This window comes from Bradyrhizobium sp. NAS80.1, from assembly GCF_001908205.1.
Taxonomy (GTDB): domain Bacteria; phylum Pseudomonadota; class Alphaproteobacteria; order Rhizobiales; family Xanthobacteraceae; genus Bradyrhizobium.
Map to the genome: position 1 here is coordinate 1 of NZ_LGHL01000014.1, position 56,299 is coordinate 56,299.

The window sequence follows — 56,299 nt, forward strand, 5'->3', positions numbered from 1 at the left end:
CCCAGCTCGGGCGGCCACCCGGGCTGGGCCATTCCTCACGGAACGGCTCAATATAAGCGGTCGGGCTAATACAAGGGTGGGCAAGCGAAGCGTGCCCACCGCTTCCTTAAGCGAAGAAGAGAAGGTGGGCACGGCGCTTAGCGCCTTTGCCCACCCTACAGCAGCGTCAACTTACTTCTTCACCAGTGGGCAATCGCTATCCTTGAGCGGTTTGGCCGCATCTTCCGCAGAGATGGTTGCGACCAGCTTGTAATAGTCCCACGGTCCCTTCGACTCTTCCGGCTTCTTCACCTCGAACAGATAGGCGGGGATGAGGCGGCGGCCATCGGCGCGGAGGGGGCCCTTGCCGAACAGCGGATCGTCGGTCGGTAGCTCCTTCATCTTGGCGACGACCTTGGCGCCGTCATGCGGATTGCCGCCGAGCGCTTCCATCGCCTTGAGATAGTGCAGGACCATCGCGTAGTTGCCGGCCTGAGTCATCGACGGCATCGCGTTCTTGCTGGCGAGCGCGGCGAAGCGCTTCGACCAGGCGCGGGTCTGGTCGTTCATGTCCCAGTAGAAGGACTCGGTGAAAGTCAGGCCCTGGGCCGTCTTGAGCCCCAGCGAATGTACGTCGTTGATGAACAGCAGCAGCGCCGCCAGCTTCTGGCCGCCCGAAACAATGCCAAATTCGGCCGCCTGCTTGATCGAGTTCGTGGTGTCGCCGCCGGCATTGGCGAGGCCAACCACCTTGGCTTTGGACGATTGCGCCTGCAGCAGGAACGACGAGAAGTCCGCGGTGTTGATCGGATGCTTCACGCTGCCGAGCACCTTGCCGCCATTCGCGGTCACGACCGCGGTGGTGTCGCGCTCCAGCGCGTGACCGAACGCATAGTCGGCGGTGAGGAAGAACCAGGTGTCGCCGCCGGCCTTGGTCAGCGCCTTGCCGGTGCCGTTCGCAAGCATATAGGTGTCGTAGGTGAAGGAGATCGTGTTCGGCGTGCAGGCCTTGCCGGTCAGGTCGGCGGTCGCGGCGCCCGAGTTCAGCAGAGCGATGTTCTTCTCCTTGACGAGGTTGTTGACCGCGAGCGCCACACCGGAGTTCGGCGTATCGGCGATCGCATCGACCTTCTCGGTGTCGATCCACTGCCGGGCGATATTGACGCCGACGTCGGGCTTGTTCTGGTGATCGCCGCTCAGCACGTCGATCTTCCAGCCCTTCTTCAGCAGGCCGGAATCCTCGACCGCCATCTTGATCGCGACCACAGAGTTCGGGCCGCCGATGTCGGCATAGAGGCTCGACATGTCGTTCAGGACGCCGATCCTTACAGTTTTGTCTTGGGCGTAGGCAGATGTGGCAAAACCGAAAGCGGCGCAGGCCAGAAGGGCCGCCGAGCGGCGCGCGAACGTCGTCGTCATAATAGGTCTCCTCCATTGTCAAATATGCGGCCGGCTCTCTTGCGGAGCCTTGTTCCGGCTGATGGCTCTACCGTGTCCCGCGGTTTGCGGCAATGCGTCTAAAGCCGGATGACGCTGCGTCGTAGCGTCATACGTCGGTTAACTTTTGCGCAGAGGCGCTGCGGCCCTATTTCAGTGCGTCCGACGTCAGCTTGAATTTCTGGATGCGCTTTCCGGTATCGACCTCGGCGGTATAGACGTTACCATTGGCGTCGATCGCCATGGCATGGACCCAGTGGAATTGCCCGGCATTGCGGCCGTTGTGCCCGAAGCTGCCGACCACGCTACCATCGTCGCGCTTGACGACCCTGATCTCGTTGTTCTCGCCGTCGGCGCTGAGCAGCCAGGTCTGCTTCGGATCGGGCCAGATCGCGATGTCCCACACCGCGCCGTTGCCGAGCGTGTTCTTCTCGAAGAAGAACTCCTTCACGAAGGTGCCGTCCTTCCGAAACACCTGGATACGGTTGTTGATGCGGTCGCAGACGTAGACCAGTCCGTCGTTTGCGAGCTTCACGCAGTGGACGGGATTGCCGAATTGCTGGGAGACCGGAGCCTTGGGATCATAGGCCGCCTGCTTGTCATCGTTCGGCTTGTTGCCGTAGGCACCCCAGTGCCGCTTGTAGGCGAGCGTGCTTGCATCGAAAACGATGACGCGGCGATTGCCATAGCCGTCGGCGACGTAGATTTCGTTCGCTTCCTTGTCGATCGCAGTCTCGGCCGGCTTGCCCAGCTGCGTTGTGTCGTTACTGCCGAGGCTCGGCGCTATTTTTCCGATCTGGGGCGACGAACTTGCCGTCGAGCGTGAACTTCAGGATCGCGTTGTCATTATCGGCATTGCCACCGACCCAGACAAAGCCGCGCTCGTCGACCTCGATGCCATGCTCGCGGCCGACCCATTCATATCCCTGGCCCGGGCCGCCCCAGGACCGCAGCAAATTGCCCTCAGCGTCGAATTCGAGGACAGGCGGCGCCGACGCGCAGCATTTCGAGCGCGGCGGGTTGAGGCTTGCGCCTTTCTCGTCATCGGTCAGGGAGCGCGGGCGATGGATCACCCAGATGTGGCCCTGCCAGTCGACGGTGATGCCGCCGACCTGGCCGAGGATCCAGTTGTTCGGCAGCTGTTTGGGCCAGGAGGGATCGACCGCGAAAGTCGGAACGTCGCCGGCGGTCGCTGCATGCGGAAGCGTGAGCGCGATGGCTGCGATCAGGATAGAGAGGGCGTGAAAGACACGTGCAAGCGCACGGCCGAGGCGTGCACGATCAAGGCCTGCGCGATCATGCCATGGCGCCATGGCAACCTCCCTTTTTTTGGCTTGCGGCTTGCTGCCGCTTGAGCGGCGGCAGTCAATCGCGGGGAGGCACTCGAGTCAATCAGGCTGGCGAGCGGAAGCTCATCAGGCTGCGGGTCTTGTAGTCGTAGAACTTGCCGGTCTCGGTCCAGTCGGGCGCGCACATCGGCACGATGAATTCGGCGACCTGCTCGGGTACATCGAGTGTCGCCGGGTCTTCGCCCGGCATCAGCGTGGCGCGCATGCGGGTGCGGACCGGACCCGGGTTGAACAGGTTCACGCGGAGCTTCGTATTCGCCGTTTCCTGCGCCCAGGCGCGGGCCAGCGTTTCCAGTGCGGCCTTGGAGGCGGCGTAGGGGCTGACATAGGCGGTGGCCTTGTTGGCAGCGCCCGAGGTGATGAACACGGCGCGGCCCGCATCGGACTGCTTGAGCAGCGGCTCCATGCAACGGATCAGCTGGAAGTTCGCGGAGACGTTGACCGCCATGACGTCGTTGAAGGTCTTCAGCTCGATATGGCCGACCGGCGAAGAGGGGCCGAGCACGCCGGCATTGCCGACGAGGATGTCGAGCTTGCCGTAGCGCTCGTGCAGGCCCGCGCCAAGCCGCGCTATGCCGTCGGAATCGGTGAGATTGAGCGGCACCAGCGTGGCGCTGCCGCCCTCTTTCCGGATCTCGTCGTCGAGTTCCTCAAGCCCGCCCTGCGTGCGTGCGGTCGCAACGATATGCGCGCCGGCCTTCGCCAGCGCGAGTGCCGTGGCGAAGCCGATGCCGCGCGAGGCGCCGGTGACGAGAGCAATGCGGTTAGCGAGGAGCTTTGCCATGGCGGGGGTTTTACAGGCGTGGATGGCCGGGACAAGCCCGGCCATGACGGAATTTGGGCCCTTCAGCCTAGTTGCCGCCTGACTGCATGTTGTCGCTGTTGGTTCCGTTTCCCGAGCTATCGGGTGTTACCTTCATACCCTGCCTGAAGGCGAAGATGATGAAGCCGACCAAACACGTTCCACAGAGAACGGCGATGGCCAGCTGCACCGTCGCAGCCTCGCGTCAGCTCGCTTCCGCCAGCAGCGACAATTGCCTCGGCTGCTGCTCGGTCTGGGTCTGGTCGGTGAGGTGGGTCGGATAGGCGCCGGTAAAGCAGTGATCCGAGAATTTCGGATTGGCGGGGTCGCGGCCGGGCTCGCCCATGGCGCGGTACATGCCGTCGATCGACAGAAAGGCGAGCGAGTCAGCGCCGATGATCTCGCGCATCTCCTCCAGCGAATGCGTCGCGGCCAGGAGGCCACCGCGGTCGGGCAGGTCGATGCCGTAATAGTCGGGGTAGAGGATCGGAGGCGAGGCGAGCCGGAAGTGCACTTCCTTCGCGCCGGCATCGCGCATCATGCGCACGATCTTCCTCGAAGTGGTGCCGCGCACCAGTGAGTCGTCGATCAGAATGATGCGCTTGCCTTCGATCGCGGCGCGGTTCGCCGAATGCTTCATGCGCACGCCGGATTCGCGGATCGCCTGCGTGGGCTGGATGAAGGTGCGGCCAACATAATGGTTACGGATGATGCCGAGCTCGAACGGAACGCCAGAGTGCTGGCTGTAGCCGACCGCGGCGGGCACGCCGGAATCCGGCACCGGCACGACGACGTCGATCGGCACATGGCTTTCGCGCGCGAGCTGCGCACCAAACGCCTTGCGCACCTCGTAGACCGAGCGGCCGTGGACGATGGAGTCCGGACGGGCGAAGTAGATGTATTCGAAGATGCAGGGGCGGGGCGCCATCGGCGGGAACGGCTTGTGGATGTCCTGGCCGTTCTCGTCGAACACGATGACTTCACCCGGTTCGATATCGCGGATGAAGCGTGCGCCGATGATGTCGAGCGCGCAGGTCTCGGACGTCAGGATCGGGCAGCCATCGAGCTCGCCGAGCACCAGCGGGCGGATGCCGCGCGGATCGCGCGCGCCGACCAGCTTCTTGTTGGTCAGCGAGACCAGCGCATAGGCGCCTTCGATCTCGCGCAGCGCGTCGATATAGCGCTCGATGAAGCGGCTGCGCCTGGAGCGCGCGACCAGGTGCAGGATCACCTCGGTGTCGGTGGTCGACTGCATCATCGCGCCGTACTTCACGAGCTCGCGGCGCAGCGTCAGGCCATTGGTGAGGTTGCCGTTGTGGGCGACCGCAAGGCCGCCGGCATTGAGCTCGGCGAACAGCGGCTGCACGTTGCGCAGGATGGTGGCGCCGGTCGTGGAATAGCGGACATGGCCGACGGCCATATTGCCGGGCAGGCGGTCGATCACCTCGCGGCGGGAGAAGGTGTCACCGACAAGGCCAAGGCGGCGTTCGGAATGAAATCGGCTGCCGTCGTAGGAGACGATGCCGGCGGCCTCCTGGCCGCGGTGCTGGAGGGCGTGGAGCCCGAGGGCGGTGATCGCTGCGGCGTCTGGGTGTCCGTAGATGCCGAATACGCCGCATTCCTCTCGCAGCGTATCTCCCTCCAGGTCGTCCTGAAGCTCTAGCGCGGCTGGGCCCAATCCAGCCTTTGCGTCGAGATCAAGTTGGGCGTCCTGGTCAGGGTTTCGCATCTCGTCCGCGCCTCTCTTTAGGGCCAATCAACGCGCCGCAGGTTTCTCGATCAGCTTTTTCAAGCTGTCACGAGCAGGTTTACTGTATCCGTCGCCATTGCCCGAAGGCTGCTGCTCGGAATCAGCTTGATCATCATCTGGTTTGTTTTTCTTGAATCTCTTCAAGATGGTGTTCTCGGGGTCATCCGGCAAGAGGGACATCAGCCAATCCCCGGTTCCCTGGAGAACGACGCGGGATTTGGCCCCAGTGACCCAGTCCGGGCGCTGCTTGTCCGGAACCAGCCAGGTGAAGAACAGGAAGGCGACCACGACGATCAAAAGCCCGCGAGCAAGGCCGAACAGGAAGCCGAGGGTGCGATCCAGCGCGCCGATCCGCGAGTCGAGGATCATGTCGGAGATCCGGACCGTGATCACGGAAACCACGACCAGGGTACCGACGAATACGCCGGCGACCACAACCACGCTCGCGACGGTGTCGTTGTTGAAATAGGTCTTTGCGGTCGGCAGCAGCTTCGAGAACGAGTACAGCGTCACGATCGCCGCAGCGCCCCAGGCCGCGATCGACAGGATTTCGCGCATGAAACCGCGGACCATGGCGAGCAGGCCGGAGATCAGCATCACACCGAGCAGGATCAGGTCGAGGAGTGTTACTGGCATCGGCTGGTCTGGTCCGCTCGTACTCTCAGAGGTTCAGCGAATCGGTGTTTGGCCGCCGCCCTAACTGAGGGGCAGACAGCGTTCCCGGCAAGGCCGCAACCACGCAATCCCATGCTGCTTTTGTGACGGCTGTATAGCGGTAGGGCCCGGGGACGTCACCTCCAGCTAACCCTCTCCGCGGCGGAATCTTGCCGGTGTGGCATTTTTCTCCGCGGGTGCGTTCTGCTCGCCGCGGCGGGAGCCTCGGGCGGCGATCTCGGCGACCAGCGTCGTCAGGCTGCCGACCGCGTTGAGCGTGAGCCCGGCGTCGCCGCTGGCTTCGCCGCGCGCCGATTCGGGCAGCACGGCCCGTTTGAAGCCCAGTTTCACGGCTTCCTTGAGCCGGGCCGGCGTCTGCGCCACCGGCCGGATGACGCCAGAGAGCGAAATCTCGCCGAAATACACCGCATCGGTGGGTAACTGCGCGTTAACCAGGGACGACACCAGCGCGGCCGCTGCGGCCATGTCGGCCGCAGGCTCGTTGATACGCAGGCCGCCCGCGACGTTCAGATAGACGTCGTGGCCCGACAACTTGACCCCACAATGGGCCTCCAGCACCGCCAGCACCATTGAGAGCCTGCTCTGATCCCAGCCGACCACGGCCCTGCGCGGGGTGCCGAGCGAGGTCGGCGCGACCAGCGCCTGCAATTCGACCAGGACCGGCCGGGTGCCTTCGATACCAGCAAACACCGCAGTTCCGGGCGTACCGAGATCGCGCTCCGACAGGAACAGCTCCGAGGGGTTGGTGACCTCGCGCAGGCCAAGGCCCGTCATCTCGAACACGCCGATCTCGTCGGTCGGGCCGAAGCGGTTCTTCACGGCGCGCAGGATACGGAATTGCTGCGAGCCTTCGCCCTCGAAGGACAGCACGGCATCGACCATGTGCTCGACCACGCGGGGGCCGGCGATCTGGCCGTCTTTGGTGACGTGGCCGACCAGGATGATGGCCGCGCCGGTCTTCTTGGCGAAGCGGATCAGGGCCTGTGCCGAGGCGCGTACCTGGGTCACCGTGCCGGGCGCGGATTCCACCGTGTCGGTCCACATGGTCTGGATCGAGTCGATCACGATCAGCCGCGGGACCGCGCCCTCCGACAGCGTCGAGACGATGTCCTCAACCGAGGTCTCGGCGGCAAGCTGTACCGGCGCATCCGATAGCCCGAGCCGCTCGGCGCGCAGCCGCACCTGCGCGACCGCCTCTTCGCCGGAGATGTAGACGATGCGGTGCCCGGCGCGTGCCATCATGCTGGTTGCCTGCGTCAGCAGCGTCGACTTGCCGATGCCGGGATCGCCGCCGACCAGCAGCACCGAACCGCGAACGAAGCCGCCGCCGGTGACACGGTCGAGCTCGGTCATGCCTGACGACAGGCGCGGCGCATCGGGGCTCTTTCCAGCAAGGCTCTCCAGCGCGAACGTCCGGCCCTTACGCTTGGAGCGGATCGACACCGGCACGCTACCGGCCGTGTCCTCCTCCGCGAGCGTATTCCACTCGCCGCAGGACTCGCACTTGCCCTGCCAGCGGTTATAGGCCGCGCCGCAGTTCTGGCAGACAAAGGAAAGCGTGTTCTTGGCCATGAGGATCGCGAGTCGGAGTTCTCAGGTTTGCTGATAGCACGGAATGGCGGGCTGCGAGGGCGACCGCCAGCGCCTCAATTAGCGCAATTCACCGTAGCCGATACACCCTTTGTTAGCGCTAAGCCGCAGCGTCGCGCCAGACTTTGCCAAATGTTAGCGGACGCAGGTCCAATTTCGGAGCCAATACGGGGTGGCGAAACAAATGACGGGACTTTTGCGCGTATTGCTCGTTGTGGGCATGGCCTGCGGTGTTCTCTTGCCGTGTGGCGGCGCTGTTGCGGCCGACGCGAAGCGTCTCAACATCGTTTTCGTCAGCCCCGGCAAGAGCGGCGAGGTTTATTGGGACATGGTCGCGCAGGCCATGCAGGCAGCCGGCCGCAAGCTCGACGCACATGTCGAGGTGCTGACCAGCGAACGCAATTACCGCACCATGCAGGAGCTCGGGCTCGGCGTGCTGGCCCGTGTCGACAAGCCCGACTTCCTCATTCTCTCGAACGAGGAATCCGCGGCCGTGACGGTGCTGGAAGCGGCCGAGGCGGCCGGGGTCAAGACGCTGCTGTTGTCGAACACGCTGATCGGCGACGATGCTGCGCGTCTCGGACCGCCGCGTCGGACGCTCAAGACATGGCTCGGCGATATCACGACTGATCTTCAGACGGCGGGCGCGCGGATGGCCAATGCCCTGATCGACGCCGCGCGTGCCGGGAAGTGGCAGAGCCCGGACGGCAAGATCCACATTCTCGGCATCGGCGGCGACGAGATCACGCCGGCCTCGATCGCCCGCAACGCGGGTCTCAAGCTTGCGGTGCAGGCCGCGCCCGATGTCGTGGTAGACCGGATGCTGTTCGCCAATTGGACGCAGTCGGAGGCGGAGCAGCTCACGGCGAATTATCTGAGCTGGGCCTCGCGCAAGGGGATTCGGCCCGCCGGCATCTGGGCTGGAAACGATCCGATGGCGCTGGGCGCTATCAACGCCGCCGCGACGGCAGGCCTCGCGCCAGGCCAGGACATCCAGGTGGTCGGCCTCAACTGGTCGGAGGACGCACTGCGCGCGATCGGGGCGAATCGTCTGCTTTTGACTGACGGCGGGCATTTCCTGCTCGGCGGCTGGTCGATCGTGCTGCTCCGCGACTATGCCGATGGTTGCGATTTCGCAGCCGCTTCGCCCCACGTCGAGGTCAAGACGTCTGAGATCACTCGCACAAACCTTGCCTCGGTCGGCGACCTCATCAGGACCCGTGCCTTCGACCGGATCGATTTCGCGGGGTTCAGGGCCAAAGCAGGACGCTGCGGCCATTACGACTTCTCCATCGATGCGCTCATCTCGTCACTGGCGCCTCTGGAAGGTGCTGCTGACTGATGCGAAGCGATAACGACATGACCGACCCGGTCTGCAACGCGCAGGCGGCGCCCCCACGCTCGCGCTCGGTGGTCCGCGCGATGATCTGGGCCACGGTGCCGGTGTTGCTGGTAGTGCAGCTGCTCGCCTCCGCCGGCGTCGAGGTCTCGAGCTTCTGGTCGCAGATCCGGCAACTCGATGAGCGCACCGCCCGTACGGCCGAGAGCCGCGCCGAGCTGATCGCCGAGCCGCTCTGGAAGATGCGTTACGACCAGGTCACGAGCGTGCTCAACGAGATCCTGCACGACGAGACAATCGCTGCGGTGGCGGTCTATGACGATACGGGCGTTGCCATCGCCCGAGTGGTGGCACGTCCCTCGGATCAGGCGGTCTCGGAGGTTTCTCGTCCGATCGAGTACCGCAACGGCAACATCGCCGTTGAGGCCGGCCGCATCGTGATCGCCTATTCCTACGCGACGATCTACGCCCACACCGGCAGCCGGCTGTTGCTGCTTCTCGTTGTCGGCCTGCTCGCAACGCTCGCGACAGTGGTCGCGATGCGGATCTCGGCGAACATCTTCATCGGCAAGCCGCTCGCGGCAATCATGTCTGCGATCCAGCGCAGCAAGCAGGATGGCCGCGCCTATCCGGCGGAGGTCAGGTCGTCGAACGAATTCGGCCAGCTCGCACATGCCTTCAATGCCATGCAGCACACGACGTCGGGCGCGCTGGACCGGCTCGGGCACATGGCCTCGCACGATCCGCTCACGGGGCTGCCCAATCGCCGCTCGCTGTCCGAGCGCCTGGTGACCTTGAGCCGCGATGCCGGCTCGCCGGACTCCCTGATCGCCTTCTGTTTCATCGATCTCGACGACTTCAAGGGCATCAACGACACCTTTGGGCATGACGCCGGCGACAAGTTCCTGGTTCACATTTCCGAACGTCTGCGTGAAGCGGTTGAGCCGGAAGATTGGGTCGCGCGGCTCGGCGGCGATGAATTCGTCGTCATCCGCCCCGAGGTCAGCAACGCTGCGACCGCGCAGGCATTCGCGCGCCAGCTGCTGGATGCGATTTCAGAGCCGATCCGGCTGCACGACAAGCAGGTCGTGCCGCGCGCCAGCATTGGCCTTGCCGTGCGCCGCGCCGGAGATCCCGAGCTGTCGCATCTGCCGGCGCTCGCGGACATCGCGCTCTACCATGCCAAGAGCAAGGCGCCCGGTACCGTTGCCGTGCTGGACGAAGCGCTCCAGCGCGACTATCGCCGCCGCCGGGATCTCGAGCTCGCCATTTCCGCCGGCTTCGCCGAAGGGCAGTTCGAGGTCTGGTATCAGAGCCAGGTCGACCTCGAGAGCCATCGCGTCGTCGGCCTGGAAGCGCTCATTCGCTGGCGCCATCCCGAACATGGCGTGATCAGTCCGGGGGAGTTCCTGCCGCTGATCGAGCGCAGCGGCAATAACGCGCGGCTGACCCGCTATGTGCTGACTGACGCCTGCCGCGCGCTGCAACGCCTGGCTGCCGCCGGCAAGCCGCAGATCCGGATCGCGATCAACCTGCCGCCGTCCGAGCTTGCAGACCATTCGTTCGCCGCCGAGCTGCACGCGACATGCGCGCGCCTCGGTGTCGCGGCCTCATCGCTGGAGCTCGAAATCACCGAGGGATCGCTGATCAACAACATCGCCTGCGCGTCCGAGACGTTGCACCGCCTGCGGCGTCTCGGCGCAACCATTGCGCTCGACGATTTCGGCACGGGCTACAGCTCGCTCGCCCATCTCAGGCGTTTCCCACTGGACAAGGTCAAGATCGACAAGGCCTTCATCAGCGAGATCCCAGACAGCGGCGAAGACAAGGCGATCGTCGGTGTCATCGCATCGCTCGCCGGCACCTTGGGGCTAACGCTTGTCGCGGAAGGCATTGAGCGCGCCGAGCAGGCGCGGGCAGTGCGCGAGATGGGCGTGAGGCTCGGACAGGGCTTTCTCTACCAGCAGCCGCAGCCGCTCGAGGCGGTGCTGAAATGGCTCGAGGCGGCGCCCTCAAGTAGCGTTCTCGCCGACAGCCCATCGATTGCACCCGAATTTGCCGCCTGAGCGCTGCGCGATCAGGGCTGCGTCGCATTCCAGAGCATGGAGATGCCGGCTGCGATCATGATCGCGTCCATCACCAGGCGGAACACGTCCGGCTTCAGGTGCACCACGAAGCGTTTCGCGATGAAGGCGCCTGACATTAGCGAGGAGCCTGCGATCAGGCCCTTGATGAAGACGTCGCCGGTCAGCGCGCCGAAACGCTCGAAGGTCACGGATTTCGCGAAGTAGAGGCCGAGCGAGGAGGCGGCCTCGGTTGCGAGGAAGGCACCTTTGCTGAGGCCGTAGAACAGGAACAGCGGCACACTGAGCGGGCCCGTCGAGACGACGATGCCGGTGAGATAGCCGATGATCGCCCCGCCGAACGCGAGATGCCAGAGATTGGCCTTGAGATGGTGCCGCGCCAGCCAATGGCGCAGCGGCACCATCGCGATCAGGAAGATGCCGATGGCGAGATCGACGGTGTGCGAGGGCAACGCCAGCAGCGTGCGCGCACCGAGCGCTGCCGCCGGAATGCCCGTGACCGAATAGGCAGCGCAGGCCCGCCAGTCGACCTCGCGCCACCAGGCCAGGATCCGCGAGAAGTTCGCCATCACGGAGGCGACCGCCATGATCGGCACGGCTTCCTTCGGCCCATAGGCATAGACCAGCACCGGCATCAGCATGATCGACGATCCGGTGCCGACGATGCCTGAGATGGTGCCGGCGATGAGGCCGACGGTGAGGACGAAGAGAAAGGCCAAGGACGGAACCCCGGGAATCGGAGCAGTCTAGCCGGAGGGAGTGGTACGGGTGAATGGGGCTGCCAAATATTCGCCAGGACGATATTGGGGAATATCGCGCGAAATTGCTTCAACTTCGTCATTGCGAGCGCAGCGAAGCAATCCAGACTGTCGCCGCGGAAAGACTCTGGATTGCTTCGCTACGCTCGCAATGACGGAAGATGAGCAGCCGCGCGGTCCTCAGCCTTGCTCGTCCATGACGCGCAGCTTCTCGACGCGGCGGCGGAAATCCTCGTCCGTCGAGAATTCGGCCGAGAGATAAGATGAGACCAGATCCACGGCGAGCCAGGCGCCGACGATCTGCGCGCCGATGCACATGACGTTGACGTCGTCATGTTCGACGCACTGGTGGGCGGAATGGACGTCGTGGCAGACCGCGGCGCGGATGCCCTTCATCTTGTTGGCCGCGATGGACGCGCCGACGCCGGTGCCGCACACCATGATGCCGCGGGCGGCTTCGCCCGAAGTCACCTTCTGCGCCACGGCCCGCGCAATGTCGGGGAAGTCCACCGGCTTGTCGTCATAGGAGCCGACATCGACGACGTCGTGGCCAAGGCTGCGGATGTGATCGATGACGGTCTGCTTGAGCGGCCAACCGGCGTGGTCGGATCCGATGACGAGACGCATATGATTTCCTTCTCTCGAATTTGCATTGACCGTGACAGCCGGAAAACGGCTGTCACGGCTTCTCTCTGGTTCAGCCACGCATGTCGGGCGGCAGCTCGACGCCGTGGAATTTCTTGTAGATCGCGTTGAGCTTGCCGTTCTTGACGTTCTCGGCGATCCAGGTGTTGAGCTTGTCCATCAGGCGCGGCTCGCCCTTCTTCAGGCCGATCGCGAGGTCGAAGGTCGCCAGCGGAATTCTGGAATCGAAGACGCGCGCGGGATTCTTCACGCCGATCTGGTTGATGATCGTCGCGGACGAGCCGACGCAGTCGACCTGCCCGGAGACGGCCGCCGTCACCATGGTGGCGTCGTCATCATAGCGGGCGATCTTGAGGTCCTTGTCCTTCATGTTGGACAGGGCCGTATCCTGCGTCGTGCCGCGCGAGACGCCGATCGACTTGTCTTTCAGGTCGGGCCAATCCTTCACGGTCGACGACTTCAGGCAGCCGATGTCCGATTGCAGCGTCGCGTAGCGCTTGGTGAAATCGATCACCTTGGCGCGATCCGGCGTCACCGACAGGGTCGAGATGATGATGTCCGCTTTGCCGGTCAGGACGTTGGGGATACGGGTCGCGCCGGTGGTCTGGATGAATTCGAGCTCGAGCCCCCAGTCCTTGGCGAGCAATTGCGCCACCTCGACGTCGGAGCCGGTCGGCTTCATGTTGCTGTCCATCATGCCCGAGGGCGGAATGGCGACGTCGGTCGAGATGCGGATCTTCTTGGCCTGCATGATGTCGTCGAGCAGGTCGGCCGATGCCGGCGTAGCGGCCATCATCACAAGGCCGCACAGCGCGGCTGCCGCTCCCAGCAGTTTCTTGTTTGTCATTCCTGGTTCTCCTCTCCTGTTATGATTTCAGGTTTCCTGTGCCGACGAACTGCATGAGCTCGGGTGTCGTTGGCGATGTCAGGATCGAGGCGGGTCCGGTCTCGTGGACCTTGCCGCGATGCATGAAGACGATCCGGTCGGCGATGCCTTTGGCAAAACCCATCTCGTGGGTGACCATCACCATGGTCATGCCGTCAGCCGCCAGCTGCTCGATCACCTTCAGCACCTCGGCGGTGAGCTCGGGATCGAGCGCCGAGGTGACTTCGTCGAACAGCATGACTTTCGGCTGCATGGCGAGCGAGCGGGCGATCGCCGCACGTTGCTGCTGGCCGCCCGAGAGTTGCTCGGGATAGGCATGCAGCTTCTCCTCGAGCCCGACCTGCGCGAGCACCTTGCGCGCGAGGTCCCTGGCCTGCGAGGCAGCCATGCCCTTCACCGCGCAGGGGGCGAGGGTGATGTTCTGCTCGATGGTGAGGTGCGGAAACAGATTGTAGCTCTGGAAGACGATGCCGACGTCCTGGCGCAGCGCGCGTAGATCGACATCCGGACGGTCGACCCGATGCCCGCAAACGACGATTTCGCCGCCGTCGACCTTCTCGAAGCGGTCGATGCAGCGCAGCGCCGTGCTCTTGCCGGAGCCAGAGCGGCCGATGAGCGCCAGAACTTCACCGCGCTCGACAGCAAAGGAGACGCCATCGAGCACGCGGAGCGCGCCAAAGCTCTTCTGCACGTCGCGGAGCGACACGATCGGTTCGGAGGGGGAGGGGTTTTGCTGCATGTCAGGCTGGCGCGAGGTTGGACCTGCCACGTCCCATCCGCCGTTCCAGCCTCTGGCTGAACAGCGACAGGGGATAGCACATGGCGAAATAAACGACGGCGATGATGGCGTAGATGGCGAACGGCTCGAACAGCGAGTTGTTGACGATCTGGCCCGAGCGCATCAGCTCGACGAAGCCGACGACGGAGGCGAGCGAGGTGTTCTTGATGATCTGCACCATGAAGCCGACGGTGGGAGGCGTCGCGATGCGGATCGCCTGCGGCAGGATCACCTTCATCATGCGCTGGGTCCGGCTTAGCGCGAGGCCTTCGGCAGCTTCCCATTGCGGCTTCGGCACGGACTCGATGCAGCCACGCCAGATCTCGCCGAGATAGGCGGCGACATAGAGCGTGAGGGAAGCGCCGGCGGCGGCAAGCGGCGAGACCTGGAGGCCGATCGCGGCGAGGCCGAAATAGCCGAGAAACAGGATGACGAGCAGCGGCGTGCCCTGAACGAGCTGAACATAGACGGCGCTGGCGAGCCGCACGGATCTGAGCGGCGATATTCGCGCCAGGGCGATCACGAAGCCGACGATGCCGCCGCCGATCAGTGCAATCGTTGACAGCCCAATCGTCCACAGCGCGCCCTGGCCAAGGAACATCAGATGATTGATGTTGAGATGTCCGCCCATGGTCATCTCACAACGGCGTGCCGAGCCGGCGCCGGCGCGGAAACAGCACGAGGCCAAGGCCCCAGAAGCCCGCGCGCATGATCAGCGACAGGATGACGTAGAGCACGGCGACGATGATGTAGGTCTCGAACGCCCGGTAGGTGTCCGACTGGATGTAATTGGCGACGGCGGTGAGCTCCTCGGCCGAGATCTGCGAGCAGATCGAGGAAGCCAGCATCAGCAGCACGAACTGGCTGGTCAGCGCCGGATAGACCTTCTCGACCGCCGGCAGCAGGATGATATGCCAGTAGATCTGGAGGCGCGACAGCGCCAGCCCCTCGGCCGCCTCGATCTGTCCGCGCGGGATCGCCTCGAAACCGGCGCGCATGATCTCGGCGGTGTAGGCGCCGACATTGATCGTCAGCGCGGCCACGGCCACCGTGAAGGCGGACAATTTCAGCCCCAGGCTGGCGAGGCCGAAATAGACCAGGAAGATCTGCACCAGCAGCGGCGTGTTGCGGATGGCCTCGACATAGACCTTGCAAGCGCCCGAGATCAGCGCGTTGTGCGTGCCGCGCCCGACCGCCGCGAGCGTGCCGAGGAGGGCGCCGAGCACCGTCGCGAAGGCGGCAAGCTCCAGCGTGAGGGCGGCGCCGGCCAGGAAACTCGGCCAACGCTCCAGCACTGCGGGAAAGTCGAGTTGGAGGCTCATAGAAGTCGGGTCAGCCGGTCACCTGGTTGGTCATGCGGTCATAGACGCGGAACAGCGCCTGGTTGCCGTTGTTTCCTTCGCCGTGCGCGCGCGCATCGACATATTGGCTGGTGACGAGCGCGGTGCCGGGCAAAGGTACGCTCAGCGCCTGCGCGTGCTCCTGCACCAGGCGGAGGTCCTTCAGCATCAGGTCGATGCGGAAACCGGCGCCGACGTCGCCCTCGATCATGGAGGGGCCGAGCTTGTCCAGCATCCACGACGCCGCTGAGCCGCCGAGCAGCACCCGGCGCAGCAGGTTGAGATCGACACCCGAGGCGCGTCCCAGTGCGAGCGCCTCGCAGATCGCCTGGATGTTGATGCCGCAGATGAGCTGATTGCAGAGTTTCACGGTCTGGCCGGCGCCGGGCGCGCCGACATGCGTGATGGTCGTGCCCATTGCGCGGAAGAATGGCTCGGCCTGGGCGAAGGCGGCCGCATCGCCGCCGGCCATAATCGAGAGCGCGGCGTTCTTGGCGCCCACCGGCCCACCCGAGACCGGCGCGTCGATGAAGCTGACGCCGGCCGTCTTCAGGTCGGCGTAGATGCGGCGGACCGCGACCGGCGAGATCGTGCTCATGTCGACGATGAGCTTGCCGGGCGGAGGAGACTTCAGGAGGCCGTGCTCGCCATAAATGGTCGCCTCGACATGGGGCGTGTCGGGCAGCATGGTGATGACGATGTCGGCGCCTTGCGCTGCATCGGCAGGACTCCTGGCGCGAACGGCGCCTGCGTTGACACTATCGGCCAGTGCGGCCTCATTGAGATCGAAGACGTGAACCGAGTGCCCGGCCACCAGAAGGTTGCGGACCATCTCGCGGCCCATCGTCCCGATGCCGATGAAGCCCACATTGCCCTTGTCGTTCCGTCCCATGGCGTTCGCCTGCTTCCTGGTTGATGGGCCCGTCCGCGATCAGCGTGAGGCGCTTGTCTTGTCCATGTCGCCGACGAGGGCGCGCCGCCGGTATTCGTCGCCGATGGCAAAATGCTTGCGCAGCGTCGCGTCCGCCCGCTCCGGATCGCGCGCGATGACTGCTTCGAAGATGCGCCGGTGATCGTCGATCAGATACGTCTTCATTGACGGAAAGGCCTGCACCAGCTCGCGGCGGCTGCGATGCGAATGCGTCAGCAGGCCCGCCATCGAACCGTGCAGAACCGTCAGCGTCTCCGAATGCGATGCCACGACGATGGCGCGATGGAATTCGAAGTCGGCCATGCCGCCGGCGTCCGCCTCGTCGATCGTCTCCCCGATCTTCGCGAGCGCGCGCTGCAGGCGTTCGAAATCGGCAATGTTGGCGCGTTCGCAGGCGAGCCGGATCGCCTGACATTCGATCGCGACGCGCGCCTGCATGACGTCGTCGAGCATGTCCGCCTGCTGGGCCAGCGCGAAGGTGAAGAAGTCATTCAGAACAGAAACGTCCGGCCGGGTTACGACCGTGCCGATGCGGTCGCGGATCTCGACAATGCCGAGCACGGTGAGGGCGCGTAGCGCCTCGCGAACGATCGGCCGGCTGACGCCGAGCTGGGTGGCAAGCTCGCGTTCGGAGATCAGGCGGTCGCCGGGCTTGAGCGAACCCGCGAGCAGGCGCTCGCGTAAGAAGGCGAACACCTTCTCGAACCCTTTTTCGCCTTCGGCGGCCCGTTTGAGCTCCATCCTCGTCTCTTTTGGTCTGATCTTGGTCAGACCAGTATTATGACCAGAAATGGACGTCAAGGGGCTGGTGTCCGCGAACGAGGCTCCGTGAACGACCTGCGCTGCTGACAGCATGTTGGCAGCAGGGACTGGCTACGACCATCTCCTGACAAAATGGAGAGCGGGTCATGCCGATCGAGGCAAGCTGTCATTGCGGTGAGACGGTGTTCGAGGTGACGGAGGCGCCCTCCAGCGTGACGCGCTGCACCTGTTCGCTCTGCGCCAAGCGCGGCGCGTTGTGGGCCTATTACACGCCGGCGCAGTTTCGCCTGCTGTCTCCTGCGGACAATGTGGCGACCTATCTTTGGGGCAGTCGCACGGTGAAACATCATTTCTGCGCGAGCTGCGGCTGCGGCACCTATTCGGAGTCGCCGGACTGGTCGACCGGCAAGCCCGACTTCGACAATCCCAAGGTCGGCGTCAATGCGCGCCTGTTCGACGATTTCGATCTCGAGGCTGTGCCGGTGAACGTGATCGACGGCAAGAATTTGTGGTGAGCACGCAGCTTCACGCGTGTCTGCCGGACGTCCATCCCCTTGAGGCGATCCTGAAAAGCTGATCTGTTCCGGCCCAGAGAGAAAAAGGCGAGGGAAGCCCATGATGCGTCGTCTTGCGCGAGTCATGCTCGCGGTCGTTATGGCCGGTGTGGCCGGCTTCAATGCGGCGCAGGCGCAGACCAAGCCCAAGGTCACGACGCTCGGACCTGACTTCCCCAAGGCGGCATTGTTCGTCGGCAACAGCTTCTTCTACTTCAACAACGGCATGCCCGGACATCTCTCCTTCATGGAGCGGGCCGCGGACGCTGCCAACAAGGCGGCCTATCGCAACACCATGGCTACGATCGGGGGCTCGGGCCTCGACTGGCACGACATGGACAATCTGCTGCGGCCGGGTGGCATCGGCGCCTATTCCTTCGACGAGCAGAACAACGTCGTCTTCAACAAGCCCGGCAGGCAGTTCGACGCGGTCGTGATGATGGATTGCAGCCAGTGTCCAATTCATCCGCAGCTGAAGGACGCGTTCGCCACCTTCGCCAAGAAAGACAGCGAGATCGTCCGTGCCCACGACATGCGGCCGGTGCTGTTCATGTCCTGGGCCTATGCCGACAAGCCGGAGATGACCGAGGGATTGGCCGAAGCCTACACGCTCGCCGGCAATGCAAACGATGCGCTCGTCATTCCCGCAGGTCTCGCCTTTGCGCGCGTGCGCAAGCTGCAGCCGGAGCTCAATCTCTACGCGCCCGACAAGCGGCATCCGAGCCCGGCCGGCACGTATCTCGCGACCTGCGTGACGCTTGCCGCGCTGACGGGACGTTCGCCGGTCGGGAATACCTACACGATGGGATTGGATCCTGAGACGACGCAGCTTCTGCAAAAGGCGGCCTGGGACACCGTGCAGGAATATTACGGACGCTAATTCGCAGGGTGGGCAAAGCGAAGCGTGCCACCAATTCTGTGTCGCGATGCGATGGTGGGCACGTCGCTGGCGCGCCTTTGCCTACCCTACGGCATCGACGTTATTTCAGCACCACCCACGCCGGCGCGTGATCGCTGGCGCCGTCCTCGCCGCGAACCTTCTTGTCGACGCCAGCCGTTGCCAGGCGCGAGGCGAGGGCAGGGCTGAGCAGCAGATGATCGAGCCGCAGGCCCGCATCGCGCGGCCAGCGGTTTCGCTTGTAGTCCCAGAAGGTGTAGATGCGCTGCTCCGGGTGCAGCTCGCGGATCGCATCGCACCAGCCTTGTGCGACGAGTGATGCGAAAGCGGCGCGACTCTTCGGCTGGATCAGGGCGTCCTTGTCCCATGAGCGCGTCGGATAGATGTCGATCTCCGTCGGTGCGACGTTGTAGTCGCCGGCAAGCACCACGGGCAAATCCTGCTTGATGAAGGTTTTGGCGTGGCGCTTGAGCCGCGCGAACCAGTCGAGCTTGTAGTCGAACTTCGGTCCCGGCTGCGGATTGCCGTTTGGCAAGTAAATGCTGGTGACGATGACGCCGCGCACCGCCGCCTCGATGTAGCGGGCTTCGTGATCCCCCGGCTTTCCCGGCAAGCGGTCGCGAGTGAGAATGGGCTCTGCGCTGCGGGCAAGGATGGCGACGCCGTTCCAGGTTTTTTGTCCGTGCCAGACCGCGCCGTAGCCGGCCTTTTCGATGGCGGATGCCGGAAATTCGCCATCACTTGCCTTCAATTCTTGAAGCGCGACGACATCGGGCTTCGATGCTCGCATCCATGCCAGCAGATTGGGCAGGCGGCGGTTGATGTTGTTGATGTTGAATGTCGCAATCTTCATGTAGAGCTACCGGCCCCTGCCTTCTGCCACCGGAGATACAATGTCCAAGTTGAGCTTTGCCGCTATCGTCGTCGCCGCTGCCTTCTCCGGGACCGCCTCGGCACAATCGTCCGATCCGCGCGGCGCGTGCAAGGCGGACTACGACAAATTCTGCGCCGGCATCGCGCCGGGTAGTGGCAAGATCATCGCCTGCCTCAATGGCAAGCGCGATCAGCTCAGTGCGACTTGCAAGGCGGCGCTCGACAGCCGGAAGAAGTAAGCAGCGAGATTCGTGTCCCGGACGCGGCGCAGCGCGCATAGCGCGGCGAAGACGCGCGTAAACGCGCTTATGGCGGTGCGACGCAGAGCCGGGACCCAGAACGCGACACGGTAATGCGGATAGATGGGCCCCGGCTCTGCAGCGCACTACGCCGCAAAGAGCGGCGCACTGCGCTGCGTCCGGGGCACGAGAGCGTCGGTTAGCTCGGCAGCGGCGGCGGGCTCGCCAGCTGTTCGAGCGGCTGCGGGGAGGACGGCTGTTCGGCCGCCGATACTGGAGCCGGTTTTGCCGGCGGCTCCACCACGTTGCCGCCCGTGTAGACGCGGGCGTAGCGGTGTCCGAGGCTGGTGAGCACCTCATATCCGATGGTGCCGAAATGATGCGCGAGTTCGTCGACGGTGATGCCCTCGCCGAGCAGCGTCACCATGTGGCCGCGCCGCACCGCGTTGGGCGGCAAATCGGTGATGTCGATTGCGATCAGGTCCATTGAGACGCGGCCCGCAACCGGGCAGCGCTTGCCGGCGACGATGACCTCGGCGCCACGGGTGCCGTCGTTGGAGCTGGCGGCGCGGAAATAGCCGTCGGCATAGCCGACCGCGATGATCGCGAGCTTGGTCGGCCGCCGCGCGGTCCAGGTGCCGCCATAGCCGACGCTCTCGCCGCGCTCGACATTGCGGGTCTGCACGATACGGGCCTTGAGGTCGACCACCTGCTGCATCGGATTGTCGGCCTCCGGCGTCGGGTTGACGCCGTAGAGCGCTGCGCCCGGCCGCACCAGGTCGAACTGGAAGGGCGCACCCAGGAAGATGCCCGACGAATTGGCGAGCGCCGCCGGCACGCCGGAGAATTCGCTGGCTATGGCGCGGAAGGCGGCGAGCTGTTTTGCGTTCACGGGGCTGTTGAGCTGCTCGGCCGAGACCAGGTGGCTCATCACCAGCGTGATGCCGTGATCGCCGGCATTGATGCGTGGGATGATCGCCTGCGCTTCCGCAAGCGTCAGCCCGAGCCGGTTCATGCCGGTGTCGATGTGGATCGCGGCGCCCCCGGTCCAGCCGGAGCGGCGGCAGAACACGTCCCATTCGGCGAGTTCGTTGAGATCGCCGATCACGGGACGGCAGTTGATCTTGGCGTAGTGTTCGCCGGTGTTCTGGAAATAGCCCCCGAGCACGTAGATCACAGGCTCCGGCACGGCTTCGCGCACCGAGCGCGCTTCTTCGATCGTTGCGACGAAGAAGGTCTTGCAGCCGGCCTTGTTCAGGGCGCGCGCGACCTGCGCCGCGCCGCAGCCATAGGCGTCGGCCTTGATCACGGCCGAGCATTCGGCCGGCACCGCGGTCTTCTCGAGCTTGCGCCAGTTGGCTATGATGGCGTCGAGGTCGACGGTGAGTACGCCGCCATAGGGGGGCGAGCGCGGCGGCCTGATTGGCCTCCGCGGAGAGAAGGCCGGATTGCTGGATCATTTTCGGGTCGGACGCCATGTTCATGGCGTCGTTTTACGCAAGAGGCAGGTTTGGTTCAAGAAACTCAGTAATCGTTACCGCTGCGAGCCGGCAGCTGACTGTCAGGCGCGAGGTCGCCGAACCGCGTGACCGAGGCTTCGAACGCCAAATCGACGGTGCCTGTCGGGCCGTGGCGCTGCTTGCCGATGATGACTTCGGCCTTGCCGTACGCAAGGTCCATGTCCAGGCGCCATTTCTCGTGCTCGGGCGTGCCCGGGCGCGGCTCCTTCATCGCGAGGTAGTATTCCTCACGGTAAACGAACAGCACGACGTCGGCGTCTTGCTCGATTGATCCGGATTCACGCAAGTCGGAAAGCTGCGGCCGCTTGTCGTCGCGGGATTCGACTTGGCGTGAGAGCTGGGACAGCGCGATTACCGGAACGTTGAGCTCCTTGGCGAGCGCCTTCAGGCTGGTCGTAATCTCCGTGATTTCCTGGACGCGGCTGTCGCTGGCGCGCTTGCCCGAGCCGGACAGCAGCTGGATGTAGTCGATCACGAGGAGATCGAGGCCCTTCTGGCGCTTCAGCCGGCGCGCGCGTGCCATGAGCTGCGCGATCGACAGGCCACCGGTTGCGTCGACATAGAAGGGCAGCGACTGCAGCTCGATCGAGACTTCCCGGATCTTGTCGAAATCGGCTTCCGAGATGCCGCCGCGGCGGATGTGGGAAGAGGGAATGCCGGTGCGCTCGGCCACGATACGCGTGGCGAGCTGGTCGGCCGACATTTCGCAGGAGAAGAAGCCGATCACGCCGCCATTGGCGGCCTTCATGGTGCCGTCGGCCTGGAGCTCGCCGACATAGGCCTTGGCGACGTTGTAGGCGATGTTGGTCGCCAGCGACGTCTTGCCCATGCCGGGACGTCCAGCGACGATGATGAGGTCGGAATGCTGCAGGCCGCCCATCTTGGTGTCGAGGTCGCGCATGCCCGTCGAGATGCCGGACAGCTTTCCGTCGCGCTGGAACGCCTTTGCCGCGAGATCGACCGCGACCGCCAACGCCTGCGAGAATTTCTGGAAGCCGCCGTCATAGCGACCGGACTCGGCGAGCTCGTAGAGACGGCGCTCGGCGTCCTCGATCTGCGCCCGCGGCGCAAAGTCGACCGGGGCGTCATAGGCGACATTGACCATGTCTTCGCCGATACCGATGAGGTCGCGCCGCAACGCAAGATCATAGATGGTGCGGCCGTAGTCCTGGGCGTTGATGATGGTGGTCGCTTCGGCCGCGAGCCGCGCCAGATATTGCCCGATGGTCATGCCGCCGACATCGGTATCGGCCGGAAGGAACGTCTTCAGCGTCACGGGCGTGGCAATCTTGCCCATCCGGATCAGGCTGCCGGCAGTCTCGAAGATGGTCTGGTGCAGCGGCTCGAAATAATGCTTCGGCTCCAGGAAGTCGGAGACCCGGTAGAAGGCGTCGTTGTTGACCAGGATCGCGCCCAGAAGGCTCTGTTCTGCCTCGATATTGTGAGGCGCGCTCCGGTAGGCGGGAGTTCCGGCTTCGGGCGCGAGTTTGAGGACGTTCGAATCAGTCAGGGCCATGGTCGAGCGATAGCAATTTTTTTGGGGCGGATGCGGGGTCGGGATAAAGCGCCGCCTCAGCTCAAAGCGGAAGCGAAAGCTGATCGCTATCAACCGCTCAGTTAAAATGGTGGATGGTTAGCAGCCGCAGCATGGGCAGCGCTTGACGGATTTTCGCGGAACTCGCCGCGGCCGCGAGGGCGCCGCGGAAATAATCGGGCTGCGATGAACCTTCTGGATTGGGGCGCAGACGTACCCAAGAGCGCGCGAAATGACGCACGCCGGGAGCTTTCGGCTCGGGTTCAGACCAGCAGGAGGTAGACCAGCGCAACCAAGGCCGCCCCGACGCCGGTGGCGATCAGGGCGTAATCGGTGCGGAGATCGTCCTGCACGTCGAGCGAGGTTTGGGTCTCTTTGCTCATAGCGACGGTCTAAGCCAGGGCCGACCAGAGCAATGTGAAGCAGATCACATCTCTCCGGATTCTTTCGGGGTTAGGACGGGAACAGGCTAGCGGGCAGGGAATTATCTCCCGCGACCCGCCATCAGGAAGACGAGGCAGGCAATGCGGCCAGAACGGCAGCAGCAGATTTGGCGAAGCGAGGCGGGCAGCCGGCTTTGGCTGTCCGGGCTGATCGCCGCTATGCAGCACGCTGAGCGGCCCGAAATCCGCCGCCAGCCGGTTGCGCCGGAAATCCTGGCGGAGCTGCGGGCGCAACTGACGTTAACAGCTTCTTTCCGGACCCTCCCGATCTCCACGCTGCGTCACTAGCGCTTATTCACCAGCCAGCTTCAGCTTGGGCTTGGCGCCGCGTTCGCGGGCCCGCAGCCGGGCTTCCTCATGCGCGACATAGTCGCGGGTCATCGGCACGATGCCCTGGCGCTTGGTGAGCTGAATCTGGAAGTTCATCATGCCCTGCTTGCGGAAGGTCATCTCGCAGGCCGCCAGATAAAACTCCCACATCAGGGCGAAGCGCTCGTCGTAGAGCTGCACCGCCTCCTCGCGTCGCGCCATGAAGCGTTGCCGCCACGCCTTCAGCGTCTCGGCATAATGCAGGCGCAGGATCTCGATGTCGCAGACCAGCAGACCAGCGCGCTCGATCGCCGGCAGCACCTCCGACAAGGCGGGGATGTACCCGCCGGGGAAGATGTATTTCGCGATCCAGGGATTGGTAGAATCCGGCCCCTGCGAACGGCCGATCGAGTGCAGCAGCATGACACCGTCCTCGCTCAGGAGCTCGGCACAGCGCTGGAAGTAGGCGTCGTAGAACCTCGCTCCAACATGCTCGAACATGCCGACCGAGACGATGCGGTCGAACGGGCCCTCGATGTCGCGATAGTCCTGGAGCAGGAATTTGGCTGACCCGGTCAGGCCTTTCTCGGCTGCGCGCGCATTGGCGACCTGCAACTGTTCGGTCGACAGCGTGACGCCGGTGACGTCGGCGCCGGCGATCTCGGCGAGATAGAGACCGAGCCCACCCCAGCCCGAGCCGACGTCGAGCACGCGCTGGCCGCGCCTGACCAGCAGCTTTGCGGTCACGTGCCGCTTTTTGGCGAGCTGCGCATCGTCGAGCGTCGTCTCCGGTGTCTCGAAATAGGCGCAGCTATATTGCTTGTCGGCATCGAGGAAGAGCGAATAGAGCCTTGCGTCGAGATCGTAGTGGTGCGCGACATTGCTGCGCGAGCGCGAGCGTGGGTTGAATTGCTTCAAGTGCCGCGTCAGGTAGCGCAGGTGCCACCACGGCTTCGCCCACTGCGGCAATAGGTCGGGTTGATCGAGCAGGATCGCGAGGGCATCAGCTATGGTGCCGCGCTCGACGACGAACTCGCCGTCCATGTAGGCCTCGCCAAGGCCGAGCTCGGGATTGATGAGAACCCTTCGCTCTGCGTCCGTAGTGACGAAGCGCACCTCGACCGGTTCGCCGGAGCCGTCGCCGACCGTGAATCTCGATCCGCTAGCCGTGGTCACCGTCATCGACCCGCGGCGGATGAATTGAGACAGGAATCTACGCAGCAATCGGTCCATCGACACCTTCCTTTCGGGCGACCCCGAAAGATGCGACTAACCCGGCCTCCAGAACTGACGCGCAGGCACCGCAGCGGTTCCTATGCGTTTGCATGTAAATCTAGGAAAAAAGTAGCAGGGCGCTATTGCGCTGTAGTCAATGCCGATATTCCAAAAGCGCTTACTCACATCCTTGCGCGCGGAGCCTGCTTCCATTCACGGCTCAATCGGCTAAAAGGTGACCGCCGCCGCGCCAGATTGCTGGCTGCACTCGCGGAATTCAATGGAGATGATGGGAATGTCGAGCCGAGCGCTCAGCCTCGCGACGGTATTGCTTCTGATCGGCTTCGGTGCAACCGACACCGTTTTTGCGCAGGCGACGAACCTCGAGGCCGGTAAAAGCCCGTCCCAGCTTTTCGCGCAGACGTGTAATGCATGCCATAAGAGCCCGCGCGGCCTTCTGAAATCCGTGGCGCCGGGTTCGCTGCCCGGATTCCTGCGCCAGCACTACACCACGAGCTCGGACATGGCGGGCATCCTCGCCTCCTACCTCGTCTCCAACGGCGCCACCGACACCCGCTACCAGGCCAAGGACGGCAAGGACAAGAAGGACGGCGCCAGGGATAAGGAAGCCAACACCGCTCCAGGCCAGACGCCCGAACGTCAAGGACGCCGCCTGCGCGCCCAGGAGGCCGCCAAGCCGGAAGGCGAGCCTACCGCGCCCGAGAGCACGCGCCAGAAGCGTGCTACCCGGCCGGCCGAGGAGGGGGCGAAGGAAGGCGTGAGGTCCGAGGGGCCGGCCACCAGCGAACGCCCGCCCGAGGGCCGCAAGGCCAAGCGCCAGAGCAAGCGCGGCAAGCTGGAGACCCAGGAGGCGCCGAAGGTCGACGCTGCGGCGCCGGCCACCGAAGAGAACAAGAGCGAGCCGAAGCCCGAAACGAAGCCTGAGACCGCCAAGGTCGAGCCCGGTCGCGACGATGCCAAGCCCGACAGTGGTAAGGCGTCAGAAAAACCTGCTGAGCCCAAGCCGGAAAGCGCAAAGATCGAGCCGCGCGGCAGCGAGGCTCCGGCGCTGCGGCCGGATCCGTTGCCGCAGGTGACCCCGCCGGCTTCTGCGGCGAAGCCCGACGAGCCGGCCGCGCCCAAGTCGGTTGACACCAAGTCGGTGGACAAGCCAGCGGAAGAGGCTGCTCCCAAGCCGGCAGCGCCTGTCGCAAGCTCCGAACCGGCGGCCAAGCCGCAAGAGGCTGCGCCACCCGCGACCGCTTCGGCCCCACCGCCGGCTGAGTCCTCGGGACCGCCGGTGCCGCCGATCTCGCGATAGGCCAACCCACATTTTCTGACCGACATGCGGAGGCCGCGATCATCGCGGCCTCCGCATCGTCTTGACCGCGATTGGAGTATTACTCTAGAGAAATGCTCTAGGAGAATTTTGGATGACGGCGAGTGTGCGTGAGGACCTGTTGGCGGCGGGGCTCGCGGTGTTCGACCGCGTTGGCTTCGAAGGCGCGACGGTGGCCGCGATCCGCGCCCGCGCGCGCGCGTCCAATGGCAGCTTCTTTCATGTCTTCGGATCGAAGAAGGAGCTGGCCGGTGCGCTATTGCTGGACGTACTGCGGCACTATCACGCCGCGGTGCTGGCCGCGCTCGATCCTGTCCCCGATGCGGAGCAGGGCATCGATCGCCTGATCCGGGCTCACCTTGACTGGGTCGTGTCGAGCCGGCGCGAGGCGCGCTATCTCTTCGAGCTATCGCGCAGCGATTGGGACGAGGATGTCCGCGATGCCCGGCGCGCGCAGAATGCGCGCCTGGCCGAAGGCATCGAGCGCTGGCGCGCGCCATTGGTCGCCAGGGGTGAGCTTCTGCCGATGACGCCGGTGATGTTCGTCAGTCAGCTCATTGGCCCGGCGCAGATATTCTGCCGCGCGTTCCTGTCGGGACGCGACCGCGCCGATCCGCGCAGCGAGGCCGATACGCTGATCGCCTGCGCCATCCGCGCGCTGCGGCCTTCTGAACGCGTCAACAAAGAATAAGGAGTAGTGTCATGCGAGCCGAAGCAGATCCCGGATTTGAGCCGATCGCAGAGTTCATCCACGCCAATGTCGGCCGGCAGGGTTTTATGAATCTGGTCGGGGCCGAGCTCTCGGAATTGTCGCGCGGCACCTGCACGATTGCGGTGGAGCGTCGGCCCGAGCTGTTGCAACAGAACGGCTTCTTCCACGGCGGCGTCACCGCGTTCCTGGTCGACAACGCCACCACGATCGCGGCGGCGACATCGCGCGGCCAGCCGGCGCTGACCGCGGAATACAAGCTCAATCTGTTGTCGCCGGCGGTCGGCGACAAGCTGATCTGCCGGGCCAGGGTGATCAAGCCAGGCCGCCAGGTCGCGGTGGTGGCGGCCGACGTGTTCTGCGTCAGCGACGGTATCGAGAAACATACGGCAACGGCGCTGGCCTCGATCGCGATGCTGAGCGAGGAGGTCGCCGCCAAAACGAAAAGCCCGGCCGCCTGAGGCGACCGGGCTTCGCAGCCTGCGTAACGCGAGGCTTACTTCTCGGTCTCTTCCGCAGCCGGCGCCGGCTCGTCGTGCTGGGCTTCCGGATCGAAGAACTCGCCGGCAGCGGCGATCGCTTCGGCCGCAGCGTCGCGGTCTTCGTTGCGGGTCGAGATGTCCTCGCCGCGGTTGATGCGCTCGGCCTCGTCCTGGCTGCGCGCAACCGTGACGGTGACCTCGACCTCGACCTCGGGGTGCACGGCGACGGTGATGCTGTGCTTGCCGATGGTCTTGATCGGCGCGTCGAGCTGCACCTGCGGACGGGCGAGCGACACGCCGTCAGCTTCGAAAGCGGCAACCACGTCGCGCACCGTGACCGAGCCGAACAACTGACCGGCTTCCGAAGCCTGACGGATCACGATGATGTTCTTGCCCTCGATCTTCTCGGCGACCTTGGACGCCTCGGCCTTGGACTGGAGGTTGCGGGCCTCGAGCTCGGCCTTCATGCCGTCGTACCTGGCGCGGTTGTCGGCGGTGGCGCGCAGCGCCTTGCCGCGCTTGAGCAGGAAATTGCGGGCATAGCCGTCGCGAACCTTCACGACTTCGCCCATCTGGCCGAGCTTGTTCACGCGTTCCAGCAAAATGACTTCCATATTCGTTCTCCTTTGAAGTGTTGAGTGAGGTGGATTTGCGGGTTGAACCTAAGGTGTTGGCAGCGGCGGCGGCTGGCAGCTCCGCAGGAAGCGCTCGCGGAAGCCGAACACGGCATCCGCAAGGCCGAGGATCACCATCGCGATGACGGGCCATCCGAACACGACGACAACGGCGTAGGTCGAGCCGAGCCAGAAGGTACGGCTCTTCAGCGCGAGCGTCAGCGTATGCAGCACGGCGAAGCCGGTCAGCGCGTAGCCCATCATCAGCGCCGCCGTCGTGATCTGCGCGAAGATCGCGAGCAGCCCGCCGGTGAAGCAGAAGGCGAGCGCGACGCAGAGCGCCACAAGCGTCATCGGCGGCAGCTCCGCCGTCCTCATAACCGGCCAGGGACGACGCAGCCGGCCCGACGTCGCCGTCACCTTGGCGCTGAGCCAGAGGTTGAGCGTCAGCGTCATCATCGCGACGATGGTGGCGGCGGCAGGCGCGATGCGCACCAGTGCGTCGACGAGCTGACCGGCTTCGCCTGAGGTTTGCGGATCGGTGGCGCGGAGGAGACGCATCAGGCCGCGTTGCAGCGTGCCGGTGATGGTCTCTGCGTCGGTGCCGAGCGTGAGCAGGGCGGCTATCGTGGTCAGCGTGGCGAAGCCCGCGATCCACAGCAGGATGCGGCCAACCGGATACCACTCGAGCTCGGGCTCGGACGTCGGCTCAGCGCCAGCGCCCGGCGCGCCAGGTCCCACCTGCCGGCTGAGCAGGACGAGATGGCCGAGCCACCAGGCCGGCAGCGCGACGGTCACGGCAAAGGCGATGCAATAGGGCAGGCCGAACAGCGCACCGAGTCCGATCGCGGCAGCGATGCCACCGAGGCTCGCGCAAAGCGGTCCCCAGCCGATCGAGGCGACCATCAGCGGCAGCGGTGCGAGATAGAACAGGACGAGCGAGATCAGCGCGCCCGAAACGATCGAGGCGAACATCAGGGCCGACGCAGCGCCGGCGATCAGGGCTATCAGTCCAAAGGCCATCATCAGCTGTCCCGCTCCCTTCGAGCGGTTAGAGGCATCTCGCCCCAACCATCGGCGACCGGACGACCCGGAAGCCTTATGAAACTAAAGAGTACGGCCGGCGGCGGTATCGCCGCCGGCCGAGTTCGTCTTAGCGAATGACGTAAGGCAGGAGGCCCAGGAACCGCGCGCGCTTGATGGCGCGGGCGAGCTCACGCTGCTTCTTCGCGGACACCGCGGTGATGCGGCTCGGCACGATCTTGCCGCGCTCGGAGACGTAGCGCATCAGCAGCTTGGAGTCCTTGTAGTCGATCTTGGGAGCATTGGCGCCCGTGAACGGGCAGCTCTTGCGACGACGGAAAAACGGACGGCGTGCACCAGCTTCAGCCATTGTTCTTACTCCCCTTCCGTCGTTTCAGCTTCTTCGCGCGGACGGCGCGGACCGCGGTCACCGCGGAAGCCGCCGTCGCGATCGCCGCCACGGAAACCGCCCTCGCGGTCGCCACGGAAGCCGCCTTCACGCTCGCCGCGGAAGCCGCCACGGTCGTCACGCTCGCGATCGCGGTCGGCCTTGCGCATCATCGCGGACGGGCCTTCCTCGAGTTCTTCGACGCGGACGCTGAGATAGCGGATCACGTCTTCGCTGATGCGCTCCTGGCGCTCGATCTCGGCGATCGCCGCGGACGGCGCGTCGATGTTGAGCAGCACGAAGTGCGCCTTGCGGTTCTTGTTCATGCGGTAGGTGAGGGAGCGAACGCCCCAGTTCTCGGTCTTGGTGACCTTGCCGCCGAGACCCTCGACGATGCCGGTCATCTGCGTGGTCAGCTCTTCGACCTGCTGCGTGCTCGCGTCCTGACGCGCGAGAAAGACATGCTCATAAAGAGGCATGGAAGTCCTTTCCTCATGTTGGCGCATCGCCCGGCGTCAAGCCCTTAAGAGACCTTCGGAAAGGACTCTGGGATTAAGCTCAGAAGGCGGAAACACGGGACGACGGGCCGACTGGCCCTGCCACACCAAAATCACGAGTGATTTGTTGAGACCGTCCGTTCAGCTCCCGGCCGGGGTCTGCGGATGCGCGCCTTATACGGATTTTGGCCGGCTTTGCAAGGTTGGGGAGCCAGGTTTCGGGCCCGGGGGACCCGCAGGCGGCCCAGGACCGACCCTTCCATGGTACCAGCTTGATTTATTTGTTTGTATGGCATACAAATAAGGCCACGGGAGGATTCAATGGCAGACAAATCTGCTCATGCGCCATCTGAATCGATAGTCGGAGATCCCAAGCACGCCGTCCGGGCGACGCGCTCTGCCGGCCGCAAAATGCGGTCGCTCCTCTTGGATGCGGCAAGCCCGTTGTTCCGGGAGAGGGGGCTGTCGGGCGCCTCGATCACCGACATCGCGGCCGCCGCGGACGCGTTCCCGAGCCAGATCACCTATTACTTCCGCACCAAGGAGGCGCTGTTCGTCGAATGCGCCTGCCGCGATCTGTTGTACCTGGCGCGGGCGACGGAGCAGGCGGCGCTGAAGGCGCGCACGCCGCGGGAGTACACCCACGCGCTGGCCGAGACCGTGACGGCGAGCGATTCAGTCGCTTTCTTCGCCGAGGCCCTGATACTGACTAGGCGGCGCCAGGATCTTGCGCCACTGGTCGAGCGCACCATCGAACGACTGCACAGCGAGGGCGCGCGCGCCTATGCCGGCCAGGTCGTTCGGCACGGCTGGCGCTCCCTGCGCGCGCCCGACGAAAGCTCGCGGCGGTTCTGGGCCGTCGCCGTCGGCGTCATCCTCGAAGGCTATGCCATGGGCCGTTCGCCGGGCGAATTATGCGCCGAAATGCTGCGCGTGCTCGGCGAGCAGGCGAAATCCACTGGCGATACTGCACGCCTGCGCCTCGTCGACGAGCGCGACGGATCAACCAGTTCGGATGAGGAGAGTTAGCCATGACCGCGCTTCGCATGCGTGCCCGCGATTTCCTGACCGACGGCCAACTTGCCGACGTGCGCCAACGCGTGACCTGGAAGGGCGTCGCGCTGATCGCGCATGCCTGGGCGCTGATCATTGGTGCGATCGCGTTGGTCGCATGGTGGCCCAATCCGATCACCTACATTCTTGCGGTCGCCATCATCGGCTCGCGCCAGCTTGGGCTTGCGATCCTGATGCATGACGGAGCGCATGGTTGCCTGTCCGCGGACGAGAAGACCAATCTGGCCCTGAGCCAGTGGTTTTGTGCTTATCCTCTCTTTGCGGAGACGCGCAGCTATCGGCGCTATCACCTTCAGCATCATGCGCGCACCCAGCAAGAGGACGATCCTGATCTCGTGCTGTCGGCGCCGTTTCCGATCACGAAGCTGAGCTATCGCCGCAAGTTCATTCGCGATATCACGGGGCAGACCGGCTACCAGCAGCGCAAGGCGCAGCTGCTCAACGCGCTCGGGCCGAAGGACTGGCCGTGGCGCCAGCGCGCCGTGCATTTCTGGGAGAAGCTCGGCCCGCAATGCCTCGTCAATGCCGTGATGTTCGCAGCGCTCGCGGCGGCCGGCGTGTGGTGGGCCTATCCGCTGCTATGGCTGGTGCCGCTTTTGACGTGGATGATGGTGATCACCCGCATCCGCAACATCGCCGAGCACGCCGTCGTGCCCGACAGCCATGATCCGCTGCGCAACACCCGCACCACGCATGCCAATTTTCTCGAGCGCCTGTTCATTGCGCCGTACTACGTGAACTATCACCTCGAGCATCATCTGCTGTTTTACGTGCCCTGCTACAATCTGCCGAAGGTGCACCGTCTGCTCAGCGAAAGCCGGCATGCCGGCCGCATGGAGGTGCAGCCGGGCTACGCCGCCGTGCTACGGCTCGCGACAGCAAAGCCCGACCAGGAGGACCGTCCCGGGCAATTGGTGAACAGCGCGCGCCGCGCGCGGGCGGGGGCGGAGGTCGATGCCAATCAGACCGCCGGTGGGTTTTGAGGGCCGGCATCCCCGGTTGAATGCCGGTCGAAGTATCCATCTTGGCTTGACATTCCAGCCCCGGACGGTGTCTACGGCCCCCTTTGACGCATGATCCGGAACCATGGCCTAAGGCCGTGCGTAATCGGCTGCTGGTTCTCGCAGGGATCACGCTCGACAAGCAGGGGAGCGCCGATGACGGCTGCATTCACATTTCCTGGGCAGGGTTCCCAGGCAGTCGGCATGGGCAAGGCCCTGGCCGACGCCTTTCCGGCGGCGCGCGCCGTGTTTGACGAGGTCGATTCCGCGCTTGACGAGAAGCTGACCGCCATCATCTGGGATGGTCCGGCCGAAACCCTCCAGCTCACCGAGAACGCCCAGCCGGCGCTGATGGCGGTGTCCATTGCCACCCTGCGCGTGCTGGAGGCCGAGGCTGGTTTTTCCATGGGACGAGACGCGGCTTTCGTGGCCGGCCATTCCCTCGGTGAATATTCGGCGCTGGCGGCGGCCGGCAGCCTGACGGTTTCAGACACCGCGCGGCTGCTTCGCACCCGCGGTCTCGCAATGCAAAAGGCCGTGCCGGTGGGCGCTGGTGCGATGGCCGCGCTGCTTGGTCTCGACTACGAGGCCGCCATGGAAGTCGCCAAAGAGGCGGCGCAGGGGCAGGTCTGCCAGGCCGCCAATGACAATGGCGGCGGGCAGGTGGTCGTCTCCGGCGACAAGGTCGCGGTCGATCGCGCCGTTGAGATTGCCAAGGGCAAGGGCGCCAAGCGCGCGATGCTGCTGCCGGTGTCCGCACCCTTCCATTGCAAGCTGATGCAGCCGGCTGCCGACGCAATGGCGGAAGCGCTGGCGAAGGTCACGATCAAGGCGCCGGCGGCCCCGCTGGTATCGAACGTGCTCGCGAGCGCGATCACCGATCCCGACGAGATCCGCCGTCGCCTGGTCGAGCAGGTCACCGGCACGGTGCGTTGGCGCGAGTCGGTTGCCTACATGGCGGGGCAGGGAGTCACCCGTTTCTTCGAGATCGGTGCCGGCAAGGTGCTGACCGGCCTCGTCAAGCGGATCGCGGACGGCGCCGTCGGTGTTGCGGTCGGCGGTCCGAACGACATTGCCGCCGCCAAGGATGCAATGGCCGCTGCGAAGCAGGGCTAAAAGCGCGATGATTCGCCATCACGCTTCAGTTCTTTAGTTTGCGCACGATCTTTCCGGAAAACCGCTGCACATTTTTCCGGATCGTGCTTTGAAGGAGTTATCGATGTTCGATCTGACTGGCAAAAAGGCGCTCGTCACCGGAGCGACCGGCGGCATCGGCGGCGCGATCGCGCAGGCGCTGCATGCGCAGGGCGCCACGGTCGCTATTTCGGGAACGCGGAAGGAAGTGCTGGACGAGCTGGCCGGCAAGCTCGGCGAGCGCGTCCACGTGCTGCCCTGCAATCTCTCCAAGGCTGATGAGGTCGAGGCGCTGGTGCCCGCCGCGGAAGCGGCGATGGGTCAGGTCGATATCCTCATCGCCAATGCCGGCATCACCCGCGACAACCTCTTCGTCCAGCTCCGCGACGAGGATTGGGAGGAGGTCATCAACGTCAACCTGACCGCGACCTTCCGCCTGGCGCGCGCCGCGACCAAATTGATGATGCGCAAGCGCTTCGGCCGTATCATCGCCATCACCTCGGTGGTCGGTGTGACCGGCAATCCCGGGCAGGGCAACTACACCGCGTCGAAGGCCGGCCTGATCGGAATGATCAAGACGCTCGGGGCGGAATACGCCAAGCGCGGCGTGACCGCGAACTGCATCGCGCCCGGCTTCATCAAGACGCCGATGACGGATGCGCTCAATGACAAGCAGCGCGAAACGATTCTGACCAAGGTTCCGGCGGCCCGCCTGGGGACGCCGGAGGACATAGCGGCCGCCGCCGTCTACCTGAGTTCGAACGAAGCGGCCTACGTCACCGGGCAAACCATCCACGTCAATGGCGGCATGGCCATGATCTGACGTCTCGTGTCGCACTGCCCACATGGGCGGCGCGGGATGCGGCAAACGGCCGTTTCCACAGCGAAATGAGGCTTATAGTCAAGGCAATTGAAGTATGATAACCGGACGTTCAACGGATGGGCAAAGAACGCCATTGCAGGTTTTTGAAACCCTGTATATTGGCGATGCGGAGCCTTGGCCGTCGTTCGCCGGGGCCCCGCACCGGTTAGGTTGGGGCCAAATCAAAGTTCGTAAGCGAAGGCAGTCAAACGACCACGACGGCTCGTACGTCCCGGGGGGTCGGGTCTACAGGGAACAACACGAGGTTAAGCAATGAGTGACATTGGCGAGCGGGTTAAGAAGATCGTGGTCGAACACCTTGGTGTTGAGCCCGAGAAGGTTGTCGACGCTGCGAGCTTCATCGACGACCTCGGCGCCGACAGTCTGGACACCGTCGAGCTGGTGATGGCGTTCGAAGAGGAATTCGGTTGCGAGATTCCGGACGACGCCGCGGAAACGATTCTCACCGTCGGCGACGCCACGAAGTTTCTCGAGAAGAACGCGAAGAGCTAAGGCTCTTCATTTTCGCGGGGACAACATTGAAACCGGACGGGCCGCCTACCGGCGGTCAGCCGGTTTCTTGTTATTGGCCGTGAATCTTTCGATGAGGAGTTTTCGGATATGAGGCGGGTTGTCGTCACGGGTCTTGGCATGGTCTCGCCACTCGGCTGCGGCGTCGAGCCGACCTGGAAACGTATCCTCAACGGCGAAAGCGGTGCGCGCAGGATCGAGAGCTTCGATATCTCCGATCTTCAGACCAAGATCGCCTGCACGGTCGTGCGCGGCGACGGTACCAACGACACCTTCAATCCCGACAAATGGATGGAGCCGAAGGACCAGCGCAAGGTCGACGACTTCATCATCTTCGGCATGGCCGCGGCCGGCCAGGCGCTCGATGATGCCAACTGGCATCCCGAGACCGAAGAGGACAAGTGCGCGACCGGCACCATGATCGGGTCCGGCATCGGCGGCCTCAACGGCATTGCTGACACTGCGATCCTACTGAAGGAGCGCGGTCCGCGCCGTGTTTCTCCGTTCTTCATCCCGGGCCGTCTGATCAATCTTGCTTCCGGCTACGTCTCGATCGCGCACGGGCTGAAGGGGCCGAACCATTCGGTGGTCACGGCCTGCTCGACCGGCGCACATGCGGTCGGCGACGCTGCCCGCCTCATCGCGCTCGGCGATGCCGACGTCATGGTCGCCGGCGGCGCGGAATCGCCGATCAGCCGCATCGGCATTGCCGGCTTCAACGCCGCGCGTGCGCTCTCGACCGGCTTCAACGAGACGCCCGAGAAAGCCTCGCGTCCCTACGACAAGGATCGCGACGGCTTCGTAATGGGCGAGGGTGCCGGCGTTCTCGTGCTTGAGGAACTCGAACACGCCAGGCGCCGCGGCGCCAAGATCTACGCCGAAGTGATCGGCTACGGGCTGTCGGGCGATGCCTATCACATCACCTCGCCGTCGCCCGACGGCGATGGCGGCTTCCGCAGCATGTCGGCGGCGCTCAAGCGCGCCGGTCTTACGGCATCCGATCTCGACTACATCAACGCGCACGGCACCTCGACGCCGCTCGGTGACGAGATCGAGCTTGGCGCGGTGGAGCGTCTGCTCGGCAATGCCGCTTCCAAGGTGGCGATGTCCTCGACCAAGTCGTCGACCGGCCATCTGCTTGGCGCGGCCGGTGCGATCGAGGCAATCTTCGCCGTTCTCGCGATTCGCGATAACATCGTGCCGCCGACGATCAACCTGGACAATCCGTCGGTCGAGACTGCGATCGATCTCGTGCCGCATGTTGCGAAGAAGCGTGAGGTCAACGTCGCATTGTCGAATTCTTTTGGTTTTGGGGGTACCAATGCGTCGGTGATCGTCCGGCGCCTGATCAATTAATTTATGGTTGCGACGAATCCACCGTTTTGCCGTATTCGGCGATAGTCATGGAAGTGGGCGCGTGCATTTGGCTTGGCAAGCGATTGTCAGGCCGCGATTGAACCGGCAGGATTCAGGTTTGCTTCGATGAGTGAAAGGCCGCCCATTTCGCCCCGGAGTCCGCGCGCTGCGCTCGAGCCCGAGCAGGTGCCGCCGCCGCCGAAGCGATCGGACCGCGCGCGCAACCCGATCGTGATCGTCGGTAACGCCATCATCACCCTCCTGCTGATCGCCATGATCGGCGCCGGCGCTGTCTATTATTACGGCCGCCAGGTGCTGGAAGCACCCGGGCCGCTTAGGGAAGACAAGATCGTCAACATTCCGCAGCGCGCGGGCAAGCGTGACATCGCCGAGACCCTGAACAGGGAAGGCGTGTCGGACGTCAATCCGTGGGTGTTCATCGCCGCCGTGGCTGCGTTGAAGGCGAGCTCGGAGCTCAAGCCTGGTGAGTATTCGTTCCAGAAGAACGCATCGTTGCGCGAGGTCATCGCCACCATCGTCGAGGGCAAGGTGGTGCAGCACGCCGTCACGATCCCGGAAGGCCTGACCTCCGAGCAGATCGTGGCGCGGCTTTCCGATAACGACATCTTCACCGGTAGTGTCCGCGAATTGCCGCGCGAAGGTACGCTGTTGCCCGAGACCTACAAGTTCCCGCGCGGCACCACGCGCGAGCAGGTGATCCAGCGCTTGCAGCAGGCGCACAAGCGCGTGCTGGCCGAGATCTGGGAGCGCCGCAGCCAGGACGTCCCGGTCAAGACGCCGGAGCAGCTGGTGACGCTGGCCTCGATCGTCGAGAAGGAAACCGGCAAGCCCGACGAGCGCAGCCGTGTCGCCGCCGTGTTCGCCAACCGCCTTAAGCAGAAGATCAAGCTCCAGTCCGATCCGACGATCATCTATGGCCTCGTCGGCGGCAAGGGCACGCTGGGCCGCCCGATCAAGCGCAGCGAAATCACGCAGCCGTCGCCCTACAACACCTATGTGATCGAAGGGCTGCCGCCGGGGCCGATCTCCAATCCCGGCCGCGCCTCGCTCGAGGCCGCAGCCAATCCAGCCCGCACCCGCGACCTCTATTTCGTCGCCGACGGCACCGGTGGGCACGCCTTCACCGAGACCTACGACGCGCACCAGAAGAACGTCGCCAAACTCCGCGCGATGGAGAAGCAGATCCAGAACGACACGGTCGAGCCGGCCGAGGATGCGCAGCCGCCGGCCGCCACCGCGCCTGCCGATACGCCGACCGCGACCACGCCGGCGCGGCCCAACCAGCAGAAGAAGCCACCGGCTCGCCCCGCCAATCCTGCACCGGCAAGGCAGGGCGCAGTGCAGTCGTCGCCGCCGGTGGTCCAGCGCTAGGCCTCGCGCAGATCTGCCTACGGGACTTTGCGGATTCCACTTTCCTGCAAAATAGTCTTAAGATTCGCGTGCCTTGATGGCTTTGCGAATCTTGTCTTTCTGGAGAATTTCACCCGATGGCGCTGTCGTCCATGACCGGCTTTGCCCGAAGCCACGGCGTAAGCGGGCCGTACACGTTCGAATGGGAATTGAAGTCGGTCAACGCCAAGGGCTTTGACCTGCGGGTGCGTCTGCCGCAGGGGTTCGACGAGCTCGAGTCCCACGCCAAGAAGCGCGCCGGTGAGGTGCTGTCGCGCGGCACCGTCTACGCCAATCTCAACGTCAAGCGCACCAACGCCGCCGCCGCGGTCCGCGTCAACGAGGACGTGCTGAATGCCGTCCTGAAGGCCGCGACCCTGATCGCCGGGAAGGTTGACGCGGTGGCGCCGAGCATCGATGGCCTGCTCGCCATCAAGGGCGTTGTCGAAGTCGCCGAGCCCGAAGGCGATGAGGAGGAGGACAAGGCGGCGCGCGCCGCGGCCGCCGAAGCTTTCGACAAGGCGCTCGCCGACCTCGTCGAGATGCGCAAGCGCGAGGGGACTTCGCTCGCGCAGATCCTGACCCAACGTGTCGACGAGATCGAGCAGCTTGCGAAAAAGGCGGAGATCGCGCCGGGCCGCAAGCCAGAGGCGATCAAGGCCAGGCTCGCCGAGCAGATCGCCGCGCTGCTCGACACTTCCGACCGTTTCGATTCCGATCGCCTGATGCAGGAGGCGATCCTGATCGCGACCAAGGCCGACATCCGCGAGGAGCTGGATCGCATCGCCTCCCACGTCGCGCAGGCGCGCGAGCTGATCGGAAAGGGCGGCCCGATCGGGCGCAAGCTCGATTTCCTGGCGCAGGAGTTTCACCGCGAGGTCAACACCTGCTGCTCGAAGTCGAACGACATCGAGCTCACCAATACGGGACTCGCCATGAAAAACGTGGTCGAGCAGTTCCGCGAGCAGGTCCAGAATCTGGAGTGATTGATGACGACGGGCGGTCACGGAACTGACGGTGTCGAGCGGCGCGGATTGATGTTCGTGCTGTCCTCGCCGTCGGGCGCGGGCAAGACGACGCTTTCGCGTTTGTTGATCGAGCGGATGGCCGGCTTGCAAATGTCGGTGTCTGCCACCACGCGGCCGATGCGGCCCGGCGAGGTCGATGGCCGCGACTATCTGTTCGTCGACAAGCCGCGCTTCGAAGCGATGGTGAAGGGGGGACGAGCTGCTCGAATGGGCGACCGTGTTCGATAACCGCTACGGCACGCCGCGCGGGCCCGTCGAGGCGGCGCTGTCGGCCGGGCAGGACGTGTTGTTCGACATCGATTGGCAGGGCACGCAACAGCTCCGCGAGAAGGCGCGTGCCGACGTCGTCAGCGTGTTCATTCTGCCGCCCTCGGCCGACGATCTCGAAAAGCGCCTGCATTCGCGCGCGCAGGATTCCGACGAGGTGATCCGCAAGCGCATGAGCCGCGCCAGCCACGAGATGAGCCACTGGGCCGAGTACGACTATATCGTGATCAACCACGACGTCGACGAAGCCTTCGCCGAGGTGCAGTCGATCTTGAAGGCCGAGCGCCTCAAGCGCGAGCGGCGGATTGGCCTCGTCGGCTTCGTGCGGGGTCTGCAAGGTCAGCTTCAAGGCTAGGCTGCGACAGCCGCGGTCCTTCCTGTGCCAGCCGCTCCAGCATAGCCGTGATCACGTCGACATCGACAATATCGTCCATGTCTACGTGCTCATCCGCGCGTACGTCTTCATTGCGATCGACCGGCTGCTTGTCATGGACGTCGTTGGCCGCGAGCCGGGGCGCTGAAGCCTTGATCTCGAACTCTCCATTGAATTCCGCGATCTCGGCCTCGTCGGGTTCTGCTGCTTCGACGTGAGTGGAAGCGGATTGTGTTGCGATCCTGCCGATCGCGTTGGTGAATGCGGCGAGTCGCGCGGGCTGAGGACGGGCGGCATCGAAATCCACCGGCCCGGGTCGCTGCGCGCGCGGCGCGGAGGCAACCTCCGCATTGAGCCAGGGGGCACGGCTGTCGTCGTGATCCTGCGGCTCCCGATTGTCCCATTTGACGCGGCGGTGATCGCCTGCCTGCGCGCGGCCCCAACCGCCGGCGAAACGGTAGATGATGCTGGCGAGCAGACCGGCGAGCGTGAGCGCGCCGCCGACAACGAGCAGCAACATCTGGAGCGAGCCGGTCGTATTGTCAGTGCTATCCGCGGCGGCAAGCGCCACCGGGGCAGAGGATTTCGACGGCTTCGTGCTCGGCTGCGCGGCCGCCGCGACAGGAGCGGGCGCGGGCTGCGATGCCGGTTGATCGGCCGTGGTGGAGGCATCCGGCCAGCGCGTGGCGACGGCGGGCTGCTGCGTGTCGCTGTCAGGGGTGGGATTTGCAGGCTGCTGCGTCGGGGCCGGTGTCGTGGCTGCGGCCCGCGTCGGCGCAGTCGGTGTACTCGGGGCGCCGGTGCTCTGCGGCGTCCGATATTCGGCGCGCGCGTTCTGCACCGAGGGCTGTTGAGGCGCGGCTGAATCCGCTGTTGGTGTGTCGGTCGCAGCCTGCGCGGTGTGCACGGCCTTTGCGCTGTCCTTGCCGCCTTCGGCGCGCAGATACCAGCATTGCCGCTTGGTCCCGCGTTCGACCCGGTAGCGCCAGTGCTGTCCCTGTGGCGCGATCCCCTTCGGCGAGGTGAGGCAATCGGAGGCTGCGTTGGCCGGGCTCGATGCGCTCGGCGCATTCTGCGACACGGCCGCCAATGGTGCGCCGGCAATGACGCTGCCAACGAGGGCCGATATGAATTTCGCGGTTCGGTTGCCCATCCTGGTCCCCCGGTTACGCATGGAACGACGCTTGCCGGCCTTTTGTCCTCAAAGACTTGGGTGGCAATGAGCCGCAAATCCGGAGAGGATGTGGCTTGAATCGGGCCCGCACGGCGATCGTTCCGCCGTGAAATGAGGCGTTTTCTCGACGCTATTGCGGGTTCCGGTGGACGAGGTTCCCGAGCGGCCGACCGATGATGGCCAGCGTTCTCGTGGCAAACTCTCGCTGCATCCTCGTGAGCCGATCCGTCGAAGACCATACCGGTGACGTGACGGCGACTGAGGCTCCAAGAACTTCGGCTCCAAGAATTCGGGCTCCGGGAACTTCCGCGCGGACTGCAACAAACGAGACGACGACGCGTTTAGGTCGCACTACGGCTCAACCTAAGGAGGTTTTCATGGTCAAGAAGGCCCTTTTTGCGCTCAGCGTTGCCACGGTCCTTGCCCTCGCGCCGGGTGCTGCTTCCGCACAACGTGGCTTTCACGGCGGTGGATGGCACGGCGGTGGATGGGGCGGCGGCGGATGGGGCGGCGGTTGGCGTGGGGGAGGCTGGGGTTGGCGCGGACCGGCTGTGGGTCTCGGCGTAGGCCTCGGGCTCGCCAGTGCGGCCGCTTGGGGATCCGGCTGGGGCTGGGGACCTGGTTGGGGTGCTCCTGGCTGGAGCTATGCATCCTATGACAGTTGCACGAGATGGCGTCGGGTCTGGACAGGCTGGGGGTGGCGCGTCGTCCCAGTGAATGTTTGCTGGTGAGCCGCAGCGGCTTGGCGGTGGACCAAAGGGTTCACCGCCTTGTTCGATGCTTGGATTCCTTGGCATCGATTGCGCGATCGATGGCAAAGGGGATTAGGTGACTGCCCGGGACCGAACCGGTCCCAGGCTTTGCCTCGCGCGATCAGACAGCCTTGATTATGCAGCCTTGACCTGACTTGCGGCTGCGAGGGTATCGCGCAAGTGCTGTTCCTTCTTCTCGTCCAGCGAGGTCTTGAGAACGGTCCCTCCCGCATCCTTGATCTCGTTGAGAACCTTGTCGGCAGTCATGCTCTGGATCAGCAAGAACAGAACGGCATCTCCAGTTTTCACCTTCGAAGTGAGTTCCTTCATGAACGGATCTTTGATCCCGAAATCGGTCAACGCGCCACCCAGCGCGCCGGCGCCAGTGCCGATCGCCACGCCGATCAGAGGATTCAAGAACACCAATCCAAAGAGCAGTCCCCAGAAGCTGCCGCTTGCGGCGCCCATCATCGTCGTATTCACGAGCTGATTGAGTTTGACAGAGTCTTCGGTTTTCACCGCGATCACTGCATCGTTGATCGTGATCAAATACTCCTTTTGCAGCTTGAGTATTTTCTGCCGAACTTCCTCTGCTTTGGCTTCGTTTGGATAAACAATTGCGATGAGGTCTGACATTGAATCACTCCCGTATTCACCTGTAGCGCTGCCCCCGATCACGTGCACTTGTTGCGCGCGGTTGTATCTATCACAGAGCAAAATCGCTCCAGCCTGCTAATCGAACCCGTGTGTTCACAACTCGGAGATGTCTATTGTCTTCGTGCAATTGAGTAAGCGGCGTTGTCTTATGCGGCGGCGCGCAAGTGCTTTCGTCGCCAACAAGCTCGATCGTCATTGTCGCAATTTGGCGTGGAACTTCGCGAACAGCTTCTGAATTGGAAGTTTTGAGACTCAGCGCTCGCGTCTTTCCAGAACACGACTTTCAAACTCGAAAAAGCTATGCGCGCGAGCGGTCCTGAATCGGGGGCAAAGCCTCACGGGAGGAATTCATATGCCGCGTTCGAAACTATGGCTCATCTCCGCGACGACGCTACTCTCGATCGGCTTCGCTCTCTGTCCTCAAGGATCTGCCGATGCTGCCAGTTTTTGTGCGCAGTTAAGAGGGTCGAAGGCCACGGGACAACCCGACTGCTCATTCTCGACGCTGGATGCCTGTCGTGCGCGTGTAAAGCACAGGGGCGGCGGCCACTGCTATAAATTGACCCACTAGCCTGATGGGGCAATGCACGACGCATCTCTTGGTTCTCAGCGTCAATTCAGAATTGATGCGTCGAGAAGTCGAGAAAACGTCGGCGGCGGGACGTTGGGTCCCACCATGCGTCTTGGTTTTCTGTCTCAGTTCTTGAGCACGATGCGGCCCACGACCTTGCCGGCGCGCAGTTCGTCGATCCATTTCTGGACGTCGCCCATCGGCTCCTCACGCATCGGCGTCGGCTTGATCTTGCCGGCGCGGGCGAGCGCCATCAGTTCGTGGCCTTCCGCGAGCGTGCCGACCATGAAGCCCTCGATGGTCAGGCGCTTGTAGACCCATTGCACCATCGGCAGCGTGAACTGGCCGCCCATCAGGCCTGAGACGACGACCTTGCCGCCGCGCGCGGCGACTGCGACAGCGAACGCCATCGACTTCTCGTTGCCGGCAAAATCGACGATCTCATCGAAGCCGCCCTCGGTCTCCTTCAGGATGCGCTTGATCACGTCGGGCTCGGCCGGATCGTAGGCGACCGCTGCGCCGTTCTTCAGCGCGGTTTCGCGCGCGGCCGGGCTGAGGTCGGCGACCGTGATCGGCTGTTTGAACATCGCCTGTGCAAACGACAGGCCCATCATGCCGACGCCGCCGAGGCCGATCAGCAGGAGGTTGCGCTGGCGCGGACGGTCGACCAGGCGCTTGAGCGCGCCATAGGCGGTCACGCCGGAGCACATCAGGGTGGCGGCCTGGTTGACGGGCAGGGGATCGTAGTCGAGCAGGTATTTTGCGTCGGGCACCAGGACGTGGGTGGCGAAGCCGCCGTCGATGGAGACGCCGAGAAAGCGCTGCTTGGCGCAGAGGTTCTCGTCACCATTGGCGCAGTCGCGGCACTGGCCGCAGCCGATCCATGGAAACACCGCCTTCTTCGAGCCGACAAGGCTGGCCAGCACATCGGGGCCGACTTCGTCGACGACGCCGGCGATCTCGTGGCCGAGCGTGAAGGGCAGCGTCATGCCGCGCGTGGTGTCGAGCTTCTTGCCGCCGCCGAGATCGGCATAGCCGTCCTGGATGTGCAGATCGGAATGGCAGAGGCCGCAGCGCTCGATGCGCACGAGCACCTCGCGGCCTTGCGGCTTTGGCGTGTCAATGATGGTCTCGCACAAGGGCGCATCGAACTTGACCAGGGACTGCCTGCGCATCAGTGCCATATTTCTTCCTCCGAAATTCCTGTTGTCACGTTTCGCTGCGTATATCCGCCAATTCACGCGCCATGGCAACAAAGCCGGAGATGGGAATGGTCTCGGCACGCCGCGTCGCATCGACGCCGGCAGCAGTCGCAAGTCGTGCGGTATCGACGCCGAGCGATTTCAGACTCTGGCGCAGCATTTTTCGGCGCTGGCCGAATGCGGCGGCCGCGACCTGTTCGAGCAGCTTGCGATCGCAGGGGAGAGGCTCTGCACGCGGCACCAGGCGCACGACGGAAGAGGTGACCTTCGGCGGCGGCACGAAGGCGGACGGCGAAATGTCGAACAGGATTTTTGTTTCGGCGCGCCAGTTGGCGAGCACACCAAGACGGCCATAGGCCTCCTCGTCCTCGCGTGCGACGATGCGCTCGCCGACCTCGCGTTGAAACATCAAGACCATCATGTCGTACCAGGGCGGCCAGGGCTCGATGGTCAGCCAGTTGATCAGGAGCTGGGTCGCGATGTTATAGGGCAAATTGGCGACGATCTTGGCTTTGCCGCCGTCGAGCAGCGGGCGCGGGTCGAAGGTCATGGCATCGCCATGCACGATATCGAGCCGGCCGGGATAGCGCAGGGAAATATCCTGCAAGGCAGGAATCGCACGCTCGTCATGCTCGATCGCGATGACGCGTTTGGCGCCCAGTGCGAGCAGGGCGCGCGTCAGGCCGCCGGGGCCCGGGCCGATCTCCACGATGGTGGAGTCCTCGAGCGGAGCCGCGGCACGCGCGATGCGCGCGGTGAGATTGAGGTCGAGCAGGAAATTCTGGCCGAGCGATTTGCGGGCCGACAAGGCGTGCTGGCGAATGACCTCGCGAAGCGGCGGGAGGTCGTCGATCGCACTCATCAGATTTTCGTGGCCGCCATGCGGCTCGCAAGCTTCAGCGCAGCGATCAGGCTTGCGGGATTGGCCTTGCCGGTGCCGGCGATGTCGAAGGCGGTGCCGTGATCGGGCGAAGTGCGGACAAAGGGCAGGCCGAGCGTGACGTTGACGGCGTCGTCGAAGGCGACCGTCTTGATCGGGATCAGCGCCTGATCGTGATACATGCAGACCGCGCAGTCATAGGTGCTGCGCGCAGCCTCGTGGAACATGGTGTCGGCCGGCAGCGGGCCCCTAGCATCGATGCCGTCATTGCGTAGCGTCTTGAGCGCGGGCGCGATGATGGTCTGCTCCTCGTGGCCGAGCGAGCCGTCCTCGCCGGCGTGCGGATTGAGGCCGGAGACCGCGATCCGCGGCCGGGCGATGCCGAAGCGGGATTTCAGCTCGGTTGCAACGATACGGACCGTCGAGACGATCAGTTCGCTGGTGAGCTCGGACAGTGCATCGCGCAGCGAGACGTGGATCGTGACCGGCACCACGGCAAGCCGCGGCGACCACAGCATCATCACCGGCTGCGGCGCACGGCCGTCCTCTGCGGCAAGCTCGGCGAGGAATTCGGTGTGGCCGGGATGGCGGAAGCCGGCGCGGTAGAGCACGTTCTTGGCGATCGGATTGGTGACGACGGCGCCGGCGCGGCCCTCGCGGACGTCGGCGACCGCCTGTCGGATCGAGGCGAGCGCGGCCGGTGCGCTCGATGCGTCGGGCTTGCCGGGCTCGGCCGTCGCGTGCTCGCCGGTTGCGACCACGGGAAGGGCGTTAGTGAAGGCTGCTTCGGCCTCGCCGGCGCTCACGGAGGCGATCCTGATATCGGCCCCGAGCGCTTTGGCGCGCCGCGCGATCACTCCTTCGTCGCCGAGCAGATAGAACGCGGGCAGGTTCAGTTCGCGGCGCCGAAGCCAGGCTGCGATCGTGATGTCGGGGCCGATTCCGGCGGGCTCTCCCAGGGTCAGGGCGAGGGGCTTTGCAGGGGGCTTGGCCATCAGCGGTTGCGATATTCGATCATCGCCGCCTTGCGGATCTCTTCGAGATAGGCCTTCTGGGTCTTCTCGTATTTCTCGGAGTACATCTTCTCGCGGATCTCGCGCTTTTTCGGCGTGTCGATCATGGTCGGCTTGCGCGAGCACAGCACCACCATTTCGATGCCCTGCTTGGTCACTTCGGGCGCGGTCAGATGGCCGATCGGCGTGTCGTCGAGCACCTTGCGGAGCGCCTCCGGCAGGTCTGCGGTCGTCTTGGTGACGCTCTCGCGGATGGTGGCGTTCGGCGTCGAGCGGAACAGCGAGTTGGCTTCCTCGCAGCTTCCGACGCGCGCGCGGTAGCTTTCGGCTTCCTTGTGCCGCGTCTCCAGGAACGCCGGGGACGAGCCGCGCGGCACGATCAGCACGATCGGCTGCATCTTGTATTCGGTGCCCTCGATCTGGAGCTTGTCGCCGGTCTGGGCCTGCACGGCCTGCGCGACGTCACGCTCGCCGACCATCAGCTTTTCCTTGTAGCGGCCGCGCACGAGGCTGGTCCAAACCATCTCGGCCTTCATGCGGTTTTTCAGGGTCTCGGGACGGACGCCCTTGGACTCGAGCGACTTGGTGAGCTGGTCCGGCGAGATGCGCATGCGCTGGGCCATGCCTTCGTAGGACTGGTTGATGTCGGAGACGCCGGGATCGACGCCGTACTTCTTGCCTTCCTTGAGCTTCACCTTGTCGTCGATCAGCTCGTTGATGACATCCTGCCGGCTCGGCGCCTTCTGCGTCGTCAGCTGGTCGAGCTTGCTGCGCTGCTCGATGTCAAAATCAGTGATCGGATCACCGTTGACCATGACGACGACGTTCTGCGCGCGCGACGGTGAGGGCAGGCCGGTCAGGACCAGTCCGGCGCCGAAGGCGAGGAGGAGGCGGAAGACAGGCAATCGGGTCGTCATGGTTGTCGCTCGGATGTCAGCCAGGATGAGCCTGCGATTGGGAACACGGCGCAGGCACTTCAGACGGTCTACTGGTAGCCGGCGGAACTGCTAGATCCGGTCGAGGTCGCCAACGTGCGCAGACCGATCTGGAACATGATCGCGTGGCTCAGCACGGGCGGCGTCGTGCCCGCGGAGTAGCTATACGAAGTTACATAGTTAGCCGCCAGCACGAAGCAATCGTCGACATAGCCGGCGCCGAGCACATACTGGTTGATCTTGTTGGCCTCGAGGTCCCAGCGCGCAGAGCCCGTCACCACCCAGTTGGCCGCAACCTTCAGCGAGCCGGAGGTCAGGATGCCCTCGCGGCGCGTCAGATAGCCGAGCTCAGGCTGCGCCGCGTAATTACCGTACATCACGCTCATCGACCAGCGATTGAAGTTGGCGCGGCCTTCCGCCTCGAAGCGCTGGACGTTCCAGGTCTGCTCGTCCATGCGGGAGCGGACGCTGAACGTATAGGTGCTGTTGGGCGAGTAGCTGGCGCTCGCCACGTAATCGGACTGCGGCTTGTCGAGGCCGGAATCGAGGCCGGTGTTGATGGAGTCCTGGACCGTGTATGAGTTCAGGCCGAACAGCTGGTAGGACTGGCCGAACAGCACCTTGACGGCGCCGCCCTTGTCGAACTGCGTGGTGGCCTGCACGCCGACATTGGCGCGGCCGCCGCCCTCGACGCGGTCGTAGCCGGAGAATTTGTCGACGCTGAACAGGTTCGAGGTGTCGAACACCATGCTCTGCGCGTCCTCGTTCGGGAGCTTGCCGGCATAAGTCTCGTTCGGCCGAATGATGATCTGCGCGATCGGCTCGATGGTGGTTGAGCCCCAGGGCTGAACGTTGATGAAGGGATAGCGGTACTCCAGACCGACGGTCGGCATCAGGCGCAGCGCCTGGGTGTCGCCGACGGGCAGGAAGTTGGACACGCCGGGCTGGTTGGAGACCGAGGAGTTGATCGCGTCGGCGCGCAGGATGGCGAACGGCGTCCAGATCTCACCGAACGGATCGGTGAAGGACTTGCGCCACTGCGCTTCCGCGGTCAGGCGGGTGTAGGTGCCGGGGAAGCCTCGCAGCAAGCACTGCGAAGGCGTGCGCGCAAGTGGATCGGCCGACGCCGTCGTGCACAGGCCGGCGGTGTTGGCGAGCGTCGTGATCGGATCGAACACCGCGGTGTCACGCGACAGGTTCACGAAATTGGTCTTGTAGCTGAACTCGCCGCCGAAGACCGGATAGTTGAGCACGTTCGAGTAGTCGATCACTGGGTAGACGACCGGCACCTGGCTCTGGTTGCCCGAGTAGCTCAGCCAATACATCGTGCGCGCGTCGAAGAAGCTGCGATTGCCGACGCCGGTCAAATAGAGCTGCGACAGCGCGTCGGTCGGTAGATACAGGAACGAGCCCAGCGGATCGCGGTACTGCGACAACCGATAGTCCGAGAAGAAATAGTAGTCGGACATCAGGACGCCGTCCCAACCCCAGACCCACTTGTCGTTCAGCGCGAACTGGCCCTTGGTATCGACAGCGCCGCGGAACTGGCGATCGCCGGGTTGACCGGCGAGCGCGCCCGGGTCGAGCTGGTCGATGCCGTAGACGCGGATTTGGTAGGCGCCGTCCATCAGGCGCTGCCGGAACTCGGCCTGGAACAGCACGCCCTGCTTGGACGTGATGCGGGGATTGAAGGTCAGGTCCATGTCGGGCGCGATCGCCCAATAGAACGGAACTTCGACGCCGTAGCCGAACGGAGTGTTCGACGTGAAGCCCGGCATCAGGAAGCCGGTCTTGCGCTTCACGGTCGGGTCGGGCGTCGAGAAATAGGGCATGTAGGCGAGCGGCACACCGAAGAATTCGAGCTGTGCCGTCTCGAAGTAGAGCATCTTTTCCTGCTGGTCGTGGATGATGCGGGCACCCTTGACCTGCCACAGCGGCGGCTTCTTCGGATCATCCTTACAGGGCGCGCAGGCGGTGTAGACGCCGTTCTCGAACACTGTGTAGTTGCCGCTGGAGCGGTCGGCGCGGCTCGCGGCCATGCGGGTTTGGTCGGCGGTGTCCACGCGCAGCGAATCGACGAAACCGTCACGGTAGTCGTCGGAGAGATCCATGATCTCGGCATAGGTGATCTTGCCGTCGGCATCCGTCATGCGGATGTTGCCTTCGGCATGGAGGCGCTTGGTCTTCTGGTCGTAGACGACCCTGTCGGCCTCGACGCTGGTGCCGTTGTAGAACAGCTGGACGTTACCGACCGCGGAGACGCGCGAATTGTTGTAGTCGTAGTCGACCTCGGTCGCCTGAACCAGCATCTGGTTGTCGTTGGCGACCTTCGGCGGCTTCGGACGCGGCGGCAGCGGGTTGTAGGTGAAGCTCTGGGCTGATGCCGGCGTTACTGCGGCAACGCCCATCAGGCCGCCGAGCGAAGCCACGGCGGCGACAGCAAGCAGGATCCTGCGGATGGACAAACGGCACCCGTTCGCGCGCACCATTGTGCGCCGCGTCAAACGAGACACGGGTCCTCGGCGGACGGTCGTCACTATCCGTCCTCCTGATACAGCAAGGCTAAAAAGCCGGTGAGGCCGCCCACCACCACGGGCAACCACGCCGCAGCGATCGGATGCATCAACTCAGCCTTGCTCAAGTCTTCAGTCACTTTCGACAGAACGTAGAGCAGAAAGCCTGCGCCCACGCCACTCAAAACCATCTTCTGCACGCCGCCCATCCGAAAGAAACGCAACGACACGGAGGCCGCAAGCATCACCATGGCTGCAAGCAAAAACGGCTGCGCCAGAAGCTTGTGATACTGGAGTCGGTATCCGGCTGTCGCGAAGCCTGAGCTTTCGGAAGAGCGGATGTAGCTCGGTAGTTGCCAAAAAGACACAGTCTCGGGTGTGGAAAAGCTGTTGCGGACCTGCGCCTCGGTCAGCGTCGTCGGAATCTCCAGGGTGGCCTGGTCGATCGGTGGCGAATCCAGCGAGAAGCGGCGGACGGACTTGAACAGCCAGTGGCCGGCCTCGAGCGTGGCCTCGCGGGCCTCGATCCGCTCCTTGAAATGCCAATCCGTATCGAATCGGAACAGCGTCAGCCCGGTCAGCCGGACGCCCTGTTGTTCGCTGCGCGCAGCATTGATGATGACCTGGCCATCATCGGTGACCTGGTTGAGCCAGAAGCCGGAGGCGTCCTGGATGCCGCCGCCGGGCGCCGAGCCGAACAGCTCGGCCTCCATGCGCTTGGAGAGCTCGCGCAGATTGGCCGACAGCGGATTGTAGGCGACGGTGGCGATCACGCCGATCAGGAGCGCGCTGCCGAGCGCCGGCGAGATGAACTGCCACGCGGAGATGCCGGCGGCGCGCGCAACCACGAGCTCGAGCCGGCGGGAGAGGGCGAGGTAGCAGGTCATGGCGCCGATCAGCATGCAGAACGGCGTCAGCTTCTCCAGCAGCTGCGGCACCCGGAACAGCGAGGTCTCGGCCACCATGATCGCGGAGGCGGAGGCGAGGCCAGAGGTCTTGCGCACCATCTCGATATAGTCGACCAGCACCAGCAGCAGGAAAATGCCCGCGAACACGCCGAGCGCCGCGACGACGAATCGTCCGGCAAAATAGCGCCCGAGTGTGTTGGTGAGCATGCTCATGCGGTGGCCGGCCGTCCGAACAGCCGCGCGATCCGCGCGTTCGACCTGTTGATAGCCTCCAGGAGGCCGGGCGGCGGTTCGACCACGATGCCGCCGATGATCATCCAGACGCCGGTGCCGATCGCGGCCGCGAGCATCGTATACTGAACCAGCGCCGCGGCCGGCGATTTCACCGCCATCACCGAGCAGGCGAATCCCGCCATGCGCAGGCCGAACACCGCCAGCACCGAGCCGCCGATCGAGAAATTGCGGCTCTGGCGCGTGGTGCGCGGCGCGCCGAGGAAGGCGAAGGTCAGCGCCGCAAAGGCGAACGGATAGAGTGGCGCCATGATGCGGTCATGCAGCTCGGACCGGAACTGGCCGGGGACCGCCTTGTACACAGGATCGTCCTCGGAGGGCGAGAACAGCTCCCAGAGATAGCGCTCGCGGATGCCGAGGGTGACGTCGTGGCCCTGGTTGGAGAACTTCGACATGTCGAAGCCGTAGCGGCCGAACGCCACCAGCGCGGGATCGCGCTTGCCGGTCTCGAAACGCTGGAGATTGCCGTCCTTCAGCACCAGGAACGATCCGTTGTCGTTCTTCACGACCTCGCCGTGCTCGGCGACGATCGAGACGCGCTCGTTCGGATCACGGCGATCGTCGATGAAGATGCCGGCCAGAATGCCGCCGGGCTGGCGTTCGCGGATCCGGATCGTGAGGTTCTTGTCGAGCTGGGCGAAGCGGCCGGGCTGCAGGATGTTGGTGAGCACGTCCGCGGTGATCTCGGCGTCCCACTGCTTGATCCGCCGCATGCCGTCGGGGGCAAGGTAGGCTGCGATGAAGCCTACGAGCAGCGCCACCACGCAGGTGGCGTAGAAGAACGGATAGAAAAGCCGGAACGGCGAGAAGCCGGCGGCATTCATCACGATGATCTCGGAATCGGTCGCGAGCTTGTTCAGCGTGTGCGAGATCGCGATCATCAGCGCGATCGGCGAGATGATCAGGACCAGGGCCGGGACCACGAGGCTGGTGATGCCGAGGAAGGTCAGGATGGTCTGACCCTGACTCGTCATCAGGTCGATGCCGCGCAACGCCTGCGTAATCCAGATCACGCCCGTGAGGCTGACCAGGACCAGCGCAAACGACGCCAGCGTCGTGCGGAAAATATACCTATCAATTGACCCCATGCGCTACCGCACGAATCCCACCGAGTCCCCACTGCAGGCCCAAATTCCGGCTGCCCAACCAATCCCCTGAAAGGGGATCCCCAAGGTCGACCAGCCGCCTCTTCGTCCGGCTTACACACTCTCACTACCATCCCTTTGATCCGTCAACAAAATGGCTGCCCCGTGGCACCCTCGATGTATGGTTAATATTTCCCTCGTTGTGGCCTGGCGGCCACGGGGGCGCTTGGCATCTGCCGGGTCGCTGGCCCATAGTGCGGCCGGCTCAGTGAATCGCCATTCAGGTCCGGTCTCTGGCCGGGATCGCCGAACGGCAAAAAGTCCCATGTTTTGGAGGAGTTACCCATGTCCGATGCCATCAAGGTCGGCTTCGTCCCGTTGTCTGCCGCCCCCCGTGGCATCATGGTCGTGTTCTGCGACGACAGTCTGAAAGTCGGTCCGGCGACGGCCAAGGCGCTGGGCGGCGCCACCGAACTCGTGAAGCGGGCGGCCTCCGCCGCCGCCTTCAAAGGCAAGAGCGGCGCCGCGCTGGATATTCTGGCGCCGGAGGGGGTGAAGGCCTCCCGTCTGATGGTAATCGGTGTCGGCAAGGCAACCGGCCTGAAGGCGAACGACTTTCTCAAATTCGGCGGTGTGGCGGCGAGCAAGCTTCCGGCCGGGGCTGCCGCCATGACCATCATGGCGGAACTGCCTGGCAGCGCCATGACGAGCGAGCAGGCGGTCGCGATCGCCTCGGGCCTGCGGCTGCGCGCCTACAAGTTCGACCGGTACAAGACAAAGAAGAAGGACGGCGAGGAAGGCGGCTCGCGCGCCGACGTCTCGCTCGCGGTTGGCGATGCGGCCGCGGCGAAGAAGGCGTTTGCCTCGGCCGGCCACGTCGTCAATGGCGTCATCATCGCGCGCGACCTCGTCAACGAGCCGCCGAATGTACTTTTCCCCGAGGAATTCGCGCGCCGCGCCGGTCAGCTCCGCAAGCTCGGCGTCAAGGTCGAGGTGCTCGACGTCAAGGCGATGGACAAGCTCGGTATGGGCGCGCTGCTCGGTGTCGGCCAGGGCTCCGTACGGCCGAGCCGCACCGTGATCATGCGCTGGGACGGCGGCAAGAGGGGCGATGCGCCGGTCGCCTTCGTCGGCAAGGGCGTCTGCTTCGATACTGGCGGCATTTCGATCAAGCCAGCCGGCAGCATGGAGGACATGAAGGGCGATATGGGCGGAGCTGCCTGCGTCGTCGGCCTGATGCACGCGCTCGCAGCGCGCAAGGCCAAGGTCAACGTGGTCGGCGCCATCGGCCTCGTCGAGAACATGCCCGACGGCAACGCGCAGCGGCCGGGCGATATCGTCACCTCGATGTCGGGCCAGACCATCGAGATCATCAACACCGACGCGGAAGGCCGTCTCGTGCTGGCCGACGTGCTCTGGTACGTCGCCAAGAAGACGAAGCCGAAATTCATGGTGGATCTGGCGACGCTGACCGGTGCGATCATGGTCGCGCTCGGCACCGAGCATGCCGGCATGTTCTCCAACAATGACGAGCTTGCGGACCGGCTGCTCGCGGCCGGCATCGAGAGCGGGGAAAAGGTCTGGCGAATGCCGCTCGGCCCCGAATACGACAAGCTGATCGATTCCCAGTTCGCCGACATGAAGAACACCGGCGGCCGTCATGGTGGCTCGATCACCGCCGCGCAGTTCCTCCAGCGCTTCGTTGACGGTACGCCCTGGGCGCATCTCGACATCGCCGGCACCGCCATGGGCGCGCCGAAGACCGACATCAACCAGAGCTGGGGCTCCGGCTATGGCGTCCGGCTGCTCGACCGGCTGGTTGCCGACCATTACGAGCGCAAATGACCGAAGTGCTGTTCTACCATCTGCAAAATATGACGGTGGAGAACGTGTTGCCGCCGCTTCTCGAGAAATCGCTCGAGCGCGGCTGGCGAGTCGTGGTGCAATCGACCTCGCCGGAGCGGGCCGAAGCGCTGGACGCGCATCTGTGGACCTATCGCGACGATTCCTTCCTGCCGCACGCGACATGGCGGGTGAACGACGCCGCCGATCAGCCGATCGTGCTGGCGGTCGAGGAGGACAATCCCAACGGCGCCAATGTCCGCTTCCTGATAGACAACGCCACGCTGCCCCAGGACGCGCAGGGCTATGAGCGGGTGGTGCTGCTGTTCAACGGCGACGATCCGGACGCGCTCGCTCTGGCCCGCAGCGCCTGGACGGATTGCAAGGCGCGGGGATTTGAAGTCACCTATTGGCAGGCCGACGAACGGGGCCGGTGGCAGCGGCGGAATTAGCGGTCGATCGCAATTAATGATAATTTGCACTTTTCGCGCGATGATGGCTTTTGTCACCTTCGTGCCGCAAAGTGATGTTGGGACAATCGCTTAGGGCTGGTCCTTCACGCGGGGAATTTAGTTGATCGTGCGACATCAAAAGCTTCCCAGGTCGCTCATAGTTGCGTTGGCTGCCGTAGCACCGCTGGTCGCTGGCTGCTCGAGCGGGACTGATTTGCTGTCGAAGGACGCCGAATGGTTCCAGAGGCCAAGCCGTCTGTTCATCAAGAGCATCTCGATTGAATCGCCGCCGCTGACGCCTGACAAGCCAGTTGGAGCCGAGGATCTGGTCAGCGCCGACGGGGCCTGTCCAGGCGTGGCGCCGCCCCCCCGGGCCGGCGGATGCCAACGCGTCGACGACAGCGCCGGCGCCCACGGGCGGCACGGTCGCGCTCGGCCACACCGAATGCGACGTGGTACGCGGCATCGGCTCGCCCTCGACCGTCAACCTCTCCAACGATGCCGCCGGCCGGCGCGTCGCCGTGGTCACCTGGACAACCGGTCCGCGCGCCGGCATCTACACCTTCACCTCTGGCCGCCTGTCCTCGATCGAGGGCACGACAGAGGCACCGGTTGCGCCGAAGCCCGCCAAGCCGAAGGCGAAGAAGAAGGCGGCCACGTAACACGGTGCTCTTGTCCCGGACGCGGCGCGGCATGAAATGACGCGACGCTGAGCCGGGACCCAGCTCTCTCGATCACAGGCCCCGGCTCAGCAGCGCGTCACTATCGCTGCAGAGGGATTTGTCGCCTCGGAAACCGCCTCGCGCTCTCTAGCGCATGTCCTGGCTAGTGAATCGACCTGAATCGGCTCGATCATCCTGTGCGCGCGACATAACGGGCTTTCCAATGGATCTGACTTTCTTGCCCACGACGCAGTCTGACGCTGATGTTCTGGTGACCATTCGCATCGACGCAATGCGCGAGAGCTTGGAGCGGATAGGGCGCTTTGATCCACAGCGTGCGCGGGATCGCTTTTTGGCGTCTTTTGACCCGGCGCTGTGCCGCTTCATCGAAGTCGGCGATGTCCGAGTGGGCTTTGTCTCGGTTCGTCCTCAGCAGGACCACTGGCTTCTGGACCATCTGTACATCGTGCCCGAACATCAGGGAAAGGGCATCGGAGCAGCAGTGCTTCGAAAGATATTTGCAGATGCCGATTCGCACCGCATCTCTGTCCGCGTGGGCGCGTTGCGTGGCAGCGAGTCGAACCGCTTCTATCAACGACACGGCTTCAAGCAGACGAAGCAGAGTGGGACATTTACTACATGCGTCCACCGCGTTTCAAAAAGGATTAGCTGTCCAAAGGTTCATCATATTGCGGAGCCTGGAGGTGACCGCGCGCTAGGGGCGCAATACGATAGCAGCGAGCCCAACGGGCAGGAGCTCAGCTACAGCGCACGCATCTCGCTCGATCGTATCCCCGGGAATGGCGCCGTGGAGTCGCCGCTGCAGCGCTACCGGCACGAAATTATGCGGGAATGCCAATTTCGACGGATTATCTTCGCTATTTCAATCAGTTGTGTTGCATCACCCGCGCGCTTCCGGCAGCCACCGCGTTACTGTGCATGGGGTTGTTTTTCAGATTTTGAATCTAACCCGCCGCCTCATCAAACTGCGCGCTCGCCTCCAGCCATTGCTCCTCCGCGCGCGCCAGCGCGTCGGCAGCATTGGAGCGGGCCTTCGACAGTTGCGCGGCCTGCTTGGGGTCGCGCGTGAAGATGTCAGGCAGGGCGAGGGCTGTGTCGATCTTGGCGATGATGTCGCTGACGCGGGCGATCTCGGCTTCGGCTTCCGCGATGCGCTTCTTCAGTGAGCCGCGATTGTCCGACTTCGGACGCTGTGGCTTCTCGTTTGGCGTGCTGCGCTCGCGCGGGGCGGGTTCGGCATTGCGCGTGGACAGCACCAGGCGGCGGTACTCGTCGAGATCGCCGTCGTAATTGGTCACAGTGCGGTCGGCGACGATCCAGAGCCGCTCGGCGCAGGCCTCGATCAGATAGCGATCGTGCGAGACCATGATGACCGCACCCGGAAACTCGTTGATCGCCTCGGCGAGTGCGGCGCGGCTGTCGATGTCGAGATGGTTGGTCGGCTCGTCCAGGATGATCATGTTGGGGCCGAAGAAGGTCGCTAGCCCCAGCAGGAGCCGCGCCTTCTCGCCGCCCGACAGTTTTCCCGCCTTGGTGTCGGCCGCCTTGCCGGAGAAGCCGATCGCGCCGGCGCGTGCCCGCACTTTTGCTTCGGGCGCATCGCCCATCAGCTTGCGGATGTGGTCGTAGGCGGAGGCGTCCTCGTTCAGCTCGTCGAGCTGGTGCTGCGCGAAATAGGCGATCGACAGCTTGTCGGCTCGCGTCACCTTGCCGGAGAATGGCGCGAGGCGGCCGGCGAGCAGCTTGACCAGCGTCGACTTGCCATTGCCGTTGGCGCCGAGAAGCGCGATGCGGTCGTCATTGTCGATGCGCAACGTGACGCGGCCCAGCACGGGCGTTGCCGGATCGTAGCCGACCGAGGCGTTGTCGACGGCGATGATCGGCGGCGACAAGATCTTCTCCGGCGCGGGAAAGCTGATCTCGCGCACGTCCTCGGTGACCAGCGCCGTGATCGGCTTGAGCCGCTCCAGCATCTTCACGCGAGACTGCGCCTGGCGCGCTTTCGAGGCCTTGGCCTTGAAGCGGTCGACGAAGGCCTGCAGGCGCGCGCGCTCGGCCTCCTGGCGCTTGACCTGCTTGGCATCGAGCAGTTCCCGCGCGGCGCGCTGCTCCTCGAAGGAGGAGTAGGTGCCGCGGTAGAGCGTGAGCTTGCCGCGCTCCAGATGCAGGATCTGGTCGACCGAGCTTTCGAGGAGATCGCGGTCGTGGCTGATCACGATCACGGTGCGCGGATAGTGCGCGAGGTGATCCTCGAGCCACAGCGTGCCTTCGAGGTCGAGATAGTTGGTGGGCTCGTCAAGGAGTAGCAGGTCGGGCGCCGCGAACAGCGTGGCGGCAAGCGCGACGCGCATACGCCAGCCGCCGGAGAACTCGGCGCAGGGGCGCAGCTGATCGGCGGCGGAAAAGCCGAGGCCGGAGAGGATCGCGGCGGCGCGGCTCGGCGCCGAATGCGCGTCGATGTCGACGAGCCGGGTCTGGATCTCGGCGATCCGGTGCGGATCGGTCACGCTTTCGGCCTCGGCGAGCAGCGCGTCGCGTTCGAGATCGGCCTTGAGCACGACGG

At 64.3% G+C, this 56,299-nt stretch carries 49 protein-coding genes and 5 pseudogenes (1 of these 54 cut by a window edge); 22 read left to right on the forward strand and 32 right to left on the reverse strand.

Annotation, left to right across the window (positions count from 1 at the left end):
• Positions 1–171 precede the first annotated feature (171 nt).
• The 6 genes and pseudogenes from AC629_RS03680 to radA form a co-directional block, all read right to left on the reverse strand.
• Positions 172–1,398 (reverse strand): ABC transporter substrate-binding protein, encoded by a 1,227-nt coding sequence (locus AC629_RS03680; RefSeq protein ID WP_084803428.1) that lies wholly within the window; start codon positions 1,396–1,398, stop codon positions 172–174.
• A gap of 166 nt (positions 1,399–1,564) precedes the next feature.
• Positions 1,565–2,729: pseudogene (locus AC629_RS03685) on the reverse strand (NHL repeat-containing protein).
• A 79-nt stretch (positions 2,730–2,808) separates the two neighbouring features.
• Positions 2,809–3,549: an SDR family NAD(P)-dependent oxidoreductase gene (locus AC629_RS03690; RefSeq protein WP_084803429.1), complete on the reverse strand. Its 741-nt coding sequence runs from the start codon at positions 3,547–3,549 to the stop codon at positions 2,809–2,811.
• A gap of 223 nt (positions 3,550–3,772) precedes the next feature.
• Positions 3,773–5,296, reverse strand: coding sequence for an amidophosphoribosyltransferase (gene purF / locus AC629_RS03695; protein ID WP_084803430.1), 1,524 nt, complete (start codon positions 5,294–5,296; stop codon positions 3,773–3,775).
• A 27-nt stretch (positions 5,297–5,323) separates the two neighbouring features.
• The gene (locus AC629_RS03700; RefSeq protein ID WP_084803431.1) at positions 5,324–5,953 is read right to left on the reverse strand and encodes a CvpA family protein; all 630 of its coding nucleotides are present in this window, start codon (positions 5,951–5,953) and stop codon (positions 5,324–5,326) included.
• A 165-nt stretch (positions 5,954–6,118) separates the two neighbouring features.
• Positions 6,119–7,564: a DNA repair protein RadA gene (gene radA / locus AC629_RS03705; RefSeq protein ID WP_084803432.1), complete on the reverse strand. Its 1,446-nt coding sequence runs from the start codon at positions 7,562–7,564 to the stop codon at positions 6,119–6,121.
• A 202-nt stretch (positions 7,565–7,766) separates the two neighbouring features.
• On the opposite strand from radA, the gene AC629_RS03710 reads away from it, so the two are divergent.
• Positions 7,767–8,924, forward strand: a complete 1,158-nt coding sequence (locus tag AC629_RS03710; protein ID WP_084803433.1) for an ABC transporter substrate-binding protein — start codon at positions 7,767–7,769, stop codon at positions 8,922–8,924.
• A complete protein-coding gene (locus tag AC629_RS03715) occupies positions 8,924–10,987 on the forward strand; it encodes a putative bifunctional diguanylate cyclase/phosphodiesterase (protein ID WP_084803434.1) in 2,064 nt (687 codons plus the stop codon). Before AC629_RS03710 ends, AC629_RS03715 begins: the two co-directional genes overlap by 1 nt.
• Positions 10,988–10,998: 11 nt before the next feature.
• Here the strand turns inward: AC629_RS03715 and AC629_RS03720 are convergent, their stop codons facing one another.
• From AC629_RS03720 to AC629_RS03755, 8 genes are all read right to left on the reverse strand, one after another.
• Entirely contained in the window at positions 10,999–11,724 is a 726-nt protein-coding gene (locus tag AC629_RS03720) for a sulfite exporter TauE/SafE family protein (protein WP_084803435.1), read from the reverse strand.
• A gap of 219 nt (positions 11,725–11,943) precedes the next feature.
• On the reverse strand, positions 11,944–12,390 hold the full coding sequence (rpiB, locus tag AC629_RS03725) for a ribose 5-phosphate isomerase B (RefSeq protein ID WP_074120887.1): 447 nt from the start codon (positions 12,388–12,390) through the stop codon (positions 11,944–11,946).
• 70 nt (positions 12,391–12,460) lie between these two features.
• Positions 12,461–13,255, reverse strand: a complete 795-nt coding sequence (locus AC629_RS03730) for a transporter substrate-binding domain-containing protein (RefSeq protein ID WP_084803436.1) — start codon at positions 13,253–13,255, stop codon at positions 12,461–12,463.
• A gap of 19 nt (positions 13,256–13,274) precedes the next feature.
• Positions 13,275–14,033: an amino acid ABC transporter ATP-binding protein gene (locus AC629_RS03735; RefSeq protein WP_084803437.1), complete on the reverse strand. Its 759-nt coding sequence runs from the start codon at positions 14,031–14,033 to the stop codon at positions 13,275–13,277.
• A 1-nt stretch (position 14,034) separates the two neighbouring features.
• The gene (locus AC629_RS03740; RefSeq protein ID WP_143198885.1) at positions 14,035–14,703 is read right to left on the reverse strand and encodes an amino acid ABC transporter permease; all 669 of its coding nucleotides are present in this window, start codon (positions 14,701–14,703) and stop codon (positions 14,035–14,037) included.
• Positions 14,704–14,710: 7 nt separating this feature from the next.
• Positions 14,711–15,394 carry an amino acid ABC transporter permease gene (locus tag AC629_RS03745; protein ID WP_084803439.1) on the reverse strand — a complete coding sequence of 228 codons (684 nt, stop codon included), beginning with the start codon at positions 15,392–15,394 and terminating at the stop codon, positions 14,711–14,713.
• A gap of 10 nt (positions 15,395–15,404) precedes the next feature.
• Positions 15,405–16,304, reverse strand: a complete 900-nt coding sequence (locus AC629_RS03750) for an NAD(P)-dependent oxidoreductase (protein ID WP_084803440.1) — start codon at positions 16,302–16,304, stop codon at positions 15,405–15,407.
• 39 nt (positions 16,305–16,343) lie between these two features.
• Positions 16,344–17,084 carry a FadR/GntR family transcriptional regulator gene (locus tag AC629_RS03755; protein ID WP_084803441.1) on the reverse strand — a complete coding sequence of 247 codons (741 nt, stop codon included), beginning with the start codon at positions 17,082–17,084 and terminating at the stop codon, positions 16,344–16,346.
• 167 nt (positions 17,085–17,251) lie between these two features.
• Here AC629_RS03755 and AC629_RS03760 point away from each other — a divergent pair, with 167 nt between their 5' ends.
• The gene (locus AC629_RS03760; protein ID WP_084803442.1) at positions 17,252–17,620 is read left to right on the forward strand and encodes a GFA family protein; all 369 of its coding nucleotides are present in this window, start codon (positions 17,252–17,254) and stop codon (positions 17,618–17,620) included.
• Positions 17,621–17,720: 100 nt separating this feature from the next.
• Complete coding sequence (locus AC629_RS03765) at positions 17,721–18,539, forward strand: SGNH/GDSL hydrolase family protein (protein ID WP_084803443.1); 819 nt, start codon at positions 17,721–17,723, stop codon at positions 18,537–18,539.
• A 100-nt stretch (positions 18,540–18,639) separates the two neighbouring features.
• Here the strand turns inward: AC629_RS03765 and AC629_RS03770 are convergent, their stop codons facing one another.
• Positions 18,640–19,410, reverse strand: coding sequence for an exodeoxyribonuclease III (locus AC629_RS03770; protein ID WP_084803444.1), 771 nt, complete (start codon positions 19,408–19,410; stop codon positions 18,640–18,642).
• Positions 19,411–19,450: 40 nt separating this feature from the next.
• On the opposite strand from AC629_RS03770, the gene AC629_RS03775 reads away from it, so the two are divergent.
• Complete coding sequence (locus AC629_RS03775) at positions 19,451–19,669, forward strand: cysteine rich repeat-containing protein (protein ID WP_084803445.1); 219 nt, start codon at positions 19,451–19,453, stop codon at positions 19,667–19,669.
• Positions 19,670–19,868: 199 nt separating this feature from the next.
• Here the strand turns inward: AC629_RS03775 and alr are convergent.
• Positions 19,869–21,147 (reverse strand): annotated as a pseudogene (gene alr, locus AC629_RS03780) (alanine racemase).
• 46 nt (positions 21,148–21,193) lie between these two features.
• Positions 21,194–22,705: a replicative DNA helicase gene (locus AC629_RS03785; protein WP_084803446.1), complete on the reverse strand. Its 1,512-nt coding sequence runs from the start codon at positions 22,703–22,705 to the stop codon at positions 21,194–21,196.
• Positions 22,706–23,247: 542 nt separating this feature from the next.
• On the opposite strand from AC629_RS03785, the gene AC629_RS03790 reads away from it, so the two are divergent.
• Positions 23,248–23,454 (forward strand): transcriptional regulator, encoded by a 207-nt coding sequence (locus tag AC629_RS03790; protein ID WP_084803447.1) that lies wholly within the window; start codon positions 23,248–23,250, stop codon positions 23,452–23,454.
• A 3-nt stretch (positions 23,455–23,457) separates the two neighbouring features.
• Here AC629_RS03790 and AC629_RS03795 read toward each other — a convergent pair whose 3' ends face one another.
• The gene (locus tag AC629_RS03795; RefSeq protein WP_084803448.1) at positions 23,458–24,708 is read right to left on the reverse strand and encodes a cyclopropane fatty acid synthase; all 1,251 of its coding nucleotides are present in this window, start codon (positions 24,706–24,708) and stop codon (positions 23,458–23,460) included.
• 277 nt (positions 24,709–24,985) lie between these two features.
• Here AC629_RS03795 and AC629_RS03800 point away from each other — a divergent pair, with 277 nt between their 5' ends.
• The 3 genes from AC629_RS03800 (at position 24,986) to AC629_RS03810 (ending at position 27,199) form a co-directional block, all read left to right on the forward strand.
• Positions 24,986–26,011, forward strand: a complete 1,026-nt coding sequence (locus AC629_RS03800; protein ID WP_084803500.1) for a hypothetical protein — start codon at positions 24,986–24,988, stop codon at positions 26,009–26,011.
• Positions 26,012–26,123: 112 nt separating this feature from the next.
• Positions 26,124–26,720, forward strand: coding sequence for a TetR/AcrR family transcriptional regulator (locus tag AC629_RS03805; protein WP_084803449.1), 597 nt, complete (start codon positions 26,124–26,126; stop codon positions 26,718–26,720).
• Positions 26,721–26,731: 11 nt separating this feature from the next.
• Entirely contained in the window at positions 26,732–27,199 is a 468-nt protein-coding gene (locus tag AC629_RS03810; RefSeq protein ID WP_084803450.1) for a PaaI family thioesterase, read from the forward strand.
• A 35-nt stretch (positions 27,200–27,234) separates the two neighbouring features.
• Here the strand turns inward: AC629_RS03810 and rplI are convergent, their stop codons facing one another.
• From rplI to rpsF, 4 genes are all read right to left on the reverse strand, one after another.
• Positions 27,235–27,834 (reverse strand): 50S ribosomal protein L9, encoded by a 600-nt coding sequence (gene rplI, locus AC629_RS03815; RefSeq protein ID WP_084803451.1) that lies wholly within the window; start codon positions 27,832–27,834, stop codon positions 27,235–27,237.
• Positions 27,835–27,882: 48 nt separating this feature from the next.
• Positions 27,883–28,860, reverse strand: a complete 978-nt coding sequence (locus AC629_RS03820; RefSeq protein ID WP_084803452.1) for a YybS family protein — start codon at positions 28,858–28,860, stop codon at positions 27,883–27,885.
• Between the two features lie 127 nt (positions 28,861–28,987).
• A complete protein-coding gene (gene rpsR / locus AC629_RS03825) occupies positions 28,988–29,227 on the reverse strand; it encodes a 30S ribosomal protein S18 (protein WP_007592020.1) in 240 nt (79 codons plus the stop codon).
• Positions 29,228–29,232: 5 nt separating this feature from the next.
• Entirely contained in the window at positions 29,233–29,724 is a 492-nt protein-coding gene (gene rpsF, locus AC629_RS03830; protein ID WP_084803453.1) for a 30S ribosomal protein S6, read from the reverse strand.
• A gap of 339 nt (positions 29,725–30,063) precedes the next feature.
• On the opposite strand from rpsF, the gene AC629_RS03835 reads away from it, so the two are divergent.
• The 9 genes and pseudogenes from AC629_RS03835 (at position 30,064) to gmk (ending at position 38,760) form a co-directional block, all read left to right on the forward strand.
• Entirely contained in the window at positions 30,064–30,771 is a 708-nt protein-coding gene (locus AC629_RS03835) for a TetR/AcrR family transcriptional regulator C-terminal domain-containing protein (RefSeq protein ID WP_084803454.1), read from the forward strand.
• A gap of 2 nt (positions 30,772–30,773) precedes the next feature.
• Positions 30,774–31,799, forward strand: coding sequence for a fatty acid desaturase family protein (locus tag AC629_RS03840; protein ID WP_084803455.1), 1,026 nt, complete (start codon positions 30,774–30,776; stop codon positions 31,797–31,799).
• A gap of 174 nt (positions 31,800–31,973) precedes the next feature.
• Positions 31,974–32,933 carry an ACP S-malonyltransferase gene (fabD, locus tag AC629_RS03845; protein WP_084803456.1) on the forward strand — a complete coding sequence of 320 codons (960 nt, stop codon included), beginning with the start codon at positions 31,974–31,976 and terminating at the stop codon, positions 32,931–32,933.
• Positions 32,934–33,036: 103 nt separating this feature from the next.
• On the forward strand, positions 33,037–33,774 hold the full coding sequence (fabG, locus tag AC629_RS03850; RefSeq protein ID WP_084803457.1) for a 3-oxoacyl-[acyl-carrier-protein] reductase: 738 nt from the start codon (positions 33,037–33,039) through the stop codon (positions 33,772–33,774).
• A gap of 312 nt (positions 33,775–34,086) precedes the next feature.
• Positions 34,087–34,326 carry an acyl carrier protein gene (locus tag AC629_RS03855; RefSeq protein WP_008130699.1) on the forward strand — a complete coding sequence of 80 codons (240 nt, stop codon included), beginning with the start codon at positions 34,087–34,089 and terminating at the stop codon, positions 34,324–34,326.
• Between the two features lie 108 nt (positions 34,327–34,434).
• Positions 34,435–35,700 (forward strand): beta-ketoacyl-ACP synthase II, encoded by a 1,266-nt coding sequence (gene fabF, locus AC629_RS03860; RefSeq protein ID WP_084803458.1) that lies wholly within the window; start codon positions 34,435–34,437, stop codon positions 35,698–35,700.
• Between the two features lie 126 nt (positions 35,701–35,826).
• Entirely contained in the window at positions 35,827–37,092 is a 1,266-nt protein-coding gene (gene mltG / locus AC629_RS03865; RefSeq protein WP_084803459.1) for an endolytic transglycosylase MltG, read from the forward strand.
• A gap of 116 nt (positions 37,093–37,208) precedes the next feature.
• Positions 37,209–38,096 carry a YicC/YloC family endoribonuclease gene (locus tag AC629_RS03870; RefSeq protein WP_084803460.1) on the forward strand — a complete coding sequence of 296 codons (888 nt, stop codon included), beginning with the start codon at positions 37,209–37,211 and terminating at the stop codon, positions 38,094–38,096.
• Between the two features lie 3 nt (positions 38,097–38,099).
• Positions 38,100–38,760: pseudogene (gmk, locus tag AC629_RS03875) on the forward strand (guanylate kinase).
• Here the strand turns inward: gmk and AC629_RS03880 are convergent.
• The 9 genes from AC629_RS03880 to lptF all read right to left on the reverse strand — a co-directional run bounded on the left by AC629_RS03880 (position 38,693) and on the right by lptF (position 50,762).
• Positions 38,693–39,931 carry a hypothetical protein gene (locus AC629_RS03880; protein ID WP_084803461.1) on the reverse strand — a complete coding sequence of 413 codons (1,239 nt, stop codon included), beginning with the start codon at positions 39,929–39,931 and terminating at the stop codon, positions 38,693–38,695. The pseudogene gmk and the gene AC629_RS03880 overlap by 68 nt on opposite strands.
• A gap of 908 nt (positions 39,932–40,839) precedes the next feature.
• Complete coding sequence (locus AC629_RS03890; protein WP_084803463.1) at positions 40,840–41,340, reverse strand: DUF1269 domain-containing protein; 501 nt, start codon at positions 41,338–41,340, stop codon at positions 40,840–40,842.
• A gap of 717 nt (positions 41,341–42,057) precedes the next feature.
• Positions 42,058–43,116 (reverse strand): alcohol dehydrogenase, encoded by a 1,059-nt coding sequence (locus tag AC629_RS03895; RefSeq protein ID WP_084803464.1) that lies wholly within the window; start codon positions 43,114–43,116, stop codon positions 42,058–42,060.
• Between the two features lie 25 nt (positions 43,117–43,141).
• The gene (gene rsmA, locus AC629_RS03900) at positions 43,142–43,996 is read right to left on the reverse strand and encodes a 16S rRNA (adenine(1518)-N(6)/adenine(1519)-N(6))-dimethyltransferase RsmA (RefSeq protein ID WP_084803465.1); all 855 of its coding nucleotides are present in this window, start codon (positions 43,994–43,996) and stop codon (positions 43,142–43,144) included.
• Entirely contained in the window at positions 43,996–45,009 is a 1,014-nt protein-coding gene (gene pdxA / locus AC629_RS03905) for a 4-hydroxythreonine-4-phosphate dehydrogenase PdxA (protein WP_084803466.1), read from the reverse strand. Before pdxA ends, rsmA begins: the two co-directional genes overlap by 1 nt.
• Complete coding sequence (locus AC629_RS03910) at positions 45,009–45,944, reverse strand: SurA N-terminal domain-containing protein (protein ID WP_084803467.1); 936 nt, start codon at positions 45,942–45,944, stop codon at positions 45,009–45,011. The genes pdxA and AC629_RS03910 overlap by 1 nt, the downstream gene beginning before the upstream one ends.
• 68 nt (positions 45,945–46,012) lie before the next feature.
• Positions 46,013–48,499 (reverse strand): LPS-assembly protein LptD, encoded by a 2,487-nt coding sequence (locus tag AC629_RS03915; protein WP_084803468.1) that lies wholly within the window; start codon positions 48,497–48,499, stop codon positions 46,013–46,015.
• Entirely contained in the window at positions 48,499–49,596 is a 1,098-nt protein-coding gene (lptG, locus tag AC629_RS03920) for an LPS export ABC transporter permease LptG (protein WP_084803469.1), read from the reverse strand. Before lptG ends, AC629_RS03915 begins: the two co-directional genes overlap by 1 nt.
• Positions 49,593–50,762 carry an LPS export ABC transporter permease LptF gene (gene lptF / locus AC629_RS03925; RefSeq protein ID WP_084803470.1) on the reverse strand — a complete coding sequence of 390 codons (1,170 nt, stop codon included), beginning with the start codon at positions 50,760–50,762 and terminating at the stop codon, positions 49,593–49,595. The genes lptG and lptF overlap by 4 nt, the downstream gene beginning before the upstream one ends.
• A gap of 342 nt (positions 50,763–51,104) precedes the next feature.
• Here lptF and AC629_RS03930 point away from each other — a divergent pair, with 342 nt between their 5' ends.
• The 4 genes and pseudogenes from AC629_RS03930 to AC629_RS50420 form a co-directional block, all read left to right on the forward strand.
• Positions 51,105–52,604, forward strand: coding sequence for a leucyl aminopeptidase (locus AC629_RS03930; RefSeq protein ID WP_084803471.1), 1,500 nt, complete (start codon positions 51,105–51,107; stop codon positions 52,602–52,604).
• Positions 52,601–53,053, forward strand: a complete 453-nt coding sequence (locus AC629_RS03935; protein WP_084803472.1) for a DNA polymerase III subunit chi — start codon at positions 52,601–52,603, stop codon at positions 53,051–53,053. The genes AC629_RS03930 and AC629_RS03935 overlap by 4 nt, the downstream gene beginning before the upstream one ends.
• A gap of 166 nt (positions 53,054–53,219) precedes the next feature.
• Positions 53,220–53,715 (forward strand): annotated as a pseudogene (locus AC629_RS03940) (hypothetical protein).
• 292 nt (positions 53,716–54,007) lie between these two features.
• Positions 54,008–54,289: pseudogene (locus tag AC629_RS50420) on the forward strand (GNAT family N-acetyltransferase); the annotation flags it as partial.
• Between the two features lie 391 nt (positions 54,290–54,680).
• Here the strand turns inward: AC629_RS50420 and AC629_RS03950 are convergent.
• Positions 54,681–56,299, reverse strand: the 3' portion of a protein-coding gene (locus tag AC629_RS03950; RefSeq protein ID WP_084803473.1) for an ABC-F family ATP-binding cassette domain-containing protein. It continues 244 nt past the right edge of the window; 1,619 of the gene's 1,863 nt are visible here — the last part of the coding sequence; its start codon lies beyond the right edge, outside the window — the gene reads right to left on this strand; the stop codon is at positions 54,681–54,683.

Bases quoted from the DNA above. Each gene is read 5' to 3' on its own strand.
- AC629_RS03730 (WP_084803436.1), bottom strand. From the start codon at position 13,255: ATGACAAACAAGAAACTGCTGGGAGCGGCAGCCGCGCTGTGCGGCCTT.
- AC629_RS03770 (WP_084803444.1), bottom strand. From the start codon at position 19,410: ATGAAGATTGCGACATTCAACATCAACAACATCAACCGCCGCCTGCCC.
- AC629_RS03805 (WP_084803449.1), top strand. From the start codon at position 26,124: ATGACGGCGAGTGTGCGTGAGGACCTGTTGGCGGCGGGGCTCGCGGTG.
- AC629_RS03715 (WP_084803434.1), top strand. From the start codon at position 8,924: ATGCGAAGCGATAACGACATGACCGACCCGGTCTGCAACGCGCAGGCG.
- AC629_RS03820 (WP_084803452.1), bottom strand. From the start codon at position 28,860: ATGATGGCCTTTGGACTGATAGCCCTGATCGCCGGCGCTGCGTCGGCC.
- rplI (WP_084803451.1), bottom strand. From the start codon at position 27,834: ATGGAAGTCATTTTGCTGGAACGCGTGAACAAGCTCGGCCAGATGGGC.
- fabF (WP_084803458.1), top strand. From the start codon at position 34,435: ATGAGGCGGGTTGTCGTCACGGGTCTTGGCATGGTCTCGCCACTCGGC.
- AC629_RS03700 (WP_084803431.1), bottom strand. From the start codon at position 5,953: ATGCCAGTAACACTCCTCGACCTGATCCTGCTCGGTGTGATGCTGATC.
- rpsF (WP_084803453.1), bottom strand. From the start codon at position 29,724: ATGCCTCTTTATGAGCATGTCTTTCTCGCGCGTCAGGACGCGAGCACG.
- AC629_RS03870 (WP_084803460.1), top strand. From the start codon at position 37,209: ATGGCGCTGTCGTCCATGACCGGCTTTGCCCGAAGCCACGGCGTAAGC.
- AC629_RS03855 (WP_008130699.1), top strand. From the start codon at position 34,087: ATGAGTGACATTGGCGAGCGGGTTAAGAAGATCGTGGTCGAACACCTT.
- pdxA (WP_084803466.1), bottom strand. From the start codon at position 45,009: ATGGCCAAGCCCCCTGCAAAGCCCCTCGCCCTGACCCTGGGAGAGCCC.
- AC629_RS03810 (WP_084803450.1), top strand. From the start codon at position 26,732: ATGCGAGCCGAAGCAGATCCCGGATTTGAGCCGATCGCAGAGTTCATC.
- AC629_RS03740 (WP_143198885.1), bottom strand. From the start codon at position 14,703: ATGGGCGGACATCTCAACATCAATCATCTGATGTTCCTTGGCCAGGGC.
- AC629_RS03930 (WP_084803471.1), top strand. From the start codon at position 51,105: ATGTCCGATGCCATCAAGGTCGGCTTCGTCCCGTTGTCTGCCGCCCCC.
- rsmA (WP_084803465.1), bottom strand. From the start codon at position 43,996: ATGAGTGCGATCGACGACCTCCCGCCGCTTCGCGAGGTCATTCGCCAG.
- purF (WP_084803430.1), bottom strand. From the start codon at position 5,296: ATGCGAAACCCTGACCAGGACGCCCAACTTGATCTCGACGCAAAGGCT.
- AC629_RS03710 (WP_084803433.1), top strand. From the start codon at position 7,767: ATGACGGGACTTTTGCGCGTATTGCTCGTTGTGGGCATGGCCTGCGGT.
- AC629_RS03890 (WP_084803463.1), bottom strand. From the start codon at position 41,340: ATGTCAGACCTCATCGCAATTGTTTATCCAAACGAAGCCAAAGCAGAG.
- AC629_RS03840 (WP_084803455.1), top strand. From the start codon at position 30,774: ATGACCGCGCTTCGCATGCGTGCCCGCGATTTCCTGACCGACGGCCAA.
- AC629_RS03735 (WP_084803437.1), bottom strand. From the start codon at position 14,033: ATGCAGCAAAACCCCTCCCCCTCCGAACCGATCGTGTCGCTCCGCGAC.
- AC629_RS03800 (WP_084803500.1), top strand. From the start codon at position 24,986: ATGTCGAGCCGAGCGCTCAGCCTCGCGACGGTATTGCTTCTGATCGGC.
- rpiB (WP_074120887.1), bottom strand. From the start codon at position 12,390: ATGCGTCTCGTCATCGGATCCGACCACGCCGGTTGGCCGCTCAAGCAG.
- fabG (WP_084803457.1), top strand. From the start codon at position 33,037: ATGTTCGATCTGACTGGCAAAAAGGCGCTCGTCACCGGAGCGACCGGC.
- AC629_RS03895 (WP_084803464.1), bottom strand. From the start codon at position 43,116: ATGGCACTGATGCGCAGGCAGTCCCTGGTCAAGTTCGATGCGCCCTTG.
- AC629_RS03765 (WP_084803443.1), top strand. From the start codon at position 17,721: ATGATGCGTCGTCTTGCGCGAGTCATGCTCGCGGTCGTTATGGCCGGT.
- lptF (WP_084803470.1), bottom strand. From the start codon at position 50,762: ATGGGGTCAATTGATAGGTATATTTTCCGCACGACGCTGGCGTCGTTT.
- lptG (WP_084803469.1), bottom strand. From the start codon at position 49,596: ATGAGCATGCTCACCAACACACTCGGGCGCTATTTTGCCGGACGATTC.
- AC629_RS03760 (WP_084803442.1), top strand. From the start codon at position 17,252: ATGCCGATCGAGGCAAGCTGTCATTGCGGTGAGACGGTGTTCGAGGTG.
- AC629_RS03910 (WP_084803467.1), bottom strand. From the start codon at position 45,944: ATGACGACCCGATTGCCTGTCTTCCGCCTCCTCCTCGCCTTCGGCGCC.
- rpsR (WP_007592020.1), bottom strand. From the start codon at position 29,227: ATGGCTGAAGCTGGTGCACGCCGTCCGTTTTTCCGTCGTCGCAAGAGC.
- AC629_RS03880 (WP_084803461.1), bottom strand. From the start codon at position 39,931: ATGGGCAACCGAACCGCGAAATTCATATCGGCCCTCGTTGGCAGCGTC.
- mltG (WP_084803459.1), top strand. From the start codon at position 35,827: ATGAGTGAAAGGCCGCCCATTTCGCCCCGGAGTCCGCGCGCTGCGCTC.
- radA (WP_084803432.1), bottom strand. From the start codon at position 7,564: ATGGCCAAGAACACGCTTTCCTTTGTCTGCCAGAACTGCGGCGCGGCC.
- AC629_RS03680 (WP_084803428.1), bottom strand. From the start codon at position 1,398: ATGACGACGACGTTCGCGCGCCGCTCGGCGGCCCTTCTGGCCTGCGCC.
- AC629_RS03690 (WP_084803429.1), bottom strand. From the start codon at position 3,549: ATGGCAAAGCTCCTCGCTAACCGCATTGCTCTCGTCACCGGCGCCTCG.
- fabD (WP_084803456.1), top strand. From the start codon at position 31,974: ATGACGGCTGCATTCACATTTCCTGGGCAGGGTTCCCAGGCAGTCGGC.
- AC629_RS03835 (WP_084803454.1), top strand. From the start codon at position 30,064: ATGGCAGACAAATCTGCTCATGCGCCATCTGAATCGATAGTCGGAGAT.
- AC629_RS03745 (WP_084803439.1), bottom strand. From the start codon at position 15,394: ATGAGCCTCCAACTCGACTTTCCCGCAGTGCTGGAGCGTTGGCCGAGT.
- AC629_RS03795 (WP_084803448.1), bottom strand. From the start codon at position 24,708: ATGGACCGATTGCTGCGTAGATTCCTGTCTCAATTCATCCGCCGCGGG.
- AC629_RS03755 (WP_084803441.1), bottom strand. From the start codon at position 17,084: ATGGAGCTCAAACGGGCCGCCGAAGGCGAAAAAGGGTTCGAGAAGGTG.
- AC629_RS03750 (WP_084803440.1), bottom strand. From the start codon at position 16,304: ATGGGACGGAACGACAAGGGCAATGTGGGCTTCATCGGCATCGGGACG.
- AC629_RS03790 (WP_084803447.1), top strand. From the start codon at position 23,248: ATGCGGCCAGAACGGCAGCAGCAGATTTGGCGAAGCGAGGCGGGCAGC.
- AC629_RS03775 (WP_084803445.1), top strand. From the start codon at position 19,451: ATGTCCAAGTTGAGCTTTGCCGCTATCGTCGTCGCCGCTGCCTTCTCC.
- AC629_RS03935 (WP_084803472.1), top strand. From the start codon at position 52,601: ATGACCGAAGTGCTGTTCTACCATCTGCAAAATATGACGGTGGAGAAC.
- AC629_RS03785 (WP_084803446.1), bottom strand. From the start codon at position 22,705: ATGGCCCTGACTGATTCGAACGTCCTCAAACTCGCGCCCGAAGCCGGA.